This is a genomic window from Actomonas spartinae (assembly GCF_051209155.1).
GTDB lineage: Bacteria > Verrucomicrobiota > Verrucomicrobiia > Opitutales > Opitutaceae > Actomonas.
Genome location: NZ_JBPJGB010000004.1, coordinates 57,672 through 115,342, shown reverse-complemented (window position 1 = coordinate 115,342; position 57,671 = coordinate 57,672). Strand labels below are relative to the sequence as shown.

Annotated in this window: 42 protein-coding genes (2 of these 42 cut by a window edge); 24 read left to right on the top strand and 18 right to left on the bottom strand. The window is 64.8% G+C overall.

Annotated elements, in window-relative coordinates; genetic code table 11:
- The 3 genes in view from AC0MRV_RS17365 to AC0MRV_RS17355 are tightly spaced (at most 24 nt apart) and all read left to right on the top strand, a layout consistent with a single transcriptional unit that may run on beyond the window.
- On the top strand, positions 1 to 249 hold the end of the coding sequence (locus AC0MRV_RS17365; protein ID WP_472765773.1) for a uroporphyrinogen decarboxylase family protein. Its footprint begins 813 nt before the window's first position; only the last 249 of its 1,062 coding nucleotides appear in the window; its start codon lies beyond the left edge, outside the window; it ends in the stop codon at positions 247 to 249.
- A 24-nt stretch (positions 250 to 273) separates the two neighbouring features.
- On the top strand, positions 274 to 1,329 hold the full coding sequence (locus tag AC0MRV_RS17360; RefSeq protein ID WP_472765772.1) for a Rieske 2Fe-2S domain-containing protein: 1,056 nt from the start codon (positions 274 to 276) through the stop codon (positions 1,327 to 1,329).
- Positions 1,330 to 1,341: 12 nt separating this feature from the next.
- The gene (locus AC0MRV_RS17355; RefSeq protein ID WP_472765771.1) at positions 1,342 to 3,666 is read left to right on the top strand and encodes a hypothetical protein; all 2,325 of its coding nucleotides are present in this window, start codon (positions 1,342 to 1,344) and stop codon (positions 3,664 to 3,666) included.
- A gap of 41 nt (positions 3,667 to 3,707) precedes the next feature.
- Here the strand turns inward: AC0MRV_RS17355 and AC0MRV_RS17350 are convergent, their stop codons facing one another.
- Entirely contained in the window at positions 3,708 to 4,379 is a 672-nt protein-coding gene (locus tag AC0MRV_RS17350; RefSeq protein WP_472765770.1) for an alpha/beta fold hydrolase, read from the bottom strand.
- 41 nt (positions 4,380 to 4,420) lie between these two features.
- Positions 4,421 to 5,269: a helix-turn-helix domain-containing protein gene (locus tag AC0MRV_RS17345; protein WP_472765769.1), complete on the bottom strand. Its 849-nt coding sequence runs from the start codon at positions 5,267 to 5,269 to the stop codon at positions 4,421 to 4,423.
- 119 nt (positions 5,270 to 5,388) lie between these two features.
- On the opposite strand from AC0MRV_RS17345, the gene AC0MRV_RS17340 reads away from it, so the two are divergent.
- From AC0MRV_RS17340 to AC0MRV_RS17320, 5 genes are all read left to right on the top strand, one after another.
- Entirely contained in the window at positions 5,389 to 6,315 is a 927-nt protein-coding gene (locus tag AC0MRV_RS17340; protein WP_472765768.1) for a phytanoyl-CoA dioxygenase family protein, read from the top strand.
- Between the two features lie 17 nt (positions 6,316 to 6,332).
- Positions 6,333 to 7,646, top strand: coding sequence for a DUF455 family protein (locus AC0MRV_RS17335; RefSeq protein WP_472765767.1), 1,314 nt, complete (start codon positions 6,333 to 6,335; stop codon positions 7,644 to 7,646).
- 263 nt (positions 7,647 to 7,909) lie between these two features.
- Positions 7,910 to 9,853: a sodium:solute symporter family protein gene (locus AC0MRV_RS17330; protein WP_472765766.1), complete on the top strand. Its 1,944-nt coding sequence runs from the start codon at positions 7,910 to 7,912 to the stop codon at positions 9,851 to 9,853.
- Positions 9,854 to 9,859: 6 nt separating this feature from the next.
- Entirely contained in the window at positions 9,860 to 10,957 is a 1,098-nt protein-coding gene (locus AC0MRV_RS17325; RefSeq protein ID WP_472765765.1) for a Gfo/Idh/MocA family protein, read from the top strand.
- 27 nt (positions 10,958 to 10,984) lie between these two features.
- A complete protein-coding gene (locus tag AC0MRV_RS17320; RefSeq protein WP_472765764.1) occupies positions 10,985 to 11,860 on the top strand; it encodes an aldose epimerase family protein in 876 nt (291 codons plus the stop codon).
- Here the strand turns inward: AC0MRV_RS17320 and AC0MRV_RS17315 are convergent.
- From AC0MRV_RS17315 to AC0MRV_RS17295, 5 genes are read right to left on the bottom strand one after another with little or no spacing between them, the layout of a single operon-like run.
- On the bottom strand, positions 11,824 to 12,606 hold the full coding sequence (locus AC0MRV_RS17315; RefSeq protein ID WP_472765763.1) for a Type 1 glutamine amidotransferase-like domain-containing protein: 783 nt from the start codon (positions 12,604 to 12,606) through the stop codon (positions 11,824 to 11,826). The genes AC0MRV_RS17320 and AC0MRV_RS17315 overlap by 37 nt on opposite strands.
- A gap of 22 nt (positions 12,607 to 12,628) precedes the next feature.
- On the bottom strand, positions 12,629 to 14,023 hold the full coding sequence (locus tag AC0MRV_RS17310) for a M28 family peptidase (RefSeq protein WP_472765762.1): 1,395 nt from the start codon (positions 14,021 to 14,023) through the stop codon (positions 12,629 to 12,631).
- On the bottom strand, positions 14,020 to 15,939 hold the full coding sequence (locus AC0MRV_RS17305; RefSeq protein ID WP_472765761.1) for a glycoside hydrolase family 127 protein: 1,920 nt from the start codon (positions 15,937 to 15,939) through the stop codon (positions 14,020 to 14,022). The genes AC0MRV_RS17310 and AC0MRV_RS17305 overlap by 4 nt, the downstream gene beginning before the upstream one ends.
- A gap of 6 nt (positions 15,940 to 15,945) precedes the next feature.
- The gene (locus AC0MRV_RS17300) at positions 15,946 to 17,853 is read right to left on the bottom strand and encodes a hypothetical protein (RefSeq protein ID WP_472765760.1); all 1,908 of its coding nucleotides are present in this window, start codon (positions 17,851 to 17,853) and stop codon (positions 15,946 to 15,948) included.
- Positions 17,854 to 17,861: 8 nt separating this feature from the next.
- Positions 17,862 to 18,941: a WD40/YVTN/BNR-like repeat-containing protein gene (locus AC0MRV_RS17295; protein WP_472765759.1), complete on the bottom strand. Its 1,080-nt coding sequence runs from the start codon at positions 18,939 to 18,941 to the stop codon at positions 17,862 to 17,864.
- Here AC0MRV_RS17295 and AC0MRV_RS17290 point away from each other — a divergent pair.
- Complete coding sequence (locus tag AC0MRV_RS17290; RefSeq protein WP_472765758.1) at positions 18,940 to 19,470, top strand: RidA family protein; 531 nt, start codon at positions 18,940 to 18,942, stop codon at positions 19,468 to 19,470. The genes AC0MRV_RS17295 and AC0MRV_RS17290 overlap by 2 nt on opposite strands.
- A gap of 19 nt (positions 19,471 to 19,489) precedes the next feature.
- Here AC0MRV_RS17290 and AC0MRV_RS17285 read toward each other — a convergent pair whose 3' ends face one another.
- From AC0MRV_RS17285 to AC0MRV_RS17275, 3 genes are read right to left on the bottom strand one after another with little or no spacing between them, the layout of a single operon-like run.
- Positions 19,490 to 20,773, bottom strand: a complete 1,284-nt coding sequence (locus AC0MRV_RS17285; RefSeq protein ID WP_472765757.1) for an aminotransferase class V-fold PLP-dependent enzyme — start codon at positions 20,771 to 20,773, stop codon at positions 19,490 to 19,492.
- The gene (locus tag AC0MRV_RS17280; RefSeq protein ID WP_472765756.1) at positions 20,770 to 21,627 is read right to left on the bottom strand and encodes a DUF6807 family protein; all 858 of its coding nucleotides are present in this window, start codon (positions 21,625 to 21,627) and stop codon (positions 20,770 to 20,772) included. Before AC0MRV_RS17280 ends, AC0MRV_RS17285 begins: the two co-directional genes overlap by 4 nt.
- Positions 21,624 to 24,092, bottom strand: a complete 2,469-nt coding sequence (locus AC0MRV_RS17275; protein ID WP_472765755.1) for an alpha-L-rhamnosidase-related protein — start codon at positions 24,090 to 24,092, stop codon at positions 21,624 to 21,626. Before AC0MRV_RS17275 ends, AC0MRV_RS17280 begins: the two co-directional genes overlap by 4 nt.
- Positions 24,093 to 24,262: 170 nt before the next feature.
- Here AC0MRV_RS17275 and AC0MRV_RS17270 point away from each other — a divergent pair, with 170 nt between their 5' ends.
- From AC0MRV_RS17270 to AC0MRV_RS17235, 8 genes are all read left to right on the top strand, one after another.
- On the top strand, positions 24,263 to 25,144 hold the full coding sequence (locus AC0MRV_RS17270) for a sugar phosphate isomerase/epimerase family protein (protein ID WP_472765754.1): 882 nt from the start codon (positions 24,263 to 24,265) through the stop codon (positions 25,142 to 25,144).
- Between the two features lie 55 nt (positions 25,145 to 25,199).
- A complete protein-coding gene (locus AC0MRV_RS17265; RefSeq protein WP_472765753.1) occupies positions 25,200 to 26,228 on the top strand; it encodes a LacI family DNA-binding transcriptional regulator in 1,029 nt (342 codons plus the stop codon).
- Positions 26,229 to 26,431: 203 nt separating this feature from the next.
- A complete protein-coding gene (locus AC0MRV_RS17260) occupies positions 26,432 to 29,788 on the top strand; it encodes a TonB-dependent receptor plug domain-containing protein (protein WP_472765752.1) in 3,357 nt (1,118 codons plus the stop codon).
- Positions 29,789 to 29,887: 99 nt separating this feature from the next.
- A complete protein-coding gene (locus tag AC0MRV_RS17255; protein ID WP_472765751.1) occupies positions 29,888 to 30,430 on the top strand; it encodes a hypothetical protein in 543 nt (180 codons plus the stop codon).
- A gap of 20 nt (positions 30,431 to 30,450) precedes the next feature.
- On the top strand, positions 30,451 to 32,112 hold the full coding sequence (locus tag AC0MRV_RS17250) for a GxGYxYP domain-containing protein (RefSeq protein ID WP_472765750.1): 1,662 nt from the start codon (positions 30,451 to 30,453) through the stop codon (positions 32,110 to 32,112).
- 14 nt (positions 32,113 to 32,126) lie between these two features.
- Positions 32,127 to 34,241: a heparinase II/III domain-containing protein gene (locus tag AC0MRV_RS17245; RefSeq protein ID WP_472765749.1), complete on the top strand. Its 2,115-nt coding sequence runs from the start codon at positions 32,127 to 32,129 to the stop codon at positions 34,239 to 34,241.
- Between the two features lie 77 nt (positions 34,242 to 34,318).
- Positions 34,319 to 36,091 (top strand): sodium:solute symporter family transporter, encoded by a 1,773-nt coding sequence (locus AC0MRV_RS17240; protein WP_472765748.1) that lies wholly within the window; start codon positions 34,319 to 34,321, stop codon positions 36,089 to 36,091.
- A gap of 14 nt (positions 36,092 to 36,105) precedes the next feature.
- The gene (locus tag AC0MRV_RS17235) at positions 36,106 to 37,335 is read left to right on the top strand and encodes a DegT/DnrJ/EryC1/StrS family aminotransferase (RefSeq protein ID WP_472765747.1); all 1,230 of its coding nucleotides are present in this window, start codon (positions 36,106 to 36,108) and stop codon (positions 37,333 to 37,335) included.
- A 16-nt stretch (positions 37,336 to 37,351) separates the two neighbouring features.
- Here AC0MRV_RS17235 and AC0MRV_RS17230 read toward each other — a convergent pair whose 3' ends face one another.
- From AC0MRV_RS17230 to AC0MRV_RS17215, 4 genes are read right to left on the bottom strand one after another with little or no spacing between them, the layout of a single operon-like run.
- Positions 37,352 to 38,356 carry a hydroxyacid dehydrogenase gene (locus AC0MRV_RS17230; protein WP_472765746.1) on the bottom strand — a complete coding sequence of 335 codons (1,005 nt, stop codon included), beginning with the start codon at positions 38,354 to 38,356 and terminating at the stop codon, positions 37,352 to 37,354.
- A gap of 16 nt (positions 38,357 to 38,372) precedes the next feature.
- Positions 38,373 to 39,608 (bottom strand): DegT/DnrJ/EryC1/StrS family aminotransferase, encoded by a 1,236-nt coding sequence (locus tag AC0MRV_RS17225; RefSeq protein ID WP_472765745.1) that lies wholly within the window; start codon positions 39,606 to 39,608, stop codon positions 38,373 to 38,375.
- Positions 39,605 to 40,363 carry a hypothetical protein gene (locus AC0MRV_RS17220; RefSeq protein WP_472765744.1) on the bottom strand — a complete coding sequence of 253 codons (759 nt, stop codon included), beginning with the start codon at positions 40,361 to 40,363 and terminating at the stop codon, positions 39,605 to 39,607. Before AC0MRV_RS17220 ends, AC0MRV_RS17225 begins: the two co-directional genes overlap by 4 nt.
- Positions 40,360 to 41,136, bottom strand: a complete 777-nt coding sequence (locus tag AC0MRV_RS17215) for an amidohydrolase family protein (protein WP_472765743.1) — start codon at positions 41,134 to 41,136, stop codon at positions 40,360 to 40,362. The genes AC0MRV_RS17220 and AC0MRV_RS17215 overlap by 4 nt, the downstream gene beginning before the upstream one ends.
- A gap of 99 nt (positions 41,137 to 41,235) precedes the next feature.
- Here AC0MRV_RS17215 and AC0MRV_RS17210 point away from each other — a divergent pair, with 99 nt between their 5' ends.
- The 5 genes from AC0MRV_RS17210 to AC0MRV_RS17190 are packed head-to-tail and all read left to right on the top strand — an operon-like array spanning position 41,236 to position 48,173.
- Positions 41,236 to 42,267, top strand: coding sequence for an NAD-dependent epimerase/dehydratase family protein (locus AC0MRV_RS17210; RefSeq protein WP_472765742.1), 1,032 nt, complete (start codon positions 41,236 to 41,238; stop codon positions 42,265 to 42,267).
- A complete protein-coding gene (locus tag AC0MRV_RS17205) occupies positions 42,254 to 43,321 on the top strand; it encodes a dihydrodipicolinate synthase family protein (RefSeq protein ID WP_472765741.1) in 1,068 nt (355 codons plus the stop codon). Before AC0MRV_RS17210 ends, AC0MRV_RS17205 begins: the two co-directional genes overlap by 14 nt.
- Positions 43,309 to 45,282 carry a CRTAC1 family protein gene (locus AC0MRV_RS17200; RefSeq protein WP_472765740.1) on the top strand — a complete coding sequence of 658 codons (1,974 nt, stop codon included), beginning with the start codon at positions 43,309 to 43,311 and terminating at the stop codon, positions 45,280 to 45,282. Before AC0MRV_RS17205 ends, AC0MRV_RS17200 begins: the two co-directional genes overlap by 13 nt.
- Positions 45,279 to 47,684 (top strand): sialidase family protein, encoded by a 2,406-nt coding sequence (locus AC0MRV_RS17195; protein WP_472765739.1) that lies wholly within the window; start codon positions 45,279 to 45,281, stop codon positions 47,682 to 47,684. Before AC0MRV_RS17200 ends, AC0MRV_RS17195 begins: the two co-directional genes overlap by 4 nt.
- Before the next feature lie 48 nt (positions 47,685 to 47,732).
- Positions 47,733 to 48,173, top strand: a complete 441-nt coding sequence (locus tag AC0MRV_RS17190; protein ID WP_472765738.1) for a hypothetical protein — start codon at positions 47,733 to 47,735, stop codon at positions 48,171 to 48,173.
- 43 nt (positions 48,174 to 48,216) lie between these two features.
- Here AC0MRV_RS17190 and AC0MRV_RS17185 read toward each other — a convergent pair whose 3' ends face one another.
- The 3 genes from AC0MRV_RS17185 to AC0MRV_RS17175 all read right to left on the bottom strand — a co-directional run bounded on the left by AC0MRV_RS17185 (position 48,217) and on the right by AC0MRV_RS17175 (position 53,331).
- Positions 48,217 to 49,635, bottom strand: coding sequence for an enolase-like domain-containing protein (locus tag AC0MRV_RS17185; protein ID WP_472765737.1), 1,419 nt, complete (start codon positions 49,633 to 49,635; stop codon positions 48,217 to 48,219).
- Entirely contained in the window at positions 49,632 to 52,013 is a 2,382-nt protein-coding gene (locus AC0MRV_RS17180; RefSeq protein WP_472765736.1) for a glucosidase family protein, read from the bottom strand. The genes AC0MRV_RS17185 and AC0MRV_RS17180 overlap by 4 nt, the downstream gene beginning before the upstream one ends.
- 208 nt (positions 52,014 to 52,221) lie before the next feature.
- Complete coding sequence (locus tag AC0MRV_RS17175) at positions 52,222 to 53,331, bottom strand: hypothetical protein (protein WP_472765735.1); 1,110 nt, start codon at positions 53,329 to 53,331, stop codon at positions 52,222 to 52,224.
- 287 nt (positions 53,332 to 53,618) lie between these two features.
- On the opposite strand from AC0MRV_RS17175, the gene AC0MRV_RS17170 reads away from it, so the two are divergent.
- Positions 53,619 to 54,458 (top strand): DUF4097 family beta strand repeat-containing protein, encoded by an 840-nt coding sequence (locus AC0MRV_RS17170; RefSeq protein ID WP_472765734.1) that lies wholly within the window; start codon positions 53,619 to 53,621, stop codon positions 54,456 to 54,458.
- Between the two features lie 32 nt (positions 54,459 to 54,490).
- Here AC0MRV_RS17170 and AC0MRV_RS17165 read toward each other — a convergent pair whose 3' ends face one another.
- Positions 54,491 to 56,083, bottom strand: a complete 1,593-nt coding sequence (locus AC0MRV_RS17165) for an exosortase/archaeosortase family protein (RefSeq protein WP_472765733.1) — start codon at positions 56,081 to 56,083, stop codon at positions 54,491 to 54,493.
- A 111-nt stretch (positions 56,084 to 56,194) separates the two neighbouring features.
- On the opposite strand from AC0MRV_RS17165, the gene AC0MRV_RS17160 reads away from it, so the two are divergent.
- Positions 56,195 to 57,671: the 5' portion of a tetratricopeptide repeat protein gene (locus AC0MRV_RS17160; protein WP_472765732.1), read on the top strand. Its footprint extends 287 nt past the window's final position; the window shows 1,477 of its 1,764 coding nt (coding positions 1-1,477); it begins with the start codon at positions 56,195 to 56,197; its stop codon lies off the right edge, out of view.

Sequence of the window (57,671 nt, the reverse complement as noted above, 5' to 3'; positions counted from 1 at the left end):
TTCACCGGCGACTTCGACGAGTGGGCCGAGCTTTGCCAAGACCACGACCGCGCCATGCGCCGCAACATTTCGCCCCACCTGCTGCAGAAAGGCACGCCGCAGGAAATCTACGATGTCGCGCGCACCGAACTGGCCCGCGGCAAAGACATGCCCGGCTTCATCCTTGGCACCGCCGTCGTTCCCTTCGGCACGCCCACCGAGAACATCGTCGCGGTCAAACACGCCATCATCGACGGCTCGGCCGAATAAGGCCACGGGCCACCGCCTGCTTTGATGACTCTCGACGAAGACAGTCCCTTTCAAGCCCTGCGCCGCACGTGGCAACCCGTGGCGCTGAGCGCGGACCTCCGGGCCGGTGACGTCACCGGCCGCACCTTGCTGGAACAGGATTTGGTGCTCGCCCGTTTTGCCGACGGCCGGCTGCTCGCCGCCGATGTGGCCTGTCCGCACAAAGGCGCCCGCCTGTCCGGCGGATGCATCGACCAGGACCAACTCATGTGCCCCTACCACGGGTGGCGCTTCGACGCCGAGGGCGCCTGCCAAAGCATTCCTTCCCTGGTCGAGCCCAACCCGCAGAAGTGCGCGCTCTCACACCTCAAAAGCTACGCGGTGCAGGAGCGCTACGGCATGGTTTGGGTCAAACTCGATCCCGCCGGCGCCCACGAGTTGCCGGACATTCCGGAGTTCGAGGATTCGCGCTGGAGCTACCGCCTGGGTCCGCCGATGACCTTCCAGGCTGGCTTCCGGCGCGAGATCGAGAACTACCTCGACATGACCCATTTCGCCTTCGCGCATGGCACCACCCTCGGCAAGTGTGCCGATCCGCGCATCCCGGACATGGACATCACGCTCCATCCCGACGGCTTCCAAATGGATGCGCCCTTCCCGGCCCTCGAAACGCCGCACGAACAGCCCGGCAAACTCCAGAGCGCACACCACCGCCGCCAGCGCTGTTTCCTGCCGAACTTCACCACCATTCGACAAACTTTTGGCGACGGCGACGAACGCGTGCTCGTGCACATTCCGTCGCCCGTCACCCGGGAAAGTTGCGTCGTGTTTTGGGCGCTGGCCATTTCCCCCGGTTTCGATGGCCCCCCGCCCAAAAGCCAAATCGATTTCGCCGTCCAGGTTCTCGATGAGGACCGGCAAATGTGTGAGTCGCAGCTTCCCGCCGAGGTGCCCGTCAACCCGGCGCGCGGCGGCTGGGGCGTGCTCGTCACCCCCGGCGACACCCTCGCCAACACCTTCCAAAAGTCGTTCCGGCAATGGCTCCAACGCGAGCTATCGGGTGCGCCGGCCGGAACGCCCGAACCCGCCGTCCACACCTGAACCCCTTTCCCCATGTCCCTGCCTCCCCACATCACCTACCCCGATCCCGCCGACCTCACTGAAGTCCAGGCCGCCACCCTGCTCGCCCGGCGGGCCAAGGCGCAATTGCACCCCGCCGCCGAACCCGGCACCACCCCGACCTTCAAAGTCGCCCTTGCCTCCCGCAACTGGGTCGACGTGCCCACCGCGGGCGCCGCGGGCTGGATCTGGTTGCGCCTCGCCGCCGACGGCTCCGGTGAACTCGTCGCCTCGCAGGGCTCCTATCTCTTTACCGGCGTGCGCCTGCTCGAACAGGGACTCGGCCCCGACCAGCAGGCCCGCCTCGCCGAGGGCCTCCTGCTGCCGGCCTCCTTCAGCTTTCACCGTCCGCACTACGACGCCTGCCTCACCCAATACTGGCGCTCGGCGCGTGGTTTTAACGACGAAGCCTATGTGCGTGCCTTGGCCGAAGCCGGCTTCACCCACTGCGAGGTCAATGCCCTGCAGGCTCACCTGCCCTACGAAGAGACCGTCGAGGGCGAGTTCTACCCGCAGTTCTACACCTACTGCGCCGGCTTCAATCACTTCGTCGACAGCCCGCTGACCCGGGGGCTCTGGCCGGCCCATTACCTTGAGGCCAACCTCAACCGCCTCAAACGCATCGCCGGTCTGGCCAAGCGCTACGGCCTCAAGCCCGGCCTGCTCATGTTCGAGCCGCGCAACCTGCCCGAGAAGTTCTTCGTCAAATACCCGACCCTGCGCGGCGCCCGCGTCGACCATCCCTTCCGTTCCCGCCTGCCGCGCTACTGCCTCGCGCAGGATCACCCCGTCTCCCAGCGCCACTACCGCGAGGTCATGGAAGCACTGATGACCGCGGTGCCGGAACTCGACTACCTTTCCATCTGGTCCAACGACAGCGGCGCCGGATTTGAACATACCGGCTCGCTCTACGTCGGCCGCAACGGCGGCCCTTACATGATTCGCGAATGGCGCAGTCCGGAGCGCATCGCCGAGACCGCCGGCAAGAGCATCGTCGCCTTCATGGAAAACCTGCGGGGCGCCGCCGCGAAGACCAACCCGGACTTCGACGTCATTCTCCGCCTCGAACCGTTCAAGGTCGAACACGAGCACATCGTCAACGGCCTCGGCGGCCACCTCTCCTGGGAGGGGCCCTCCATGCTGGTCAAGGGCTACTCGCTGCCGTATCCGCATCCCAAATACCCGGAGAACTTCGGCGTCGCCGGCACGATCTTCCACTCCTGGATGGATGAAACCGAAGCCCCCGCCCTGGCCAAGGCCAAGGCCGCCGGCACGCATCCGGTGCTCAACTACGCCGGCAACGGCATCATGAACCACGAGCCACTCATCGGCCTGCCCTTTCCGCGGATGCTGCACGCCAAGATCAGCGCCCTGCGCGAGATCGGCGCCAACCGCGCCAGCTGCTTCGGCGGTTTGGCTCACTGCGAGGCCACTCCTTACTGGCCGCACCCCGCGATTATCCGCGCCGCCCAGTTCACCCCCGAGCGTTCCGTCGACGAGGTGTTGCAGGAATTCGCCACCGCGCTGGTCGGTGAAGCCCACGCGGCCGAGCTCGACCGCGCCTGGCAGGACTTTGAGGACGCGCTCGTCTGGCAGCCCTTGGTCGGCCTCTACTGCGCCTTTGGCTTCTGCTGGCAACGCACCTGGGATCGCCCCTTCGTGCCCGACATCCTCGCCGTGCCGGAAGCCGATCGCCGCTACTACGAGAAGCACGGCTGCTTCCAGCACAACAACCCCGGCATCAACGATCTCGGCCGCGACGTGCTCTTCGACCTCATCACCCGCGAGCAGGGCGCCAAGATGAGCGCTGACATGGACCGTGAACTCCTGCCGCGCCTGCGCCAATTACTCGCCACCCTCGACGCCAAGCTCGATGCGCTCCACGCCGCGGCCGCCGAGGTCGAGTGCAACGGCGCCTGCAAGGTCTTCCGCGACCTGCGCGACCGGGTGAAAGGTTACCTGCACTGGGCCGTCGCCCTGCGCAACGTCTGTTCCTGGTGCGCCGAAGTCTACGGTTACCTCGAAGCCCAAACCGACGCCGACCGCGAGGCCTGCGTGGAGCGGCTCCAAGCTTCAATCGACCTCGACCTGGAGAACACCCAGGGCCTGCTCGAGCTCATCGAGGGCAGCTCGACCGAGTTCATGGTCGTATCGGCCGTCGGCAACCACACCTACTTCTACGGGGAAGACCTCCCCGACCTATTACGGCGCCGACTGGAACTCACCCAGCGCTATCGGCACCACGCCCCGCGCATCGACCGCAATATCCTTTGGCGTCCCGTCCCCGGCACCACGTGGCCGGAGGGTTGGACGTCGTGACCAACGATAGGTTGTGCATGTAGTTCAGCGGGTGGCTTCCGTTAGGGGTTTCGGAAGCCACCCGTCTGATTCGGCTTGGGAGGCGGCGCCCCGCGTACTTGGGCCAGCAATTCCTCAATTGCGGCCACCACCACTTCCGGTTGCTCGCGAGCGATCAGATGACCGCTGCCTGCCACGACGCGCATCTGCCCGCAACGGGATTGCGCGGCGTGATCGCGCTGGAGCGCATGCCACCCTTCGCGTAACTGGTCTTGCACCGTGGGCGGCAAGATAGCCGGTATCGGCGGACTATCTGCCACCAACACCAACAGGGGCACGTCACCGATCCCGGGAAACGATCGGAACAAAGTTTGGATCTCTGCCTGCAACCTCGCCTCACCACAGACGCGGCGATGAAAAGCCATGATCTCCGGCTCATGCCGCAAAGCCTTCGGCAAATGGGCCCACACCTCATCTCCCTGACGCGGATGTGTCGCATCCAACAACAAGACCCCCGTCACGCATTCCGGATACCGTTGGGCAAACTGCAGGGCGGTGAGCCCGCCAAAAGAACTCGCGGCGAGCAGAAAGGGCGGCTCGCCATCTCCCTGAGCGAGATCATGCCGTAGTTGCTGCGCTGCGACATCGGGCCGCACCAACCAGTCGCCTTTTCGCAGCACCACCCGATGCGAAGCCAACAAGGGCGCCAGCTCCGTCAACGACTGGTCGAGCACCAGCGTGGGTTGCCTGTCCAAGGGGTTCGGCTGGGACATGTTCAATGCCCGCGCGTGCGGCGGCGGAACTCCGACGGGGTTTCGCCCGCAACCTGCTTGAAGGCCTTGGAGAAGTGAAACACGTCACAGAATCCCAGGTCCGCGGCGAGCGCCTTGAAACTGTGACGCCCCTGATAGATCGCCGCGCAGGCCCATTCGATGCGGCGCCGCTTTTGAAACTGTCCCGGCGAACGCCCCACCCGCGCGGCGAATTGCTTGCGGAAGTTTTCATAACTCAGTCCGACCCGGCGTGCGACGTCCTGTGGGGTGAGGGGCAGCGCCCCTGGGCGCACGTCTCCCAACAACCGCTGGCTTTCTTCCAACCACGCATCTTCCGGTGGGCGTTGGGACTCAAAATACGTGGCCAACAAGTCCAACATCAGCTGCTGCAGCGCGCCCACCGTCCGCATCGCGGTGCTTCGCTCGCTCGCCCCTCGCGACTCAAACACGCGCTCAAAGCGGCGCCGCCATAACTCCACCGGCGCCGCATGGGTCACCGGGCGCTGCGGATCCAGCACCCCATCCGTCGCCAACTGCGTCCACCAGGGGCCGTCCATCACCACGTAGATCTGCGTCCAATCCCGTCCCTGCCAAGGTCCGTAGGCATGCGGCAGTCCCGGATGAATCCACACCAGATCACCATCCTTCAACAATTCCTCCGCACCGTTGCCGTCGCAGTAGAACCCGTCCACCCGCAGCATGTAAATCAGACCGAAGGTTCCCAGAACCCGCATCGCCGCCGGATCCAAGGCCGGCACGTTATGCACCAGCCCGGCCGCGCGAATCACCGTGCTGCCCAGCCGCAGTGGGCGGGTGAGCCACGGGTCGTTTTGAAAGGGACGTTCATCCAACACAGTTCCCATTTCTTACATATTTAATCCCATTTCAACTATGTTTAACGCCGACCTTCCGGTGTAATCTTCCACTTTCCATCCCCGCCACCCCGTTTTCCCAAAAAACACTTATACCCATGAGCACCCTCGCCCCTGCCCTGCCCCAGCTTTATTCCTATGGCCACGAGCTCGACATGGCCGATGACAAGGTCGGCTTGCTGCGCGATTCATCCGACGCCGCCAACGATTTTGAAGAGCTTCGCCGCCGCGTCGCCGAGGATGGTTACCTCTACATGAAGGGCTACCTCGACAAGGACGCCGTGCTGGCCGCTCGCCGCAGCATCACCGACCGCCTCGCCGCTGCCGGCATGCTGGATGCCCAGTTTCCGACCCTCGACGCCTGCTGTCCGCCGGACTCTGGCTACGGCTTCCGGCCCGACGTCACGGAGCACAATCCCGAGGTCCACGCGCTGCTCTACGAGGGCCGGCTGGTGGAGTTCTACCGCCAACTCTTCGCCGAAGATATTCGCCACTATGACTTCACGTGGTTGCGCGCCATCGGCCCCGGCAAGGGCACCAACCCGCACTGTGACCTGCCCTACATGGGCCGCGGCACCCACCGTCACATGACCTGCTGGATGCCCTACGGCGACATCTCCTTCGAACTCGGCGGCCTCATGGTCCTCGAGGGCTCCCACAAGCGCATGGATCTGCTCGAGAACTACGTCTATCGCGACGTCGACGCCTATTGTGAAAACAAGCCCGAGCAGGTAAACCGGGCCAAGGACGGCGGCTGGACCTTCACCGGCACCCTTTCCCACAACCCACCGGTGGTGCGCAACAAGTTCGGCGGGCGCTGGCTCACCACCGAATTTGAACCCGGCGATTTCATCACCTTCGGCATGTTTCTGGTGCACGCCTCGCTGGACAACCGCACGCAAAACCGCCTGCGCATCTCCTCCGACAGCCGCTACCAGCGCGCCAGCGAACCGATCGACGAACGCTGGGTCGGCCCGAATCCTCCCGGCCATGCCTTCGCCGGCAAGCGCGGCCGAATCTGCTAACCCTCTTCCCGCCACCCATGGTCGCCCCCAAATCCTCTTCTTCCGCCGCCACCACAGCGGCGCGCAGTGCCACCGGCCGCATGGCCGCCGTGCAGGAAATGGCTCGCCTGCAACGCCAGCTCTTCGAACTCGAACGCGGTTTCATCGCCACCGCCACGACGCTCGTGCCGCGCGTCGGTGAACCCGAACTGAAGTATCTGGTTTGCCAACACGTCTGGGAAAGCGCGGGGCACGCCCGGTTCCTGCGCGAACGCGGTCGCGAACTGAGCGGCTTCGGCTCCGACGAATCGATCAGTCCCGCCGTCTGGCAGTTTTTCCAGGAAGCCGCCGTCGCCCCATCGCCCGCCGCCGCCCTGGCGGGATTCTATCGCGTCATCAAACCGCACCTGCTGGCGGCCTACCGCCATTATTTGGAGGCGACCCACCACCTCGCCGATTGGCCCTCACGCAATCTCGTCGAGGAGTTCATTGGCGACGAGGAACGTCATGCCGACGAAATGCGCCCGTGGCTGGAGGGTTCCGACGAAATCTCCGCGTGGTGCGAACACCTCGCCGCCGCGCTTGCTTCCCTCGCCCAACCGTCCGCCTTTCCGACCGATTTCGTGTGGCGTCACGTGAGCGAACCCTATCGCCACCCCGAGACCTGCAACCGCGGTCCCTATCCACTCTGCTCCAGCGTTTTTGAGCAAAGCGCCGACAACGTGGCGCCCATCGTGCGCGACTGGCTCGAGGATCCCAAGACCGACGCCCGCATCATTCGCATCATGATCTACATTTGGCTCATGATGGAACTCGATGCCGTCGACTATCTCGCGACCGTTTTCATCGAGACGCCCACGGCGCCCTTCGACCTTCACCACGATCTCGCCCGCCATCTCTGGGACGAATCGCGGCACAGCCAGTTCGGTTTCCGCCAACTGCCGAAACACGGCATCGACCTGATGACGGTCGAACACTCGCTCGATCTCTACCACATCCTGCTGCAGATGCCGCCCGCCGAGCGCTACGCCATGATGACGATGGAGTTCGAGGCCGGCAGCTTCCCGACCAAGGCCCACATCATGGATCGGGTCCGCGAGTTGAACGACTTCGAAGCCGACACGCTCCTCGCCTTTGACCGCAACGACGAACAGAACCACGTGCGCTACGGCCACCGCTGGCTACCGGTCATCATGGAAGTCTGCGGGCACGATCAACCGGTCGAGGAATTCGTCGCCTCCACCCGCCGCCACTTCGCGGAATTGGTCGAGACCCACGGCGGTCGCACGCCGCACACTCTGCCGCCGGAGCAGCGCCTCACCGGTGCCAAGATTCGCGCGATGTATTCATAGTTTCAGCACCTCCGGAGACCGGCGACCGCGCGCCTGCCGTTCGCTCTGCCGTCGACTGAGAAATTTCACCGCCGCCCCTGACCGGGCGGCGTTTTTTTTGGGTCAATGGGTTCCATAATTCCCGTATTTTCAGTAGCTAACATTGTTATGAAATTTCATGATAATAAATGACTTGTGATATTCGGCAAAGCCGGGAATTTCACCCCCATCCCCCCCTGCCGCGAGTCACCAACTCGCGGATACATTCCCCCGGTTTCCCCACCATGCCTTCCGCGATTCGCCGCGTTTCCCTGTTTCTGCTTCTTCTCCTCAGCGCGCTCGGCGCCCATGCCACCGGCACGGCCGAAATGGTCTCCCTGCAGTTGACTCCGGTTGACGATCCCGCCGCGCTGCAGGCCGAGTTGTTGCCCAGTGAGCCGCTACCCGACGGACACCAGGCCGCGCCCGCTCCGGCGTTCCAAGATGCGGTCGCCCCATCGGGGCAAGCCTTCCGGCTGATCGCGACTCCCGAACCCAACGGCGAACTCACGCTGTATTATTACCACATCATCACCGACACGTGGGCTCGCGTCGGCAGCGTCCCCCTATCCGGTTCGCTCAGCCAACTGCAACCCATGGCCCGTGGTTTTCTGCTGACCATCGATTCCCCCACCGGGCCGGCGGTCTTTCGCCTCGAAGTGGTGCAGACCAAAAAATCCCTGCCCGTCTTCGACTGGATCGTGATCGCGCTTTACCTCCTCGCGATGCTGGGGGTCGGTTGGTATTGCTACAACAAGGAGAAGCGCGGCAAAAACTCGACCGAGGATTACTTTCTCGCCGGCCGTGACGTGCCGTGGTGGGCCGCCGGCCTGAGCCTCTACGCGACCGGCACCTCGGCGATCAGTTTCATCGCCATCCCGGCGCTCTCGTTCTCGACCAACTGGCTCTACCTCGCCCAGCAATGCATCGGCGTGTTCGGCCTGCTCTACGTCGCCTACAAGATCATCCCGGTCGTGCGCCGTCTGAACCTGACGTCGATCTACCACTTTCTCGAAATTCGCTTTCATCCCTCGATCCGGCTGATGAGCAGCGCGCTCACCATTCTGTTCCAGCTGGTGGGCCGCCTGAGTGTCGTGCTCTACCTGCCGGCGCTGGCGATTGCCAGTGTCACCGGGGCCAACGTCGTGCTGTGCATCGTTCTCATGGGCATCGTGACGACGCTCTACACTCTCGTGGGTGGCATGAAGGCTGTCATTTGGACCGATGTGATCCAAGTCGTCGTGATGATCGGCGGCGCGCTCTTTGCCATCGGCTACATGATCAACGGCATGGACGGCGGCGTCAGCGAACTCATCTCGATCGCCGCCGCCGACCGCAAGGCGCAGATCTTCGATTTCTCCTGGAGCTTCACCACGCCCACCGTGTGGGCAATCATTCTGGTGGTCCTCACCGATGTTCCGACCTGGCCGAAGGAACAGATCATGATGCAGCGCGTGCTGGCCACGCGCGACGACAAGAGTGCCCGCCGCTCCGTGCTCACCCTCGCCGCCATCGTCATTCCCGGCAGCTTCCTCTTCTACGCCATCGGCACCGCGCTCTACGGCTTCTACAAGACCCACCCCGGCCAACTGAATCCGCTCATCGACACCGACGCGACCTTCCCTGTCTTCATCGCCGCCGAACTGCCCATCGGCATCACCGGCCTCATCATCGCCGGCTTGTTCGCCGCCTCCATGTCCACGCTCTCCAGCGGACTCAACAGCGTGGCCACCCTCACCTCCGTCGACTTCTACGAGCGCTTGGTGAAGAACGCCTCCCCGCGCCTGAGCCTGCGCCTGGCCTACCTTGTGACCATTCTCTCCGGCATCATCGCGACCGCCTGCGCCGTGCTGTTCACCTTCTTCGACATCAAGTCCATGTTCGATGCGATGCTGCAACTCACCGCCATTCTCGGCGGCGGGTTCGCTGGCACCTATGCGCTCGGGCTCTTCAGCCGCCGCACCAACTGGCAGGGCGCGCTCATCGGCACCGCCGCCAGTATCGCCACCGCCGTGCTGCTACGGCCCGTCCTCAGTCCGATTCTGCTCAACCCCGCCGCGATCGCGGCCTGCATGATCGTCGGTTACATCGCGTCCTACTTCTTTCCAGCGCCAACGCAGAATCTGACTGGCCTCACCGTCTTCACTCCCCAGCGTTCCTCCGTTCCCGTTTCCAGCAGCTCTAACTGATCTCCCATGTCCAAGACCTACCGCGCGGTGCTCGTCGGCACCGGCTCCATTTGCGAAGCCCATCTCCGGGCGGTTGAAACCACCGAAGGTCGCGTCGAACTCGTTGCCGCGGTCGACCTCGAGGCCGAACGCGTTCAGTCCTTCTGTGAGCGCGCCAACGTTCCCTCCGCCTACACCGACTACTCGGCCATGCTGAAGGAGGTCGGTCCTGACATCGTCCTCATCGCCACCCCGCCCGGCACCCACGCCGCCATGAGCATCGAGGCCATGGAATCCGGCGCCTGGGTGCTGTGTGAGAAACCCTTGTGCGGCTCGCTCGCCGAGTTCGAGCGCATTCGCGACGCCGAGCGCCGCACCGGTTGCTACACCGCCTGTGTGTTTCAGATGCGGTTCGCATCCTCGAACCTCCACCTCAAGCGCCTCGCCGCCGCCGGCCAGCTCGGCCGCCCGCTTGTCGGCGTGTGCAACACCCTCTGGTATCGCGACGCCGCCTACTACGCCGTGCCTTGGCGCGGTCGTTGGGAAACCGAACTCGGCGGCCCCACCATGGGGCTCGGCATCCATGCGATGGACCATTTTCTCGATCTCTTCGGCGAATGGGAGGAGGTGCGCGCCATGGCCGGCACCCTCGATCGCGACATCGAGGTCGAAGACGTTTCGATGGCCCTCGTGCGCTTCGCCAACGGCGCCTATGGCTCCATCGTCAACAGCGCGCTCAGCCCGCGGCAGGAAACCTACATCCGCCTCGATTACCAAAAGGCCACCGTCGAGCTCACGCACCTCTACGGCTACAATCGCGACAACTGGAAACTCACCCTCGCCCCGCCCGCGCAGGACGATTCGTTGTTACAGGCGTGGCAGAGTTTCCCGCCCGATGTCGGTTCCACCCACGGCGCGCAGTTGAATGACTTCATCCGCGACATGGATCGCGGGATGTGCCCGCGTTCGTCCGGCAACGAAGCCCAGCGCACGCTCGAGTTGCTGACCGCGATCTACAAATCGGCCTTCACCGATCAACCCGTCGCCCGCGGATCGATCGGCCCCGACGATCCGTTCTACGCCAAACTGCATGGCGGAGTGGCGCCGCCTAAGCGGCCCCGCTGATCGCCCTGCCCAGCTCCGTCGCCGGTGATGCTTCATCTCACCAACGCCGAGTTGCGGATCGAGCTGCTTGATCCGACCACCGAGGCCGATCGACTCGGTCCGCGCTTCTGCACCGGCGCTTACATCTGGCAGGTGCACGATGCCCAAGCCGGACCGCTCCTGAGTGGCCCCGAAGGTCCCGAACCTAAACCCGACCCCTTCAACGGCCACGGCCTGCCCGAGTCGTTTCGTGAGCGCACGCGCGACGGCCGCCCGCTGCTGTGGAATGCCGATGGCAGTGAAGGTCTGGCGCCAGGCGCCGGCACCCTCGGACGGCAAGACGGCCAGGTCGTCATCACTCAGCCGTGCATCTGGCATCTCGCGCTCAAACCCACGAGCGCTGAGTTCCGGACCGAGCAGGCGGCGGCCGGTTTTGCCTGCTCCGTGCTGCGCCGGATCAGCCTGCAGGGGCGCGCCCTGCGCAGTTTCAGTCGCCTCACCAACACCGGCCCGGTGCCGCTCAACCTGCAGTGGTTCGCCCATCCCTTCTTCACGCTCGACGCCGATCGATTGATCCAGGTGCAGTTGCCAGCGGGCACCGCATTGGCGGACGGCGCTGCGGGTTTCTCCGTCGATGCCGCGGCGACGTTGCGCCCCGACCGCGCCCATGAGGGCAAGGACGACGGGGCCTTTGCGCTGCTCAATCTGCCGACCGGCGCCCCACTGGACGCAACCATCGCCCATCCGCGCCTGGCCGGCGGTATCCGCTTTTCGACGACGTTTGCGCCCAGCGAGTGTCCCGTGTGGATCAATGGACACACCTTCTCCATCGAGCCCTACCAAACCCTCGCCCTGCAGCCGGGCGAGAGCCGGGAGTGGGAACTGCGCTACGACTTCGGGGCGGGTAACAACGGCAGGGTCTGACCGGTTTCCGTCGCGGTCGTTTCGCCCGGGACGTAGTCCCACAACGGACCCAGCGCGGTCGTCAGCTGGCCCGCGTGCAGCCGCACCATGGCGCGGTCACCCAGCGCAATCACGCGTTCGCTCGGATTGAAGCGCAGGTAATTGCGGATTTTCCAGGCACGGCTGTCGTGCGCCGGCTGATCATCCGCGCGCGGGTGATGCGGATTGATGACGAACGGCAGAATCGCCAGCGAACGACGGCTCGGCACGTCGGTGACCGGAAAATCGTTGGTCGCGCCGATCACCACGCCGGCGATATTGGCGCCCGCACTGCTGCCGGCATACGGCGCGCCTTCCAGCACGCGCTGGCGAATGATGCCCAGTTGTCCGGTGGCATAGAGCTCGCGCAGCAGCCAAAAAGTGTCGCCTCCACCCACGAAGATCGCATCGGCCGCGGCGAGTCGACGGTTGGCTTCCGCGGTGTCGAACCGATGCAGTGAAAACGCCTCCTGACCACCGAGGTGCATGAAGGCCTCCTGCAACCGCCGCTCCATGCGATCACGGTCCTCGGGGTGCGAGGCGTGCAAAATCAACGCGACCGTCTTGGTGCCCGCGTAATGCTCCCGCATCATGGGCAGGGTGTCGTCAGCGAAGTGATTGCCATTCATCATCGAGCCACCGACCGCCAACACCGACGCCTCCGGCGACGTGAGCCAATCGGGCTCGGCTTGCAGGGCGACGGTGCTGGTGAGAAGGCCTAGGGTCATGCGTAGAGAGCGGATCATAAGTTCAAGGATTGGGTTCACTAAAGGGCCATAACCCGACCGCGCGCAGGCGCCCGTCGAGTTTGGCCTCGAGAAACAATTGCTGAGTAACCTCGGGTGCGCGCAGCCCCAGCGGCAGGTCGGGGTCGTTGGCCAAAGCCACCACCAATGACGCCACCATGGCGGCGGATTCCCGAATCAGCTCCGGCGTGAGTTTGTCATAGGTGTCACCAAAATCGTGGTAGTAGCGCACAGAGTCGGCGGGAATCGGCGCATTGAAGGTGACCGCCCGCACCCCGGCCAGTTGGTAGGGCGTATGGTCGCTGGCGATCCATGGCTTGTTCTCCACGCCCTTTTCCAGCGCGCGATCCACCCCGCGCCCCTCGTGCCAACGTTGCAACGCCGGCACCAGGTCATCGTCGCCCAACGCATTCACGCCAATCGGCACCCCCACCATGTCGAGGTTGAGCATGAGGATCGGAGCGGCGTTCGGTTCATCGCGAATTTGCGCCACGGCGTGGCGCGAGCCCCACAGGCCCTGCTCCTCGCCGTTGAACCAAATCAGTTCCACCGATCGCTCCAGGGACTGTCCCTGCAACACGCGGGCGAGCGCCAGCAGTTGCGCGATGCCCAGTCCGTTGTCCATCGCCCCCTGCCCCAAATCCCAGCTGTCGAAGTGCGCGCCGACCACGATCGTGTCGGCCGACTTCCCCGGAAAACGCAGGTGCAGGTTGGCGAGGCGCTGCGGCGGCAGGCGACGCGAGCGCACTTCGATCGAAACCTCGACCGGCTCGTCGCGCTCCAGGCGGCGCCGCATCCAGAAACCTTCCTCCTGGGTGATGGAAAACACCGGCAAGGGAAGCGGCTCACCATGAAACCCGCCCGTGCGAGCCAACACCTGGCCCCCGCCCACGCGATTGATCATCAACAGTCCGGCCAAGCCATGCGCCAGCGCGCGCGCGGTGACTTCGTTCGGACGCCCGGAAGACGACGGGCCAAATAGTCCGATCGCGCCCGGCGGAATTTCCCGGTCGAAATCCTCCGCCGCGCCAGAACCGAAATCGATCACCGGTCCGGTGTGTTGCTCACTCGGTCCAACGTAACCGAGGGCGATGGCCCGCATTTCGCGCTGCGCCGGCTCGACCATGTGAACGCGGTCCGGTCCGCGTTCCCACCCGGGCATCTCGAACCAATCGCGCGTGGGATTGAATCCCATCTCGCGCAGGGTCTGCTCCAAGTCGTCCAGCGCGGCCGCATTTGCGGCCGAGCCGGAAAGGCGCCCCCCATGGTCGTCGCACAAGTCACGCAGGAAGGCCACCGGCACATCGTCGGCTTGCACCTGCGCTTCCGCCGCGTCGGGCGTGAGCTCCGCCCGCAAACCGCCGCATCCCAGCAGGACCGCCACCGCAAGGCGGCTCAAGTATTGTAATCGCGTATCCATATTCTCATTTCGCCTTCACCACGATGCCCCCACCACGCGTAAGGCACCGCGCGCAGGGTTTCGGTCTTCGTCGCCGGCTCTGCCAAGTTGGAGTAAAGCACATCTGATGGCTCCACCCGGCGGGCTTCGCCGGTGATGACGGTCACTCCGCCGAGCAAGTCCGTGTCAAACTCAGCCGCCAAGTCCGCGGTGCGCGCGACCCCGAGCGTCGCCAGGGCCGGACCATGATCAGCCTGCTCCACCGCGTAGACCAACGGGCCACGTTGCAGGGCGATTCTACCCGCCGCGGCGGTGACCGCCGGGTGCGCGCGGAGGCGCTCGATCGGCAGGGGCAACTCCGCCTGCAGCGTATCGCCCGCCTGCCAGCGACGCACGAGCCGAAGGTAGCCGCGCTCCGGCGTTGTCGTGAGGGGTTCGCCGTTGATCGACCAGTCTGCACCGGCGGCCAGCCAGGCCAGCTCGGCCGGCTGCTCCGGTGCCGCTTTAACTTCGATTGCGACGGTTCCACTCCACGGGTAGTCGGTGCGCATGCTGAGTTGCCACGCGTCCCAGTTGACCACGAACGCCGCAAAAAGGTGCAACGCCAACCCGGAGTCGGTGCGACTCACCGCATACTGCCCGAGCGAGCTCAGCACCCGCGCCACGTTGGGCGGGCAGCAGGCGCAGCCGAACCAGGGCACCCGCTGCGTTTTCACCATCCGACAGTCGTAGCGCCGGTGCGTTTCCGGCGGGGTGACCGCCAGGGGGTTGACGTAAAAGTAATGGCAACCGTCCCGCGAGAGCCCGGCCAAGACGTTGTTGTAGAGCGCCCGGTGCATCACGTCCGTGTAGCGCGCGTCGAGTTCCAGATCGAGCAGCCGACGCGCCCACATCACGAGACCAATGGCCGCGCAGGTTTCCGCGTATGCACGGTCGTCCGGCAGGTCGTAGGGCGCGGAAAACTTCTCCCCGCCCGGACCGTCACTGCCTACGCCACCGATGACATACAGGTGACGCGCCACCATCTCCTCCCACAAGTGCCGACACCGCGCGGCCAAGGCCGCATCACCGCGCTCACGGGCGAGGTCCGTCATCGCCGCATACAAATACATCGCCCGCACCGCATGCCCGCGCGGCTCATCTTGGTCCGGTGGAGCCTGGTGCGCCTGCCAATACGCCTGCCCGTCGCCATGCACATAGATCGGCGGCACGGCCTCGGCCCGCAGACGCGCTTCCTGTTCAAAATACGACGGCGATTCCCGCCCTCGCTCACGGATGAAGAACTCCGCCAGATCGAGGTAGCTGTCCTCTCCGGTCACGTGGGCCAGCCGCACCAATGCAAGTTCCACCTCCGGATGTCCCGGGTAACCATGGTTCTGGTGCGGCGCCGGACCAAAGGTGCGCACCAACAGGTCCGCAAAACGAATCCCCACGGCCAGCAGCTCCCGCCGCCCCGTGGCCACGTGGTGCGCGACCGCCGCTTCAATCAGATGACCGGCACAATATAACTCGTGCAAATCGCGCAGATTACTCCAGCGGGAATCGGGCGCCTTGAGCTGATGGTAGGTGTGCAGGTAGCCGTCGTCGTCCTGCGCGGCTTGATACAGCGCGACGACTTCATCCACCGCTCGCTGCAGCTCACCGTCAGGCTCGATGGCCAAGCGGTAGCTCGCGGCTTCGGTCCACTTGGCCAGATCGGAATCCTGGAAACACAAACCTTGGTGTTCGCCCTCCTCCCATCCGGCCGCGATGCGCAGATTGCGCACCGCGCCGCTGGGCGGTGCCCCCGGGATCTGGTCATTCAAGGCCTGCCACTGGCGCGGCAAGGTCACCCGGCCGACACACTCGATCCGCTCCGCCCATAATCCGCCGGTGAATCGGACGGCTGGCAGCGGCAACGCGGTTGGGGTCGGCATGATCGTTCAGTCCCGCACGCGATCGATGATCGAAAGGGTGTTAAAATCCAACACTCGCTCGAGGGCACCGTGGCTGATCGTCAGAACGCGGCTACCCAGGTCGCTGTTGAGGTGGGTGCCTTCGAACAATTTCCAGCCGTCGTAGTCCACCGGCTCGCCGTCGATACGCGGAGTCTCACCGTAGGTGGCCTGCAGGCGATGTCCGCGCAGCGAGGTGAAGTCCACGGTGGGATGCGGACTCAGCGAGAAACGCAGCGGCAGCTCACGGATCGCCTGTTGGAAGTCGGCGAAGCTGGCGAACTCGTCGACGCTCGCCGCCTGCACGATGGTGCCGTTCTGAGCGTGAGGACTGGTCAGCACGCGGCTGCCGGATGGTGTGCGACTCGTCGGGTCACGGGTGACTGGATACAGCACGTGATCCACCCACGTGTAGTCCGCCAGCGGCCGGTAAGCCAGGTAGGCTTCGCCGCCGCGGGCAAAGATCCAGCCCGAGGCATCTTCGGTGACGTCGACCAGATCCTTGGAGAAAAAGCCGTTCACCTGCGGGTAGTCCTCCCCGGGCGGGATATCATAGAGCGCGATCACGGTATCGAGGCTCTGCACCACCTGTTCGTAGGGCGAAATACCGAGCACCTTGTCGGTGGAGATGTAGGACGGTTTCGCCTCAAAGGTCACCCCTTCCGGCATCGGTTCCGGGTAGGTGCAGAAAAACATCTGCATGATGCGCCCCGACGAATGTGGGTGCATGGAAAACATGGTGGGGTGCTTGCCGCGCGGATCCTCCTCGCGCCACGTCACATCCCAGGCGTGTCCCTGAATCGGATCACTGACCCCGCCCTGATTGGAACCGACGGCGTAGTCCCGCCGCAGATACTGAGTCTTGTAGATCGGGCGCATGTGCACGTCGCTGTAGCGCCAGATCCGACGCGAGCGCGCGCGATCGTGCTGCAGGATGTCCTGCTCCCGGTCGACCGCGATGCGGTAAACCACCTCGGGCACGTCGTAGTTGGGCGCCAACAACGCGAAGTAGTTGCCCCAGCCGCCATAACCGGGCGGCGGCGGCGTGTTGCCGAACAACTGCCAGGAAAAATAGGTCGCCAAGGCATACCAGCGTTCCGTCACCGAACGGTCATCGGTGCGCGAATTCGGTCCGCGCAACACGCCCTCAAGGGTCACATTGGCCAGCTCGGCGAAGATCCAATCGAGCATCATCCGTCCTCGTTGCTGCATGGCCGGATCCTCCGCCCACGCGACCAGCATGATCATGGGAATCGCGTATTCTCCGATGTAGTGCGTGGGGTTGTATTCCCCCTGCCCGATCGTCGTGGTGAGTTCCATCCAATCGAGCAACCACCCGCGCGCCTCCTCGAGGTTTTCGGTTGAACTCAGGCCATTGGCCCAGGTCTCCGGCCCATCGCCGGCATAAAGCTGCGCCGTCAAATAAAGCGCCGTGTGATACATCACCCAATGGTTTTCGGTATCCCCCCGCAGTTGGCGGGTGTTGCGCCACGCGTTGCGGATCGCCGCCTTGGCCTCCGGCGAAAGGTGCTCCCGGCCGGCAAAGGAAACGATGGCCGTCGGAAACATCCAAAACGGTCCGGTGCCCGGTTCCTGCATCATTTCGATCACCCGCTGATTACAGGCCTCGAGGTGCTCCCCGCGCTGCAGGAGCATGGCGATGGCGGACATGTCCAATTTCGACAGATCGTCGGGATCATAGCGATTGCCGATGCGCCAATCGACGACCTCCTGAGCCCGCGCCAGGTAAGCCGCGCGACGCGCCGCCGGCAGTTCCTGCACCTCACGGGAGGGCGGAGGCGCTTCATGGGAGGGCTGAGCCGCGAGCGGCGCGAACGTGCCGGTTCCTGCCAGGAGCGCGACCCAAAGGGATTTGAAAAAGGGGATGCGGAACATGGGGTAAATCAGGGTTGGTTCCGAGGAACGGAGACAAAGTAATGCACGAGTGAGCCGGCCAGCTCGTCGGCCTCCCAGGTGCGACCAAAGTCGTCGGAGTGATACAACGCCTCCTTGAACACGCTGGCGTAGAGGCGCCCCGTGTTGGGGTTCACGCCGACCCGATAAACCCGTGGATTCGCCGGCAGCCCGGCATTGCGATCCACCCACGTGTTTCCGCCGTCTTCACTGGTCCAAATGCCATCGGACCAGGTCGCGATCGCGAGGCGTTGCGGGTGGGTGTGATCGAAGGTGACGTTGTAGATCGCGCTCCTGATCGGAAGTCCGGTCAGGGGCTGCCAAGAGAGGCCCCCGTCCCGCGAGGACCAAGCGCCGTGGGTGTCGGTGCCGGCCAACCAATGCAGCGGGTCGTGCGGTGACTGTTCGAGGTCGTTGACCGTGGTCGCCGTCGGCAGCACCCGGCGCCACACGCCGCCGGCATCCTCGGTCAAAAAGATGCCCTTTTCGCAACCCGCGAGCACCCTGCCCGCCGTGGTGCGATCGACACTGATGGCCTGAGTGTATTTGCCGCGGTCCGGCAGACCGTTCTCGCGACGTTCCCAGCTCAGTCCCCGATCCGTGGATACCGCGACACCGTCCGGCAACGCGAGGTAGACGTGATCCGGCGCGTGCGGATCGACCGCCACGTCGCGCCCTTCGGTCATGTCCCAGCTGTTGGTCATCCGCCAGGACTCGCCGCCGTCGACACTCCGCCAGATGCCGTTGAGTGAAGTCGTGTAGATCACAGCCCGATCCCGCGGATCGAAGGCCAACGCATTGATCGTGGTGTCGTTCACGCCGAAATGGCGCCACGTCCCATCATCATCCAGCCGGAACAATCCGTTGGTGGTTTCGATGCGCGATCCGATCACGTAGTTGCGATTTACATTCGCACAGATGTAGAAATCGAAGGCGGGTTGCGCCGCCGTGAGCATGACCGCGCTCGCCAGCAGCAGCGCCAGCCAGCGCAGCCCACAGCGCGAACGAAAGCCACTGAAAGGGGTTATGAGGTTGCCGTGGTTCGGCGGAAAGACTGCGCTGAATAACATGAAGCTACGCACTTGGTTGGGGTTGTTTTCAGGGGGAATGGTTTGGACGGCGGTCGCGCTGGCGGGAGCGACGCCGGAGGAAAAATTGGCCGACTTGAAAATGGAGTTGCCCGCGGTCGCCGCGCCGGTGGCCAACTACGTCTCCGTCGTTCGCACCGGCAACCTGGTCTATCTCGCGGGTCACATTCCCCGCGACACCGAGGGCCAGCCGATTACCGGCCGCGTGCCGTCGAGCATGAGCGTGGAGGATGCTCGCGCCGCCGCCGAGCGCACCGCCCTGGCCTTGCTGGCCAGCTTGAAAAGCGAAGTGGGTGAGCTCGCCAAAGTGAAACGGATCGTCCGCGTCGAGGGCTTCGTGACCAGTGACGATGATTTCACTGCGCAGCCTACCGTGATCAACGGCTGTTCCGACCTGCTGGTCGCCGTCCTGGGCGACGCCGGTCGTCACACCCGCACCGCCATCGGCGTCAACACCCTGCCCCTCGGGGTCGTGGTGGAAATCGCGATGATCGCGGAAGTGGCAGACTGAGCGTGAATCCCACATCAGCTTAAGCGGCGCTCAATTCGGTCCGAATCGCATCAGCCAGTTGATCGATCTCGGCCGCATGGTTGAAGAGGTGGCAGGACACGCGCACCGCATCGAGCCCCTGCTCCGACACCGGACGGCACCGCATCTGATGCTGGTTTAACAAACGTCCGAATAACTCGCGATAGTTGAGGCGCGGGCTGCGAAACGTCAGCATCGACGCAGCCAAGGGCCCCTCGGCCGGAGTGAGGATCTCGAGATCTGACACCGTTTGCAGGGCGGCGCGCAACCTTTCCACCAGCGCCCGGCCGTGGAGTCCGATCCGCTCACGCCCCACCCGCTCCTGCCAGTGGATCGCGCCCGTGAGTCCCACCACCTTGCTCACGTCCCGTGTGCCGTATTCAAACCGCGCAGCGCCGGGATAAAAGTTCAGTGCGCCGGGGAGCGATTCAACTTCGCCCGAGTAGGCGCCCACCATCGAGGGCGTCACTTCATCCAAGCGCGTTCGCTTCACCATCAGGATGCCGGTCTCATGCGGCGCGCCCAGCCACTTGTGGCCGCTCGTCGCGTAGGAATCACAACCGATTTCGTGAAGACTGAACGGAAACATGCCGGCGGACTGGGCACCATCGACGTGGAACCATATCCCGCGCTCCTGACACAGGCGGGCGATGTCCGCGACGGGCATCAGGATTCCGGTCGGTGCCGTGACGTGCGAAACCTGCACCACGCGAGTGCGGCTTGTCATCAGTTCTCGGATACGCTCGAGGTTCCCCTCCACCGATTCGGGATCCGGCTCAAACAAACGGACCGCCACGCCCCGACGCTGCGCTTGCAGCAGCCAGGGAAAGGAACCGCCGGGGTGCGCGTGCGATTCAAAAATCACCTCGTCGCCCGGCTCCAATTGCAGTCCGCCCGCAATGATACCATTCGCTTCGGTTGCGTTGCGCACAAAAGCGATTTCCTCCGCAGCACAACCGAGGAACGGCGCGGCGACGTCCCGCGCGGACGCAAAGTGGTCGTGGCCGCTTTCTACCCGCCGCGCCAGTTGAGCCTTCATTGCGCTGACCGCGGAGCGGACACTTTCCACACTTGGGCCGAGCCCGCCGGAATTGAGATAATGAAACCCCGGCTCGATCCGATAGGCACCGCGCACCGCTGCCCAAAAGTCAGCGTCCAGGGCCCCGCCAAACGCGGGCAATTCCGGCCACATCTCCGCGGGCGCCGCCGCCCACACCCGGCCGAGACCGAGGCCGGCCGCGCCGCCACCGAGCAAGCGCAGGAATGATTTTCGGCTCAGGCTCATGCGGTAAGGAAATGCAGGAGATGATCGAGTTCCCGGGTTTCGCCCGCCGGCAACACCCAGGGTTCGTTGTCGTGGGGCGAAAAGGCGACCAGCGGATCGTTTGGACGAACGAACCAAGGCATCGGGCCGGAAAGTGATTCGAAACGAATCCGCGTGCGCCGCAATGAACCATCATGTTGCGCATGCCACTCCAGCCAACGCGCCGGCTTCCCGTGTAATTCCGCAAGCTCACGGTGGTCCTGCTCGCCCCTGAGTCCGATCGCCGCATCACCGTGTTGGTCCAGTAGCCCGCGGGCGCCGCGAAACTGCAGACCGGAATAATGGGATCCTTTCAAGCCCCCCAAACTGTGGTAATTGTGACAGACGAGATCCCGCCGCGTCGGGTTGTGCAGCTGGCTGCGCCAACGCAGGGTCCATCCGTCCTCCCGCAGATCGGTGACGAAGGTGCGCTGTTCCTCGACGATCACCGTCTCGTCCGACCGGGGCGTGCACCAATGCAGGTTTTCCACCAACCGGTCCGGCGAACGCTCCAGCCAAGACACGTGCAACTGGCGGCCGTGGTCGTCCCGCCATTGGTATCCATCTTCCGTCCGATGCGACGGACCACCCCAGAAATTAACGCCATCCACGACCGTGAGGGTAAAGCTCAAGCCATGGTGCCAGGGATGATCGTTGGGGCGCCAGTTGGTCAGGATGTCTCCGTGAATTGAATACAGCGGATGCACGAAGGGCCGGGGCGATTCATTCGCCGGCGTGCCCGGCTCAAAGCCGTAGGTCCACAGGTCGCCGGCCCCTTCCCGTCCAATGGTAAGGGCGCCGGGTTTCGCCTCGCGCAAAGTCAATGATCCGCTCACGCCAAGTCCTCCACGACGCGGGCCCAACGACCTCCCGGACTGTGATGCGTCGAGCCGTCCGGCAGCAGGATTTCGGTCGGCACGTTCTCGGGGGTATTCACCTCGATTCGGAACCCGCCGTTCTCCATCCGCCAATCGACCGCCACAAAACCATGTGGCGTGCAGACCCGACCCCGCGCCCACTCCAGACCGCAGCGCTGCGGCTCAATCCGCACCCGGGCAAAACCCGGCGCCGTCGCCTGCACCCCCAGCACGTGCCGCAAGAATTCGAGGACCGGATGCGCACTCCAGGCATGGCACAGCGAACGCCAGTAGCTGTTCTCCTCCACAAAGGTGTCCAGTCCGAGCTCGATGGATTCATGCCACGGTCCCAGATAATCCGTCATGCGATCATAGGTTCCCATCGCCCGCATGGCCCGGAACGTCGTGTGCCAGGAAAAGAAGGACCCGGGCGCAAGCTTGGGATCATCGGGGAACCGGGCGCGCATTCGCGCGGTGATCTCCGGCTTGGCCGCTCCGCAAGCCACCGCCCACGCGTTGCCATATTGGCTGACCTCGGGGCCGCCCGGTCGGTCAAAATAAAGGCCTTCCTCTTCGGACCAGAAGGTATCGTGCAGCACGCCACGCAGACGCGCGGCTTCACTCCGCCACGCCGCAGCTTCCTCGTTGCGCCCCAGCCATTCGCTCATTTCGCCCATTTCGGCCAGCGCCTGAATGTATTGGGCCGAAATGATACAGGTCGGTCCCGAGTCCGCCCCCGGCACCACGCCGCGTGGCCACCAGGGACACCAATCCGTGATATTCCAATAAGGCAGTCGCGCCGGCAGGCCCCGCTCATCCGCGTGACGGCGAAACCAATCCACCACCGCCCGCATGCCCGGCAGCACTTCCGCCACGAGCTCAAGATCCCCGCTGCACAAACCGTAGTCGCGCACCGCCGTGATCCAATGCAAGGACCACGAGGGGATCACCTGTAGCAAGCGCGAGGGATATCGACTTTGGGTCAGTCCCTCGGGAATCCGCGACCAGTCAAACTGCAACATGGCCTGCCGGCTCAACCGCGCGTCGCCCGTGGTGAGCAACCCGAGGTGCGAGGTGATCATGGTGTCGCCCGCATACTGCATCTGCTCGTAGTGCGGACAGTCCTCAAAAGTCTCGTGCGAGCATAGCCGCATGGTGCGAAGGCCCTTGTCCCACACCTGATCCAACCGCGGGTCAGAACAGGCAAACTCCGCCCGCACGTCGTAAGGGTAGGCTGAATACCGAAAGGCCACCTGGTTCAAGCGCAGGGGGGCGGCACCGGTTTCAATGCGCAGACCCACGTAACGGAAGGCTCGCCAGTGCAGGGGTTCAAACTCCGCCGTGCCTCCGGCGGGACGCCAAAAATCGGACCAACCGTGAATCGCCCCGCGGCGGTCAAAGGTCCAACCCGTCTTCTCGTCCGCAAAATGCGAGGCGAGGTTCTCCAAAGGCTGTTCCTCGCCCAACAGGGTCGCCCCCGGGGTGTCCCACGGCAGCCGCAGGGCTTCGGCGTAGGTGAGTTGCACGCAGGCTCCCGCCCCCCCCTCTCCGGCCAGATGCGGAAAACCTGACGTCAGCTCTCCCGTATCCAAAATCAACTCGCACCGGGTATGCGGCGGAATTTCGAGCCCGCCCGAAGTGAGGGACAACACCGTCCGCCATTCCGCCGAAAGCTCGGCGCCGCCGGGCCGGAAACCGTCCGCGAACGCGGTCAACGGTCCCTCTTCCAATTGCGGAATGATCCGTGGCAGGAGCCCGTAGGGACTGGCCGGATCCCGCCGATCTTCGCGGCGCTCGGCCCGATACAACACCGTGGCGGCCTCCCATTCCCCATCGTCGAAACCGGCGTCGAGCCAGCCGACCGGAATCTCCGCGTCGATCCGCTCCTCAAAGTAACCGTGGTAACCTTCGAACCGCGTGCCCGCATTCTGAAAACGATGCGCCCGATCAACTGCCACCCGCCAACCCTCGTGCCCAGTGTCCAGCACGACCTCGCCACTTGACCACGTGACGGCACCCTCGAGCAGAAAGCCCCCGGCATCGGTCATCACCGAACAGGGCGCGCCGAGCTGATGCGGCCGATGTGCCACGCTGGACATGTCCCACACCAACGCCGCGAGGACATTGACCCCGGTGACGAGCCACGGCCCCAGGTCGAAGGTGTCGTAAAACTGATGATGCACATCTCCCTTGGCCGGGCCGCGCCCCACCAAGCGCCCGTTGCAATAGAGGATGAAGCGACTGTCGGCGCTCACGTGCACCAAAGCCCGGGTCGCCTCCGCGGTCGGCAGTTCCCACGTGCGACGAAAACGGCGCACCTCATAATGGGACGGCGAACCCTCGCCCGCCGGCAGTTGCGCATAGGTGCCTTCGCGCGACCAGATCCACGCCGCGTCGCGCCGAAACGGCAGCTCGTTTCCCTCGGGAGCATTCGACGTTTTCATGCCGAAACGCGGCCTCCGCCAACCTGCAGGTCAGAAGCGACTCGATGGAGCCGACGGGGAATGCAGACAGGGAACCATGCAGGGGTAAAAGACTTCACTGGGGGCACGATCCCGACTTGGCATGTTCAACTTCACCAAGCAATACTTTCATGTTATTTCAGACAATTCCCATGAAAATTTCTCCCGCCTCCCCTCCGCCACGCTTTTGCTCCACCCTCTGGACGCTCCACGGCCACCCCACCGCCAAGCGCGAGTGGACCGCCTCCCGCAAACTTGAAGCCATGGCTGCCGCCGGATTCGACGGCGTGCATGATGTGCTCGACGAAACCACGGCTCGCGCCGCACACGCCTTGGGTCTTCGCGTGATTGGACGCCTCGACGGTCGAACATTCGGCGGCTGGAAACCCAGCCTGAGACGCCAGGCCGACCTGGGAGTGGACCTCATCAATGTGCATCTCGGTGTGCACGACAGTGCGCCGCAGCGGGCCGCCGAAGCCACCGCCGCCATGGTCGCCTACGGTGAAAGCTTGGGCGTCACCATCCAAGTGGAAACCCACCGCGACACGGCCACGGAAACTCCCGAAAAATACGACGAGATCAGACGCCACTACCGGAAGCTCACCCGCCGACGACTGCCCACCACCTGGGACTTCTCTCACTTCGCCGTCATGAAACACCTGCTGCCCGAAAACTTCAGTCAACGCCTGTTGGCCTGGCCGCATGAAATCCAGGAATCCAAACTGATGCACTGCCGCCCATTCAACGGACAGCATGCTCAAATTCCAGTCACCAACCACCGCGGTCAGCTCACCCCCGAGTTCCGCCACTACGAGCAATTTCTCGGACAGCTCTTCACCCTCTGGCTGCAGGGCCCGCAGCCCCGCCCCGCCCTCTGGATCTGCCCTGAACTCGGGGCCACCGAAGGTTACCATCTCAGCACCAATCCATCGATTTGGTCCGACACCGTGCGCTGCCTGAAAGAGCTCAGGCGAATATGGAAAACCACCACCCGTGCGCTGAACGACCACAAATCATCGGTGAAATCAGCTTGACCAATCAGGGGTTCTTTCATCAATATTTTAATGAAATTTCATTACTGCTTTCATAATGTTGCTCGCTGAAATCGCCAAACAGGCCTGCGTATCCCCCTCGACCGTATCGCGCGCCATCAACCAGCCCGACATCGTCGCGCCCGAAAGCCTCGCGCGCATTCGAGCGGTGATGAAGAAACACGACTACACCCCGGCGCCGCTCAATCGTCGCCGCGGCCCGAAGACGCGGAAACCCACCGCCCTCACGCTCGGCGTTTGGTTCGTGGGCGCCAAGGCCGACAACCCTTCCCTGAACTGGTTTCAGGAGCGCATGGCCGACATTCGCGACGGTGGCACCATGAGCCGGGTCGATCTCAAGATGATCTTCTCCAACTCCCCCGCCGAGCTGCCCCGCGCCCTCATCGAGGAGAAACTGGATGGCGTGATCATTCAGGGCATGGAGCCCGCTCCCGCCGTGATGACCAAGCTGCGGCATATTCCCTGCGTGTGGTTCATGACCCGCCGCTCGGACGACTTCCCCGGCGACTACGTGGAGCCGAACAACGAAGAGAACGGCCGCATGGCGGCAGACTACCTCGCAGCCAAAGGCCACACCTCTGTCGCGGTGCTCACCACCGACCCGAGCTACAGTGCCAACGTCCGACGCGTGCGCGCCTTCATGGACCGCGCCAAGGAACTGGGACTCAAGGCGCACAGTATCCTCGGAGAGAATACACCCGGTGTCAGCTATCTCGAAATCGCCCCGCTCAACAGTGAGACCGAACAACTGGTCAAGCGGCTCACCACCCAAAAGCCCCGCCCCACCGGACTCTACATTCCCGTCGATCACTTCGCCGGCGCGTTCTTCCGTGCCCTGCGCACGGCCGGACTGCAGCCCCGCAAGGACTTCGATGTCATCCTCGGGAACTTCAATCCGATGATCTACAACAACCTTGAGCACCATCCCGCCGCCATCGACATCAACCTGTCGACCTTGGTGCGGAAGGTCATCGATCAGTTGGTGTGGCGCATCGAAAACAACGAAACCCCCGGCCGCATCGGCATCGCCATTTCCCCCACCCTGCGCCCCGCCTACGACGAGTAGAGCTGCGGTCGCACTTTCTCCCCCTCCATCCCCATCACCTGCCCCTCTTTCCCCTTTCATCTGGCCTTTCGTCTGAAGCACCGCCGCGGCTTGTCCTGCCGTAGCGGCTTCGGCTTTGGGCCCGATTTCCACACCCCAAAAAACAAGACACCAAGACAATGAGACGTTACACCCTCAAACAGTGGCTGATCCCCGCCTGCGCGATGATCGGATCCACTGGTTTGTTAGCTCAGGCTACAAACGAACCAACTGATGACGAAGAGATCATCGTGTTGTCGCCCTTCGAAGTCACTGGCACTGACGACGTTGGTTACCAAGCCACCTCCACTCTGGCTGGCACCCGCCTGCGCACGGAACTGCGCGACATCGGCTCGTCCATCTCCATCGTCAATGAGGAGTTCCTGCGCGACACCGGTTCCCAGAACCTCGAAGATGTGCTTATCTTCACGCCCAACACCGAAATCGGTGGTATCGGCGGCAATCACTCCGGCTCGCAGGGCGCCAACCCGATTCCGGAACAGCAACGTGATGACCCCAGTGGCGGTCTGACCCGCGTGCGCGGCCTCGCCAGCGCCGACCTCACCCGCGATTACTTCATCACCAACATCCCGTTCGACACCTTCAACACCGACCGTGTTGATGTGCAACGTGGCGCCAACTCGGCCCTCTACGGCCTGGGTAGCCCCGGTGGTATCGTCAACGCCGCGACCATCCGCGCCGACTTCCTCGGCAATCGCGGCCGCGTCCGGTTCGAGACCGACAACTACGGCACCCTGCGCTACTCGATGCGCTACAACCAAATGATCGGAGACAAGGCGGCGATCCGCATCGCCGGCCTCTCCGAGGACAAGGGTTACGAACAGAAGCAGGCCTTCCTCGAGGACAACCGTCTGTTCGCCGCCGCCACGGTTGAGTTGCCGTTCAATCTCACCGCTCGGGCCAACGCGGAAATCGCTTCCCGCCACTCCGCCAATCCCGACTACATCCCACCGAATGACGGTATCACGCCGTGGATCAACCTGGGCAAGCCGATCGCCAATGATCCGGCGATGGGCGCGGCCATGTTCCGTGGCTCCGGCACCTTCGTCCCGGGGGTGGCCAACTCGAACTTCCTCCACCTCTCCTCCGGTGGCGGTGCCTCCGTCGGCCTCTACCGTTTCTACCAGGATCCTTCGAATCCCGAGCCGACCTTCGGTGGCCACAATTACCTTGTGCAGACCCCGGCCGACGCGGCGCTCCCGCCCTCGGATCAGCGGTTCACCTACCCCGGCGCTCCCGCCGGTCAGTGGATGCGCATCAAGGCGTGGGACGAGATTCAGATCATCCGCCGCTCCGGATATTATTCCGACGGCACGCCGGTGGCCCCCGGCACGGCTCCGTTCTTCAGCAACGGTTTCGTGTCCAAGCAAATCACCGATCGTAGCATCTTCGACTACCGTAAGAACCTCTTCAACGGTGGCACGGCGCAGCAGCGCGTTGACTGGGAAAACTACACCGCGAGCCTCGAGGGCACCTACCTCGACAACCGTCTCGGCTTCGAGTTCACCTACAACGAGCAGACCTTCGAGAGCATGGGCAACAACTCGCTCCAAGGTGTCCAACAGCGCACGATCTACATCGATCCCAACGCCTACATGCTGGCCACGACGGATGGATCGGCCAACGGCCCCCTCATCCCCAACCCGACCTTTGGTCGCCCGATCATGGGTGGTGGTTCCGGCGGCAATCGCATCTACAACGATCGTGATTCCGTCCGCCTCCAGGGCTTCGCCGAAATCCGCTTCGACGACTTCATGAAGGAGGACAGCTGGGTGACCAAGGCCCTCGGCAAGTTCACCCTCACCGGCCTGCTCGACTCGAGCACCCACTACAACCAGACGCTCTATTCCGCCCGGGCCGACCCCGTCGATTCGTTCGACATCGACACCAACCTCCCCGGCCACCACGCGGTCACGCAGCGCAGCGGTCAGGAGTTTGCCCTGCCGGTGCGGAACGACATGAACTTCCTGAACATCAACTCCATCAGCGACCTCGCGGGAGCCGGCATTCAGGGTGTTTCATGGGGTCGCCAACGCACCAACATGAGCCATGTGCCGATCGCGGCGAACTTCACCGGCTGGAACCCCACCGCGGGCCGCTTCGTGAACTTCGACTCCGTCGTGAACACGCTCTACCAGCCCAACAGCTGGCCGGCTGCGTCCCACGCCAACAAGACCCTCACCGAAGTGGATTCCGAGGTCTTCATCGGTCAGCACTCCATCTGGGACAACACCCTCGTGCTCACCGGCACTTGGCGTAGTGACAAGGCCGCCTCCAAGGGCATCGGCGTGGCCAACGCCCGTCAGGATATCCGCGACACCCTCGATCCGGATTACCTCGCCGGTCCGCAGCGTCCGCTCGACGTGACTGCCGATGACGAGACGACCTCCTACTCGATCATGCTGCACACGCCGCCCTTCCTGCGCGACCGTCTGCCGTTCAACCTCTCGGTCTACAAGAGTGAAGCCGACAACTTCACCCCGACCGGTGGCAACGTCACGATCTTCAACGATCCTGTCGGCGCCACCTCCGGTGTGACCGAAGAAAAGGGTTTCATCATCGAGGCGCTCGACGGCAAACTGTCCGCGCGTTTCAACTGGTATGAGTCCGCCGTGGTCAACCGTCGCTACGAAGACGGCGCCGTCAACGCGACGGAAGGCATCCTGCTCGGCCTCGCCCGCGAGGTGAACAACCCGGCCAACGTCGCCCAGGGCTTCACCGCCTCGACCGTGCAGCAATACCTGCCCCCGGCCGGCGTCATCGCCGTCAACGGCTTCCAGGTGGACTGGAACAATCCCGCGGCTGCGACCACCTCCCGCAACTCCTCCGACACCGGCACTCAGGACTTCGCCGCCAAGGGTATGGAAATCGAGATCGCCTACAACCCGACCGCGAAGTGGACCCTCCTCTTCACCGCCGGTCAGCAGGAGACGATCGCCGACAACACCTACCCGGAGATGCAGCGCTACGTCGAAGAGTTCGTGCTCCCGCAATGGGTGAACAGCAGCTTCGCGCAGAACTACTACATCGACGCCGGCGCCACCACCACGCTCGCCGACCGGGCCCGCACCGCCATCGTGGAGGCCGTGCAACGCGGCGCCCTCCAGGACGGCAGCCCGGCCAAGGAGCAGGCGGAATGGCGCTTCGCCTTCAACACCAGCTACCATGTCGGCCGCGCCGAATCCGGCGTCCTGAAGTGGTTCGGTGATCTCACCGTCGGTGGTGGTCTCCGCTGGCAGGACAAAGTCGGCATCGGCTTCGAAGTCGGCATCAATGAACTGGGCGACTACGCTCTGGACATCGACAAGCCGTTCTACGCGCCGTCGCAGACTCAGGTCGACGTCTTCGCCCGCATGTCCTACCCGCTGAAGCAGGAGCGCTCCCTCGACCTCCAGCTCAACATCAAGGACCTGACGAATCACGACGGGCTCATCCCCTTCGTCGCCAACCCGGATGGTAGCCTCCTCTACCGCATTCAGGAAGGCCGTCTGATCTCAGCGTCCGCCACGCTGAACTTCTAAGCCGCCCCTTCACCTTCGAAGGCCGCGTAAAGCTGTAATCAAAGCCGGCTCTCTCATCGGGAGCCGGCTTTTTTTCCTCCCCGATTTCACGCTCCTGTCATGCGCTCATTCTCTCGTTCCGTCGGACTCATCCTCGCGTTCCTCCTTTCCCTTTCCTCGCTGTCGTCCCTGCGCGCCGCCGACCTGCCCTCCGGCATGACCGGCACTTGGGAATTTATCCCCAGTCGCAGCACCGACCTCAGCCCGTGGCGCAACGCCACCCTGCAGCTCTCTCTCGAGGGCCATACCCTCACCATTGAACGCACCCTTAAATGGGGCCGCCGCAACCACGTGGAGTCGCTCACGGTCGATCTCGCCGCGCCCTCCACCGTCAATCCGCTGGCGTGGTGGGTGGACAACCGCCACCTCGGCGCCTACGCGCCGCACGGAGGCACCCAGACCGTCTCGCCCACCGTGCTCGACGACGGCCGGGTCCTGCGCCTCAGCCTCGACTACACCCTTGAAACCCAACAGGGCGACCGTGCCGTCAACACCCTGCGCCAGTTTCAACTCTCGCCCGATGGCCGCATCCTCACCGTCACCGACCTGCGCAGCACCCGCCCCCGGCCGGTGATCCACGTCTTCGAACGCTCCGGCGAATAACCCTGCCCCCTTCTGTATCCATGATGTTACGACGTCTTTTTTTCGCGCTTTGCCTGCTGGTCCCGGCCTCGCTGGGCTGGGCCAAAGCCCCGCTCATTCAAGTCGCGGAACGCGCTCCGGACTCCGCCGCTCTCATTCCGCTCTCCAATAATTGGGAACTGGCGGGCGACGTGCCGGCCACCGCCACCTTGCTGTCCCTGCAGGGCCTCGCCAATCGGCACGGTCCGCAAATCTACCTGCAATACCCCGCCGACTGGCAGTGGGAAATCGCCGGTCCCCTCATCGACTACCTGCACACCCGACACGGCATCGACTGGCAGCGCTACGAGCTGGGCGACCTCGAAAAGCCGCTGACCGACTTCGCCCACGTCGCCCAAGGGGTAGTGGTGTGGGACCAGGAGGTGCGTTCCTCGCTCATCGTCGCCTTCACCATCGCCGGCGTGGAGGAGCTCTTGGTCGTCAACGAGGACCAGCTCGACCTCGCCGCCCGTCACGGCCTCGAGATCAAGGTCGACCTTCGCGGCAAATTCACCGGGCAGGACGACGCCGACATCTACCAGTGGGCCTTCGACCACTACTACGAGCGTTGCTCGCGCGACTTCTACGTCGTCCTCGGCGGTGAATACGGCAAGATCATGAAACCCGGCATCGCCGACTTCGGCGTGCAGCAAAAGGCCTTTTTCTCCGATCTGTCCGCCAACCCCAAGCACCCGCGCCAGCTCGCCCTGCTCAATCGCGTGCTCGCCGGCCAGAACCCCGCCTCGATCGTGCTCGGGTGGCACTCCTACGGCAAGGACACCGAAGGCCAGCACACCACCCTCACCGGCAACTACGGCCTCAAGATGGAGGGCCTGCACAACCTGCCCAACGTCTCCTTCACCTCGCAGATTCCGCTCACCCCCGACTTCACCTTCACCAACAACCACACCGTCGAACCCGACGCCGAACTGGTGCCGGAAAAGAAGGTCTACGTCGCCGCGCTCGCGACCGATTCGATGGGCATCGGCGCTTGGACCAAACCTGGCCGCGGCCGCATCCCCTACGGTTGGCAGGTGCTCATGAACTGGTCGTGGATGAACCCGCCCGCGCTCCAATATTTCTACGAAGACAAGACGCCCAACGACTACTTCGTGGCCGGCCTTTCCGGTCCCGGTTACATGTATCCGAAGTCGATCCCGGCGGACAAGTTCCCCGCCCTCATGGCCGACGCGCGCGAGCTCATGCAGACCCTCGACCTGCGCATCATGGAGATCATGGACTACTCCGAGGGCAACCGCCACGTCGGCAACACCGACCTCACCAAGGAAGTGGTGGACCGCTATTACGAACAATTCCCCGACGTGCTCGGATTCATCAACGGCTACGGCTCCGCCCGCACCTTTGATCTGCGCGACGACCGCCCTTTCCTCAGCTACGACTACTATCTCGGTGTATACCGGCCTACCGAGGAGGCCGCCGCAGACCTTGAGGAACTCATTCGGCTGAACCAGAACCGGCCCTACTTCCTGCTCATCCACGTGCGTGAACGCACCACCATCGAGCAGGTCGCCAACATCCTGGAAAGCCTCTCCGATCAGGTGGAGGTTGTGCCGCTCGACCGCTTCATGCGCCTCGCAGCGAAGGCCAAGACCTACCGCACGCGCTACCAGCAACCCGAGGATCCGATCGACCACAATCCCTGATTCCTCCGCGCCCCATGCCCACCACCCGCCGCTCGTTTCTGCGCAAGACCTCTCTGGCCGCCGCCGCGCCGTTGTTGGTGGGGTCGCGCCTCGCTGGTCATCCTCATCCCCCCGAGCCGGATTCGGCCACGCCGACGCCGGCGCCGCAGGCCGGCCTGCTCTTCGCGGCGAGTGAGTTGCCCCGCATTCGCGCCAATCTCGCCCTCCCGCGTTTCGCCGCCCTGCGCGAGCACCTGCAGGGCGTCGACCACGCTGCCGAACTGAAGTTTCTGCGCGATGAGTTGCGCCTGACCAACCGCGTCACCGACATGCGGCGCGCCCGCGTTCTGCTCGAGGAAAGCGCCTTCGCCTACGCCCTGTGGGAGAAACCCGCCGACCTTGAGCTCGCCCGCACCGCCCTCGCCCGTCTCAACGACTATCCCACCTGGGACTATTTCACCGAGGGCGGCGACCAGATCATCGGCATCCAACGCGCCTCAGAAGCCACCATTGCCGTGTGCTACGCGCTGGACTGGATCGGTGAGCACCTCACTGCGGACGAAATCGCTGCCGCCGAGGACAACGTCGCCAAGAAGGGTGCGCCCGCCTGCTACCGCACGCTTTACGGCATGAAGTATCCCGACCGCGTGCAGGGTTGGGGTTTCAGCGAGCTCGATGACTACCCCTACCGTTTCGACCTGAGCCGTTGGCCGCTCATTCTCAACGCCACCAACCTCAAAGTCATCCCCACCGCCGCCCTCGGCATCGCCGGAGTCTGGTTTCACGGCCGGCATCCGGAGGCCGGCAAGTGGCTCGAGCTGTCCCGCCAAAGCGCCAAGGCCTTCTCCGTCATGTATGGCCTGGATGGTTCCTACGACGAAGGCATCGGCTATTGGGGCTACACGACCCTCCACCTGGCCATGCAGGCCGAGGCCCTCTACCGCCGCCTCGGCATCGATGATCGTGACCTGATCAACTACCCCGGCACCATCCGCTACGCCCTGCACATGAGCATGCCGACCCGCGGCGAGGTGTTGACCAATCCCAACGAAAGCCAGGTCTACAACGCCACCCCCAAAGGCGCGCTCAATCCCGACCTCGACACCGTCAACTTCGGCGATTCCGGCACCGGCGGCGTCGACGTCTCCGTCGCCCCCTGGGTCGGCCGTGTCACCGGCGACCCGCTGTGCAACCATATCGCCAATACGATCGGCGGCATGAAGCATCTGCCCGCCGCCGTCTGGTATGATCCCGCCGCCCCCACCGCCGCGCCCGGCCCGGAGCTGCTCGACATCCGCATGTCCAACGACTGGGTCATTTCCCGCACCGGTTGGGACGCCGACGCCTCCGTGGTCGCCTTCCGCTCCGGCGGCCCGGCCAACCACGAGCACGCCGACCGCAACAGCATCATCTTCAAGGCCCACGGCGAACGCCTCTTCCACGATCCCTTCAAGGCCTCCTACGTCCCCGACCACCCGCAGTGGTTGCTGCGCCTCACCGAAGCCCACAGCGCCGTGCTGATCGACGGTCAGGGCCACCAATATCACGACGGCAGCGAAGGCACCAACTCCTCCTGGGCTGCCGCCAGGGTGGTCGACTACGCCACCGGCGACGATTGGATGCGCGTGGTGAGCGACGCCGCGCCGGCGTATCAACTGGTCAATGACAGCGTGCGCCGCGTCGAACGCTCCCTCCTCTTCCTCAAGCCGGGTATCCTCATCGTGCTGGACCGCGTGAGCGTCGATCCCGCCCAACCCGTGCCGGTGCAGGCGCGTTTTCAGATCTTCAACGAGGACGGCAAGGCGCAGGCCGCCGCCTCTTCCGCCGGTTTCACCATTGATCGTCCGCACGCCGCCCTCGCCGCCACGGTGCGCGCCCACGGCGCCACGCACCTGACCGTGCAACGCCACGACCTGCCGGAAACGTCGGGCATATTCCCTTTCGTGGAAATCGAGTCCGCCCGTGCCGCCGAACACGTGTTGCTCACCGTCGCCGGCGCGCGCTCCGCCCACGGCGGGGTCGAGGGCGTGCCGCTGATCAACGTTTCGATCGACGGTCGGGGCTGGTTGGTCACCACCACCCAGCAAGGCGTCTCCCGCTCAGTCACCGTCGATCCGACCGGTGACCTCCCCACCTTCACGTTAGCCTGACGAAGTCGGCTCTTTCTCTTTCCTCTTTATCTTTCTCTTTATCCCCGTTCGCCGGAACCCATCCGCCACACCACCCCGTGGACCGCCCCGCCTTCAACACTGTCAACGGTTTCGACTACGCGCTCATCGCGCTCTACTTCGGCATCATCATCTTCGTCGGGTTCTACGCAGCCCGTCGCAACAAGGATACCGACGATTATTTTGAGGGTGGCGGCCGCATCCCGTGGTTCCTGGCCGGCCTGTCCAATTGGGTTTCCGGTTTCTCCGCCTTCATGTTCGTGGCGGCCGCCGGATTCACCTACCAGTGGGGCATCGGCGCAGCGCTGATCTTCACCTCGGCAACCTGGGCCTACCTCGTGGGTTTTCTCTACTTTGCCCGCATGTGGCGGCGTTGCCGCCTGTCCTCGCCCCTGCAGTTCCTCACCCGGCGTTTCTCCCCGTCGACGACCTACTTCTACTCCCTTACCGCCGTGATTCCGGCCATCGTGGGCATCGGTCAGGGGCTCTACATTCTCTGTATCTTCGTTTCGACCGCCCTCGGGCTCAACGACACCCAGCTCACCCTCGGGCCGATCACCCTTTCCGGCTTTCAGGCTCTCACCATCGTGACCGGCTTTGTCATGGTGCTCTACACGGCGGTCGGCGGACTTTGGGCGGCCGTGCTCTCCGATGCGGTGCAAGGCATCATCATCGGCGTGATGACCCTTATCATTCTGCCGGTTTCCTACCTCCATCTCGGCGAGGGCGCCGGTTTGATCGCAGGGGTGAAACGCCTGCTGGCCGAGGTGCCCGAGGGCTACTTCAGCCTCCAGGGACCGGCCGCCAATGTGTGGTTCCTCATCGGCTACGGCATCAACATGATGCTCGGCTACAATGTCGCCTGGCACCTGGTGCAGCGCTACAACAGCGTGCCCGATGAACGCGGCGCCCGCAAAATGGCCCTGCTCTGCGCGAGCCTCAGTCTGGTGGGCCCGCTCATGTGGATTCTGCCGGTGATGGCGGCCCGCGTGCTCTTTCCTGACATGGCGGCGATCTGGCCGCAGTTCGCCAACCCCAACGAGGCCTCCTTCGTGAGCCTGGCGTTGTTGCTGCTGCCCCACGGCATGATCGGCTTCGTGGTTTCCGCTATCCTCTCCGCCACCCTTGGCCAGGCCAACGATGCCTTCAACTGGCTGGCCGCCACCATCACCCGCGACATCGTCGTGCCGCTGCGTCGCCGTCTCACCGGCCAAACGCTGAGCGAGCGCGGTCAATTGCGCGTCGCATGGACGACCATGACCATCGTCGGCGTGCTAGGCGTCGCGGTGGCGTTTGTCATTCCGCGTTTCGGCGGCGCCTTTCAGTTCGCGCTGATCTACTTTTCGCTGACCGCCTCCTTCCAGATGCCGGTGGCGCTGGGTATGATCTTTCGCCGCACCCCGTGGTGGTCGGGCATCGCCGCCTCTTCCGCGGCCCTCGTCGCCGCGATCGCCCTTATGGTCGCCGGGGTCTGGCCGGAGCACGATTTCGCCCGCAACATGATCGTCGAAGCGGTCGTGGCCTCGCTCGTTTTCGGCCTCTCCTCATTTTGGTTCAAAGCCGATGATCCCCGCCATGCCGGACTGCAGGCGCTCGAACGCGACCTCGCCACGCCGGTCGACCCGTCACCAGAGTCCGAATACGGCGGTGCCGCCATGCAGGTGTATGGTCTGATCGGTGTCGTCTGCCTCATCCTCGGCAGCGTGCTGGTGCTTTGCACCTTCCTGCCCTCCACCCCGGTCGCCCCGGGCCGCATCAACCTCATTGCTGGCGGATTGCTCCTGCTGCTGGGCTTCGGCCTGCGCCGCCTAGCCGCCCGCGCGGTCGCTTGAACCCCTTGTCCACCATGACCGCCTCTCGTGCATGGACCGCCCCTGCCGCCGGCCTCGGGTCGGCATCCATCGGCGCCGAAGAAGAAGCGGCGGTGCTCGAGGTGCTGCGCCGCGGCGAGTTGTTTCGCTATTACGGCGACCACCCTGATCGCAGCCCGCCCATGGTGGCCGCCCTGGAGGAGGAGTTTTGCCGCTGGACCGGCATGCCCTTCGCCCTCGCCACCTCCAGTGGCACCGCCGCGCTCGAAACGGCCTTCGCCGCGATTGCGGTGGGCCCCGGCGACGAGGTGATCGTGCCGGCATGGAGCTGGCTGTCCTGCGTCACCGCCATCGTGCGCAGTGGCGCTCGGCCGGTGCTTGCCGAGGTGGACGCCAGCCTTTGCCTTGATCCCCGCGAGATCGAACGGCTGCGCACCCCGCAAACCCGGGCGGTGCTGGTGGTTCATTACCAGGGAGCCGCCGCCGACATGGATGCCATCGAGCGCTACGCGCATCGTCGCGGCCTCTTCGTGATCGAAGACTGCGCCGAAGCTCCCGGCGCAACCTACCATGGTCGTCCCGTCGGCAGTTCGGGCGACGTCGCCATTTTCAGTTTCCAACACAACAAGCCCATGACCGCGGGTGAAGGCGGCCTGCTCGTGACCAACGATCCGCGCACCTACGAACGAGCCGTGCGCGCCCACGACCTTGGCCAATTTCGGCCGCATCATCATCAGTTCACCGCCCCCATCGAACCGGCCTTCTCCGGCGCCCAGTTTCGCATGTCGGAACTCACCGCCGCCGTTGCCCTCGCGCAGGCCCGCAAGGTGCCCGCGATCGTCAAACATTGCCGGCAACTCAAACAACACATCCTCGACTTGGTGGGCGAACCCGCCGGGTGGACCTGGCGCCCCTTGGCCGATCCCGCCGGCGATTTCGGCTTTGAGCTCTACGGTTACCTGCCGTCCGCCGAACGCGCGGCCGAGGTGCGCGACCGTCTGACCGCCGCCGGCGTGCCCTGTCAGCAACGCACGGGCACCTATCCGCAATACCACCGTCCCCATTTGCTGACCGGACGCACGCATCACCCGGCCATGTCGCCTTTCCGCGATCTGCGCCCGTGGCCCGCACCAGGCTATCGGCCGGAAGATTTTCCCCGCACCGAGGACCTGACCCGCCGCTTCGTTGCGATCCCGCTGGGCTGGCGTTACACCTTGGCGGACGCCGATGAGATTGCCCGGGCACTACTCGCCGCTCTCAGCTAGCGAGTTGCGCACGACCTTACGTTGAAAGGTCGAAAATTTCCGTAGTCACGAGCGCCTTCAGCGGTTCACCGGTGCAATAGGCCCGTAGGTTTCGCAGCGCGAAGGCCCCGGCATCACGGCGGCGATCCGGCGTCGGACCCGCGATGTGCGGAGTCAGCATCACATTGCGCAAACCGCGCAGCGGTGACTCGGGCGGCAAAGGTTCATCCCGATACACGTCGAGGCCCACGTGGATGCGTCCTTTGCCCGCGACGGTCGCCAAAGCGGCTTCGTCGACGGTGTGCCCACGACCCACATTGACAAAAACTCCGCCATCGCGGAGGCGCCGCAGCTGGGCTTCCCCCACCGAGTCGCGGGACTGGTCGTTGAGTGGAGACACATTCACCACGATTTCGCAGTCCTCAAACAGGGCGTCGAGCGACTCGCTCCGAGACACGCCATGTTCGGCCAACAAGGCGGCCGGCATCCACGGCGCAAAGGCCGTCACCCGGCAACCAAAGGGCTGCAGCAGCCGCACAAAATCGCGCGCGATGCAGCCAAAGCCATATACACCGACCGTCCGTCCGAAGAGCGACCCCGGTCGCTGCGTTTCCGCCCCCCAGCCCTTTTCGTGATGCAACACTTCACCCCAGTGCGCCGCCTGACGCAGGGCGGCGAGCACCAGAAACAAGGCGTGCTCCGCCACCGTCCGGCTGACGGAGTCGCCCCAATTGGTCACCGGCAGTCCCGCCTCGAGATGCGCCCGCGCCACCACATTTTTGACCGAGCCGCCCATGTAGCAGACGTAGCGCAGATACTCCGGTGTCGGCAACGGCACCAAGGGCGTCCCCCAACCGGCCAGCAAGACCTCCGGACGCAGCGCCTCCAACCGCTGCGCAAGTTCGGCGGCGGTCGGCTCCGCCGCGGTCCAAATCTCCACCTCGCCCGCCAGGGCTTGGAGTTCCGTCTCCAGTTCAGGAGGCAGAAAGTCGGCGCGTTCCGCTGGGCGCAGATGAACCAAAATGGTGGGTTGCTTGCTCATGTCCGAAACGGCTCGTTCAACGCGCATAATACCGCAGCAGTTTGGCGAAGGCCGCCGCCACTTGGTCGAGGTAATCCTCCGTCATTTCCTCATGCAGGGTGAGCGTGAGGTTGCCTGCCAGCAGGGCTCGCGCCTGCGGAAAGGCCACTTTGCGGTAGTCCATCGTGGTCAAACCGGCCTCGCGCAGCGGCCAACGACCGGCGAAGAAATCGTGCCGTTGAAACACGTCGTATTCAGGGACCGGTGACGGCAGGTAGGCGCCCTGGCCCAGCACGCCTTCCGCCCGTAGGGCGGCCGCGAACTCATCGCGACTCACCCGCACCGCCGCCGGATCCAACTGCGGCAGCAAGAACCAAAAGCTCGAAGTCGCGGGGACCAGCACTCCGGGCATGACGATCCCGCGCAAGGCCGCCAGCGCCGCCTCCAGTCGACGGCCCAGTTCCTGCCGTCGCTGCACGATCGCGTCGTGCCGTTCGAGTTGCCCGGCCGCCACCGCCGCCTGCGGCTCGCTGATGCGATAGTTCGGCGACAGGGTCGGTGGATTTCGTCCACCGGCCACACGGTCGTAGTGCTTGTCGCCCCACTTGCTCAAGCCCGTGCCGAGATCCCCCCGGTTGGTGCCCACCACGCCGCCATCGCCACAACTCAGGTGTTTGAACTCGTTGAAGGAATAGCAGGCGAGATCGCCGTGGAGCCCCACCATCTGCCCCCGCCACGTCGCCCCCCAGGCTTGCGCGCAATCTTCAATCACGGCCAAACCGTGTTCCGCCGCCAAGGCCTTCACCGCATCCATGTCGCAGGGGTTGCCCGCCAGGTGCACCGGCATGATCGCCTTGGTGCGCGGCGTGATGCGCGTCGCGGCGTCCACCGGATCAAGATTGCCCGTCAACGGATCCACATCCGCGAACACCGGGACCAGTTGCTGGTAAAGCATGCCGATGACCGACCCCATGTCGGTGATGGCCGGCACGATGATCTCGCTACCGGGTTCCAACTGGAGCGCCGCCACCGCGATGTGCAGGGCCGCCGAACCCGACGAACACGGCATGCAATGCGCCAAGGGATACCGTTCCCGAAAGAGCGCCAACATCGCCTCGGTCTGGGGTCCCTGCCAATAGAACAACGACTCCTGCTCGACCATCGCGGTCAGCCGCGTCAACTCCGGCGCCCCCCAGCGGTGGCGCCGCGCGGGCGGCGTGGTGATTGCACGTTGCCCCCCGGCAATTGCAGGGAGATCGGAGGAAGCACTCATACCGTAAAAAAGCGTTGGGCATTGTCCGTCGCCACGGCCCGCCGCACGCGCGCGGACTGCGAGGACGCGGCCACCTTGTCGACTTGCGCGCCCGTGACGTGCAAAGGCGTCAGAGAGCCGAACACGATCCGCTTCGCCTGCACCGTCTTCGTCAGCACTGCCAGCGTATCCTCCCACTCGGCGTAACTCAGATCGGTCAAAAAGCGGTCGCTTTCCTTCGCCACAGCTTCCACGTCCCAGCGCGTCAGGCCCTGGATCAACGGTGTGCACTCCGGCACCGCCGCCAGCCAAGCGATCACGTCCGCCGTTTTGACCGGTTTGACCCGCAGCGCGGGATGTTCGTGGCGCTCATCCCACAACCGGGCCGTCAACACGACGCGCTTGCCCGCGGCCGTGATCGCGGCGGCGGCTTCACGCGCGACCCGACCACGCAGACTCCAACCGCCGTAACCCGGCGCCAGCCGCACCGCCACCAGTTCCGGCCACGCCAGCAGTTCCTCGAGGTCCCGTTCCCAACCCGGACCAAAGAGGTTGAGCACCGGCAGCGGCGTCATCTCGGGACGGCGCGCCAGACTGGTCCGCAGCGCCCGGTTGGCCGGCATGGGATCCACCGGCCACAATGCGCTGAACGCCGACACGAGTCCCCCCGCGATGTCGTGTTGCCGCCAATGGCGCCGCAGCGCCGCCGCGTCCCGCACCGGCAGATTCAGGAAGGGCCACTCGCCCAACCAGGCATTGGTATCAAAAAAGGTCATACAGATGGGGGCAGGAGCTGAACGGCGTTGTCGTGCAGGATGCGGCGCTTGGCCGCGGCCGGGATGGCGGAGCCGGTGATGCGCCCGATGGCGGTGGGCAGGTCCCGAATCGGGATATCCGACCCGTAAAGCACCCGATGCGCGCCCAGTTCCCCAACCGCCACCTCGACCAGGCCGGCCTCCGGTGCCGCCCCGGAGGTGTCGATGAAGAGGTTGTCCAATCCGCGCGCGGCGCGAATCCCGCGCACCCCGCAACCGGTGAGATGCGCCATCACGATCTTCACGTCCGGCCAGCGCCGGGCGAGTTCGCAGGTGTCCTCCGGATCGGAATGAAAGGCGCGCTCGCGGATGTTGGTCTGACTCCACGAATGCTGCAGCACCGGCACCCCGTAACGACGCGCGGCTTCCATCACCGGCTTCATCGCCGCGTCGCGGGCATTGCAGGAAATCTCCAGCTTGAAGCCATGGAAGCCTCCGATCTGCTCAAAGCAGCGCTCCACCTCGCGCCAGACTTCGCGTTCGCCCAGCACGGGATTGAGTCCACAGAACCCGACGTAAAACCCGCGACCGCGCTGCACCACCGTCGCCACGTCATCGTTCAGGGTGCGGGTTTGCTCTTCGTCGGGCAGTCGCCCGTAGCGCAGCACATCGCCCAGCACCACCATCCGCGTGATGCCAAAGCGCCGGGCGCGCTTGATCTGAGCCCGGGTTTCTGCCGGAGCGAGCCCGGCCTCAAAGAAGACGGGATGCGTGTGGAAATCGATGATCTTCAAGGAGAGACGGAACCGAATTTAGGCTGATGAAATTTCATTCTTAACTGACTGATTCTTAAACACTTGCCGCCGCCATCGCGGCCTGTCGTTTTTGGAGCAATGACGCGTGCTTTCCCAGTGGAAAATGAGGAAATCGACCGGTGGCTGGCCCTGCCGCCTGCTGAGGTCATCGAAGCGGTGAAATTTCAAACCGGCGACTACCTGATTTTGGGCGTGGGCGGCAAGATGGGCACCACCCTCGCCCTCATGCTGCGCCAGGCCCTGACCCTCGCCGGTCGGTCTGCCCGCGTCATTGGCGTATCCCGTTTCAGCCGGTCTGAGGTGCGCTCCAACCTGGAGGCCGCCGGCATCGAAACCATCGCTTGTGATCTGGCCGACCCCACCGACGTCGCCCGCCTGCCCGAGGTCGCCAACCTCTTCTATCTCGCCGGGCAAAAATTCGGCACGACCGACGCGCCGGAAGCCACCTGGATTCAGAACACCATCGTCCCCGCGATCGTCGCCCCTCACTTCCGTGACTCCCGACTGGTCGTATTTTCGACCGGCTGCGTCTACCCGTTCGCACCAGTGGACGGCGCCGGTTGCGATGAGACGACGCCGCTGTCATGCCAGGGCGAATACGCCAGTTCCTGCGTCGGTCGCGAACGCGTCTTCACCCATTTTTCCCGCACTCACGGCACCCCGGTTCTGCTTTACCGACTGAACTATGCCTGCGAACTGCGCTACGGCGTCCTGGTCGACATCGCGCAACGCGTGCTGGCCAACGAGCCGATCGACCTCTCCACCGGCTGGGTGAACTTGATCTGGCAAACCGATGCGGTGGCCGTCGCCATTCGTTCCCTCGATCTCGCCGCCTCGCCGCCGTGCCCGCTCAATGTCACGGGACCCGACAAACACGCCGTGCGGGACATCGCCGCAGCATTCGGGCAGCGCTTCGGCCGTGAACCGCAGTTCCACGGCGAACCGGCGTCGACGGCCTGGCTGTCCGACGCCCGCACTGCGATCCAACGGTTCGGCGCCCCGCACCACTCCCTCGAGCAAATGATCTCCACCGTGGCGGATTATTTGGAGCAAGGCGGCGCGCTGCTCGGCAAACCCACCCACTTCGAGACTCGCGATGGCAAATTCTGACGATCTTTCCGCCCTACGCGCGCACTTGCTGAGCGGCCAGGTGATCCCGGCGCATCCGTTGGCACTTGATGCCGACCGCCGACTCTCGGAACGCCATCAGCGCGCCCTCAGTCGCTACTACGTTGCCGCCGGCTGCGGGGGCATCGCCGTCGCAGTGCATTCCACCCAGTTTGAAATCAGGGAGCCGCAGCACGGACTCTTTCAGCCCGTGCTCGAGCTCGCCGCCGAAACCATCAGCGCGTCCCTCGCCGCTGCCCCGCGACCGTTTATTAAAATCGCCGGCGTTTGTGGACTCACGGAACAAGCCGTCGCCGAAACCTCCCTCGCCCGCGAGCTCGGTTACGATGCCGCCCTGCTCAGTCTTGCCGCCTGGGGCGACGCACCGGAGGACAAAATCCTCGCCCACTGCCGCACGGTTGCCTCGCAACTGCCCTTGATCGGGTTCTACTTGCAGCCGGCCGTCGGTGGCCGGGTCTTCAGCCGCCAATTCTGGAACCGCTTCGCCGAGATCGAGGCTGTGCTCGCGATCAAGATCGCTCCCTTCAATCGCTACCAAACCCTCGATGTGGTGCGGGCCGTGATCGAAACCGGCCGCAACGACATCGCGCTCTACACCGGCAACGATGACACCATCGTCACCGACCTGCTCAGTCCCTTCACCTTCGCGCACCACGGCCAGCCCGTGACCCGCCACATCGCCGGTGGCCTGCTCGGGCACTGGGGCGTTTGGAGTCACGCCGCGGTGCAGCTACTTGACCGCATCAAGGCTGCCCGCGAGGGGAACACGCTTGATAAAGCGTGGCTGAACCAAGCCGTCGCGGTCACCGACATGAACGCCGCCGTCTTCGACGCCGCCAACGGTTTTGCGGGTTGCATTCCGGGTATCCTGGAGGTGCTCCGCCGCCAAGGTCTCGTGCCCTCGACCGCCTGCCTCAATCCCGCTGAAACGCTCTCCCCGGGCCAAGCCGAAGAACTCACGCGGGTCGCCGCCGCCTACCCCGATCTCACCGACGACGCGTTCGTCGCCACCCACTTGGACCAATGGTTGCGCTGATCCACCGTCTGGCACTTGCCGGTTGCCTCCTTCACTCCCTCGCCAGCTCGGCCCTCGCCGCGGACGCCACCACTACGGTCGGTCTGCCCGCGATTGACGCTTCCCGCGTGCAGGCGGTCGACCTCAACCGCGACCAACACGCCGATCTCGTCATTCGCCTGAATCTCCGCGAGCCCAGCGCGCCGCAGGTTTTCCTATGGCACCCGGATGCTTCGGCGCCGCTCGGCGGTCAATTTGTCGCGCTTCCGTCCGACACCTTGCCGATGCTGTCGCCGCGCGACGTCATCACCTTTGCCGACCTCGACAACGACGGTCACGCCGACGCAGTCATCGCGCGCTACCTCGACTACCTGCAGGACGACTTCATCGCGCCCACCAACGCGCCGACTCGCACCGCCTGGTTGCCGGGCCGGGGTGACGGCACCTTCGACGCACCTCGTTTGATCGACGCCGCGCCTGCCGCCACCACCGCGGCCATCGCCGTGGGGGACGCGAATGCCGACGGTCTGCCCGACCTCTGGTTGGGCAATTGGTATCAACGTTACTTTTCCGGCTACGAAGCCTTCAGCAACGACCTGCTGCTGCAGGTCCCGAGCGAGGGTGATACCAGCCACGCCGACTTCACCCGCTGGTCGATTCCCGGCGAGTCTTCACCGCTCGAACCGGCCACCGATCCCGGTGGCCGCCCCACCTACGGCGCGATGCTCGCCCGGCTCGATGGATCTCCGCTGCCCTACCTGCTGGAGCTCAACTACGGCCGCCGTTGGAACCGCCTTTGGCAACTTTCACCGTGGGCACCCATGGTGGAACCGAAGACCACCGATGAACGCCCGCCCCCTCGTCCGGCCGGCCCCCAGATCTATCGCCGCGACGAGATTACCCGCGTGCTGCGCGGCATCGACATCGCCCCCGCCGCCGGCTTCGACGGCGACCACATTCGTCACGGCCGCCACCCCAAATGGTTGCAGGAACGCGCCGCCGATGACCCGCGCTTCAAACGCGACGACGAGCCGCCTTTCCGGGCGAACGGCAACACCTTCGACGCCGCAGTCGGCGACATCGACAACGACGGCGACTTCGACGTCTTCGTTTCCACCATCATCCACAACTGGGCCGGCGACTCGTCCGATCGCTCGCGCTTCCTCGTCAGCCGCCTGCACGAAACCGGTCAACTCACCTTCGACTCGCCCCCCGAGTTGTCGGTCGACCGGGTCCCCGCCGTCGAGACCGTGGAGAACCGCAACTTCAATCAAGGCGACATCTTCTGCGAGCTCGCCGATTTGAACAACGACGGCCGTTTGGACCTCATCCTTTGTTCTTCCGACTACAGCGATCCGCCCCCACACGACGAGCGTCTGCGCGTTTATCTGCAGCAGGCCGACGGCACCTTCGCTGATCGCTCCGCCGAAATGGGCATCGACCACATCGGCGCCGGTCAACCCGCGCTGCTCGACCTCGATCGGGACGGCGCGCTCGATCTGGTGGTGGGCCAAACCTTCAACCGCCTCAACGCCGAGCGGCGCCGCGCCGCCGCCGTCACCAACGGTTCGCTCGCTCCGGAAGCCCCGGAGGACGCCCGCGGGCAACCGGTCCTGCGCGTCTACCACAACACGTGGCATGGAGACCGCAGCGGGCTCGTGCTGCGCCTCACCGGCGACCCCGCCCGTGCTGTGGCCCGCGAGGCCTTCGGCGCCATCGTCACCGCGTTGGTGGACCTCGACGGCGATCCCGCGACGCCGCCGGTGACGCTCAAACGCCAATGGGTCGGCCCCGGCGGCCACGCCGGCAAGCGCAGCGACGCACTCATCCATTTCGGCCTCGGCGCCGCCACGCAGGTGGAGTCCCTCACCATCACCTGGCCCGATGCCGCGCGCACGACCACCACCCTCGGCGCCCTCCCCGCCGGCACGTGGACTTTCGATCTGTCTCACGACCTTACCCCGCAACGTCTCGCCCCATGAACCGTCTTCTCCTAAGCCTGTGGCTCGTCTCCCTTTGCTCCAGTCCCCTGCTGGCCCAAGACACCCTGCCCCGCCATTTTTCCGCCGGCCTCGTGCAACGCGCAGTCGAGCTCGACGCCCCGCGCTGGAAATTCATCGAACCGCGTCGCTACCGCGAGATGCCGCAGACCTTCGGCCTGCAGATCACCGCCCTGGCCGCGCATGCGGCCCCCGATTACGTGGTGAATGGCGCCCCCCTCGCCGACCACCTGGCGGCCAAGCTTCGCTATATTCTCGTCACCCCCGAACCCTACGAGGACGGCAGCACGCGCGAGCCGGAGGCCCTCGGCGGCATCGGCGGCTGGACCCACCACGTGCCGGCCAATGCCCTGCTGCTCGCCAAACGCACCCCGGCGGTCTGGAACCAACTCAGCGCTGACGAACGCGCTCGCGCCGACTTGCTCATGCAGGCCCTCGCCCTCGCGGGTCACTGGTGTCTCGACGACGACAACAACTACTACGTCCTCATGGACGGAGAGACGCTGTTCCACCGCAGTTGGAATCCCAACCACGTCGAGGGCTACGTCGGCGTCATGGTCGCGGCGTCGCTCTACTTCGGTCACGAAGAACTGAATACATTCTTCCGCACCTTCGACTTCGACACCTTCGCCGCCCGCCTTGAAGCGGCCAACTTCCGCAACATCCTGCGCTGCTGGACCTGGACCCCGGCCGTGCGCGACCGGATGATGTTTGGCGGCGACCTCGCCGTGCCCGACCATCAGGTGCTGGTGCCCGGCCTCGTCACCACCGGCCGCGGCGTGCGCAACACCTTCAGCTACGACGGCATGGGACTCGACGAACCTTGGGCCCTCTACCGCAGCCAGGGCATGCGTGTCTTCAACAAAGCCGTGCGCAACAATGTCATCGTGCACGGCGACCTGACCGGCCAGATCCTCGGGCAGGCCACCGGCGCGGACACCTCGCCGTGGAACGGCCAGACCGGCTTCATCTTTGAATTCGAAACCATGGATTGGTCGGGCCTGCGCACCAACATCGCCTACGCGTTTGAAGCCGCCATGATTGATCTGATGAGCGCCACCACGCTCAAAGAGCTCGGCGAATGGCAGACCGAAGCCGGTGGTCGCACGCTCGAGCGCCGCATGGCCGTCGGCATGGGCGACCTGCTCTTCCGCTTCCGCGAGGGCTACAGCGGCTGGGCCAACGGCAAGCCGGGCACCTACGACTGGGAAGACTACTTCAAGCCCCAGGGCGCGGACCTCGTGGTCGACTTGTGGCGCAGCTATTTCGAAACGCCGCCACCGCCCACGCCCGAGCAGCCTCTCGATGTCGCGGTCGCCGCCGACGTGATCGAACACGACACCGTCTTCGCCGATCCTACCGTTTATGCGGCTTGGCCCGACCTCGTGCGCCTGCCCGACGGCACGCTCGTGCTGACCTTCTGCGCGACCGAGGAACATCTCGGCCCCGACGGACGCGTGCTGCTCATGCGCTCGACCGACAACGGCCTCACCTGGAGCGAGCCCATCGTCGCCGTCGACACGCCGCTGGACGATCGCGAAAATGGCCTCACGGTCGGCCCCGACGGCACGCTCGCGCTCCACGTGCGCAGCGTCGCTTGGTCCGCCGCGACCTACGCCACCTACCCACTCGACGCCTATCCCGCCGCGACCATGCGGCGCTGGTCTCAGCATGTCGAAACGGACGCCTACCGGGCTGCCGCCGATCAGGCCGGCACCTGGGTCTACACCTCGACCGACGGTGGCCTCACGTGGAACGCGCCGGTGCCAGGTCCCGACGCCATTCACGGCGGCATCGTGCTCGACAACGGCACCTGGATGTCCGGCGCCTACCGCGATGAATCGGGCGGGGTCGCCGTCTACACCGCGCCCGCCGCGGCCGGTCCGTGGTCTCGCATCACCAAACTGGATACACCGACCGCGCTCGAACGTCGCTTCGGCGAGCCGCACCTGGCACAATTGCCGTCCGGTCGGGTGGTCATGACAATTCGCTCCACCGCCAGTCCCTACGACGACCAGAACACCAACAATCATTTCTACACCGCCGTCTCCGACGATCGCGGTGCGACTTGGTCGCCCGCGCAGAGTTCGCAGCGCTGGGGTTACCCGCCGCACGTCACCACCCTGGCCGACGGCCGCCTGCTGGCCAGCACCGGCTACCGGCGGCCGCCCTTCGGAATCCGGGCCAGTCTGAGTTCCGACGGAGTCACTTGGACCGACACCCCGGAACAGGTGCTGCGTTCCGACGCACCGAGTCACGATCTTGGTTACCCGGCCTCCGTTGAGATCGCGCCCGGCGAGATCCTGACCGTGTATTACCAAAAGCCCGACGCCCACACGCGTCCGACCATTCAGAGCACCCGCTGGCGCCTGCCGGAACAATAATCCGTTAGAGCTGACGCAGCTGCCTGCGCTGCGACGTTTTTCCTTCCCATGTCCCTTTCCCGTCCACCCCTCATTGGCATCCTGGCCGTGCTGGCGCTGTTGAGCCTCGTCGGCTGCGAAACCGTTTCCCAACGTCCTGAACTGACCGAACCCTTTGCGGTGTCCCGCGGCATGGCGGCCGAGGAAATCGTGGCGCACCTTGGCGAGCCGGACCTCAAGCATCCCTTGCACGAATATTCCGTGCACGCCGAAGTGTGGGTCTACAATCGCACGCTCAAGTCCAACTCCCGGATGGTGATCACCGGCACGCAGGCAACGCGTCTCTGGGATCCCATCAACAAAGTCACCATCACGGTCGATATGCCGGTCTATCAGCCTGAAACCTCGGCCGTGGTCGAAGTCTCCGAAATCCTGATGGTGGCCGACCGGGTTTATTCCTGGAAGCGCAAGACCATCAACAATCGCGCGGTTGAGGGGCTGGCGCGCTGAGGCCAGTCATCACTCCAAAACGACAGTCCAAATTGTAGCCGCGTTAGCCGATCTCGGCCCAGCATTCGCCGGCGCCGTCGAGCCCCAGTTTCCACGCACCGCCGAAGGCGTTTCCTACCGCGGCACGCGTGTCGATCGCTCCACCGTCGACCCGCACTTGCGCGGCCGCACCCACCGACGGCCGTGCGTAGAGTCCCGGGTAATGTTCGACCACCGCGGCTTGCACGCTTTCCGGCCAGCCGGCCAGTCCGGCGAAGTAATGATGGCCATTGCGCTCGACACTGGCGTTACCCAACACCGCCTGCGCCGCGAGGTCCTGCGGCAGCGCCACCGGTCCCACGTTGGACAGATCCTCCCCACTCATAAGAAAGGCCGCTCCGCGCTTCGCCAACAGGCAGCGATTGGCGACGCCGTGGATGACCCCTTTGCAATTCTTATGGCTCACCCCCAGGTAGCCTATCGCCAGCGCCCGCCGCACATCCTCCGGCGTGCCGCCCGACTCATCAATCAGGAGCGCCGGCCGCTCCCACCACCCCGGCAAGCTTTGCGCCACGGCCTCGCTCAACGCCACGTCACGGTGCAGCGGTTGCTCAAAGAACCGCACGCGCGCCCACAACCCGCGCAACCGCGGGCGCGCCCGCGCGGCCGACCAGAACGCCCGCAAGTCCTCCACCGTCGTAAAAGACTCATTGCCATCGAGCGTCGCGGCATAGTCGCCGCCACACTCGGCTTCGATCACCGTCACGACGCGCTCAAGTCGCGCCAACGCCGCCGCAGTTTCACCCGCCACCTTGATCTTAAACTCACGCAGCCCGTAAGCCCGTATCACCGCGCGCAAATCGACCGGCAGACCATCCTGGGGGCCGTTTGCGGTCGCAGGGTCGTCAGCTTCGAGCGGATCCGCCAAACCCACCGTATGGCGGCAGACGATTTTGGCCAAGGGCATCGACGGTAGTCCAGCCGCCGGCTCCGCTCCCGCCAGCTCAGGATGCAGATCAGCCAGGCGGATACCCAGCCCATTGCCTTTCAGCGCCTCGGCCAAGGTGCAGGCATGCCGCCGGCAAAAGGCATCGATCAGCGCCCGCTCGACCAAAGACACGCCGAAGTGCGCCAACAGCGGCGGCCACCCGCGGCGCTTCGCTTCCGCCGCCTGGGCTTCGTCGACCCGTCGCACCAAGGCGTGCACCGAGGCCGCCTTAGCCCCTTGCGCCGCCCCACTGGCTTGCTGCAGCACCGCATACATTTCCGCCAACTCCTCGCCGATCGGCCGGTGCGGGTTTTTCGTGAACCACTTCGGAGGCAGGTGGTCGGCCGCCCGCCCCCACACCCGCGCCCCGTCCACCGTCGCCTCCAGTTCAAGCCACGTGTGCGGCACCGCCTCCATCACCGCGATGCCGTAGTGAAACGGCAAGCGGGTGCGCAGTTCGCGCCGATACCAGCGCTGGGCGTGAAGCTCGATCATGGCGCGCCTCCCGTTTGCCCCCAGCGCCAGAGGATCGGTTCCAACACACTGAACTGGTCGGTCAAAAGGCCTTCGTAACCGCAGCGTTCATCCTGCCACGTGCGCCAATCCACCCCGGATTGATTCCCGCCAAACACCCGCGCCTCCGCGAAACCTTCGCACAACTGCAAGAGCAGTTCATCGGCCTCCCGGCGCAACCCCGCCGCATACAGGCCCATCACGAAGCGCCGGGCCTGCGAATGAGTGCGTCCGCCGTTTTGGTAATACCCCTGTGGATACCCTTGCAGGATGTCGGCGAGGTCCTCGTCCGGGATCGGCCACAACGCGAGCGGAAGCCCGTAGGTCGCCGACGGCAAACCGACGCGCTGTGCTTCGCACCATAACCGCTGCATCGCGCCGCACGCATCTTCCGCGTCCAGCAAACCTTCCTGCACCGCCGCCCCATTGACCGCCAGAAAGGCGTAGTCGTGCAGGCGGTTTTCACGACAACGCCAGCCGGCCAGCCAACCGTTCCGTTCGTGCCAGAAAGCCGGTCGATAACTGCGGCGCAACTGCTCCGCCCACGCCTCCAGTTCCTGCGCCAGTCCGGTTTCCCGCCAGCGCCTTAGTCCCATCACGAGGCTGCGCAGGGCGCCATACAGCACCGCGTTGCTCCAGGCGCATTTCCACCCGAAGGACACCACGTCCGCCCAGCACGTGCTCCACTGGCCCGTGCCACTCACCCCCGTGCGATGCGGACTCTCGATCAGCCCGTCACCGTCGAGATCACGCGCCCGCGCCGCCGCGATCTTCCGCAGGACAGGCCCACGGTTTCGGCGGAACCAGGCGGCGTCCGCGCCCCTTTGCAGAAAGTCGCCGACCGCACGCAGCCCTGCCGCGCCGGTCATGAGGTATTCGTCCTCGGCGTCGTGGCAGGTGCCGTCGATCGCCAGCACCCCACCCGCGTAAACCGGACCGCCGGCCAACCACTTCTCCAACGATACGCGCAACAGATCGATGCCATCGCATCCGCCACCCGCCGCCGCCCGCAGCGGCAAGCGCGGCAAGACTGCCGTCCAGGTTTCGAAACTGATCGCACAGGGCATCGACGCGCCACTGTTGCTGAGGGTCGCCACGTCGGCCCGAAAGGTTGGCGCCACAAAAAACGTGCGCGCCAGTGCCCGTTTGGCGACCGCCGGCGCTTGGCGTCGCAGAAGACCGGACGGTGGCGACAGCGGTTGCACCCACACCGTGGCTTCATGCCGGCCGGCCTGCAGCACATGCAATCCGCGGGCATCGGCCTTCTCGCCGAGTTTGAGCTCCAGCAGGTTCAGGTCGTCCGCCCGGCGACATTCCGACCGCGCGGTCAGTGCCTCGTCGGATGAACGGATCGACCACGTGCCCCAACCGGGCGCATTCACCCACAGCGGCGCCCGTAGAGCCCCGGTCTGACCGTCCTCCACCAGCTCGCCCACCGCGTGCGTGGGTGACACCGAGTTGCGCCAGCCCAGCGCCCAAGCCGCGCTGTGCCACGCGGTCTCCACCCGCGAGGCCTCCCGACTCGCCCGCAGCTCCAAACCCTCGCGGGTCACCTTCCAGCCCAAGCGGTAATGCTGCGCGCCACTGCGCACGTCATACACCACCTCGGAACCACGCACCGTCACCTCGCCCTGCAGATCACACCGCACCGTCGGCGCCACCCGCGGCGCCTCGCCCACCACATGCAACTGCAGGCCTTGGACACACTGCACCGGCGAGTCGAACAACAGGTTCTGCGCGACGCCTTCGGGCCGCTCGATACCCAGCCCCAAGTGCGACCACGCCGGGCGATCGAGCCGAAACCCAACCGCATACGTCGCCGTGCGATAGTGCACCATGCCATCGCGAAGCTCCGCGCTCACGCCGCGGGGCAAACGGTCGAGCCGGATCTCCGCTTGCCGCAAGCGCTGTTCCAAGCGCGGGCCCAACGCAGTCTGCCGCTCGCCCTCCAACTCGAATGCGCCCATGACCAGATTCCACGGGGTCCAACCGCCGTCGATGCCGCAACGACGCACTTCGAGGATGACCGCATCCGCCACCACCTGGCCCAAATCGAACCAGCGCGTCGTCGCGGTCCGCGGTCGCTTCAGCCCACGCTGCGTCAAAAGAGTTCGCCACCGGCCGCCCACCCGCGCCAGCACGCGCAGATCCACCACCCAATCGAGATCCAAACGGCTGCCACATTTATGGTAACCCGGCGCCGGTCGCAGGCCCAAGCGATCCAGTCGGGCGGGACCATGCAGCCGCACGACTCGCTGATGCACGATGCGCTTAATGGGAAGATCCCGCTCATGGGCCCCACGACGGGTCCAACGCGACCAGCCGGCATCAAGACGGTGGCCAACGCTGAGGTCGCCCATGGGGGGCTCCAGGTCATCTACTCTTAAAAGATCCTCTTTCATATATACTTGCGTCGTAGAATCGACACCCCATGTCGCCGGCAATTTTCATCTCACCGCCGCCACACCGCGTCGCAACGGGGCACAGCATAACCTGAAACGAGTTCCAAAGCCATGCACGCTTTGGTAGGCTTTGGGTAAATTCTGGCCACCCTCCCCGGCGGACCTTTTACTCAAAAAACGAGGCCAGATTGACCGTCACGGTCGAGGCCACCGGAACCCCGTCCCGCAGCGCGGGCACAAAGACCAGTTGCGGCAACACCTCCCGCACCTGCGGCGGCACTATCATCGGCGAGTCTTTGACCTCGGTCACCCGCCCACCTGCGTCGACTTCCACCTGTAACGGAAAATCAAGACTGCGTCCGTCCTCCAACTGCAGCAGTGCCGGCGGCGCGAGCGACCACGCCAGCTCCGCCGGCACGGTTTCCCCCCGGTGACGATCCAAGTGCACCAAGCGAAGGTATTCCCGCGCCTCCTCTTGGGTCACGGCATAACGTTTTTCCGACAGGTTGGTGGGCAACTCCTCCGTCTGCGCAAAGAGGTGCACCCGTGCATCCTTGATTTCGTAATCGGGGGGAATCCCCTGCCGCAGGATATCGATCTGGCGTTCCTGCGGGCCGACGTCGCCAATGCCCTGGGTGAAGCTCAAATCGGCAAACTCCCCTGCTTTGCTCAGGCGTAACACCACCAAGGCTTGCAAGTCGCGAACCACCATCGGCGCCGAGACCTTGAAGACCACGCGCACCGCATCGTAATCCGGTTTGCCGGCACGAGTGCGCGACGAGTCGTTCCGCTGACTCGCCTCCGTCCAAAGCTTTCCCTGTTGCTGCTGGTTCGCCGAGAAAGCAGCCATCGCTTCTCGATTCATCAGATCCATTCCCTCCGCCGAGAGCTCATCACCACCCTGCCGACCGCCCGCGGTGCCGAGCATGGCGGTGCTGCGCAGCCCCGCCTCGGCGGCGCTCGCTTGCGCGGCGGCGTATTCCTGCAGCTCCACCTGATCCTGCAAGCGCGTGCGGCTCGGATCCGCCGCCGGCGAAAAACAACGCTCCGCCTGAAAGCCCTGCAGCTCCAGATCCGTTGCACTCACCTTGGTCGCCGGTCGCAGGCGCAGGCCGGCGTTGCCACGCGGTTTCAGCACTTCACGATTCGCGGTGTCGAGTTCGACCGAGCGCCCTTTGATTCGCCGCACCGGCACCAGTTCGCCCTCCTGGGCCATCGAAACCTCCGCACCGACAAACAGAACGTGACTACGCTCGGGCGCATTGCGGGATTCCACGACAACGGGTTCGCGAGCATGGAGCCAAAGTGGAAGGAACGCGCAGCATCCAAGGAGAACTCGGGCCGGCGTCGCGAGGGGGCAGCGGAGAAAAGCGGGGGTCATGGCGCGGGGGTGACCCTCGGACCCTAAGGCCCTCCACCCACTTTAGAAGCGTAGAGGACGCCCGCCGAAATATTCATTAATTTTCATCAACCCTGGCCTTGAAACCACGCGTTGCGGGCGACCGGAAGTTTTCCGAATATTTTCTGCAACCTGAGCCCACCCTCTTGGGTTCTCCTCTTATCATGACCCGCAAATTCCTGCTTCCCGCCCTCGCTCTGCTGCTCCTCGCGCCGATCGCCGCCCAGGCCAAGATCAAACGCGACGTCGAACGCACCTTCGCAGTCTCCCCGGGCTCCGAGATCAAAGTCGACATCTCCGGCGGCTCCATCGGCGTCGAAATCGTGCCCGGTGATGAGGCCGAACTCACCTTGCACCAGACCTTCAAGACCAACGACGAATCCGAGGTCGCCGACATTCTGGAAAACTACGACATCACCTTCGAACAGCGCGGAAACAACATCATCCTCGCCGTCAAACGGGACCGTCAGGGCGGCGGCTGGTTCAGCGGGTGGAAAAACAACAAGGCCAACTTCTCCGTCACCCTCACCTGCCCGACCTTCGTCGACCTCAACCTCGACACTTCCGGCGGCTCCATCCGCGTCGACGGTTTCGTCGACGCCAGCCTCGTGGCCGACACCTCGGGCGGCTCCATCAAGGTCACCGGTGGTTCGGGTGACATCAACCTCGACACCTCCGGTGGTTCGATCTCGATCGACGAAGCGCTCGGCAAACTCCGCGCCGACACCTCGGGCGGCAGCATCACCATCGGCTACGTCGGCCCGAACGCGTCCGATGTGAACGCCGACACCTCCGGCGGCTCGATTCGCATCGGCGTCGACCCCGAGGGCGATTTCGATCTCTACGCCGACACTTCCGGTGGCCGCGTCTCGGTCGAGGACCTGGCGATCACTCCGCGCAAAATGAACCGCACCCACATCGAGGGGAAGATCAACGACGGCGGGGCCCGCCTCCGTGCCGACACCTCCGGCGGCAGCATCACGATCCACCGCGCCACTCGCTGAAGCCGGGACCTGTCTGCGATCCGTTTCGATTCTCAGCCCCGCGCCTGATTTCCGACCGTCGGTTGGAGCAGTCGCGGGGCTTCTCTTTGCAGCCACGCGATGGCCGCCGGCACCGTGAAGTCGCCTTCCAGCACAAGCACCACCCGATCGCGATCCGCGTATCGTTGGCCGTCGCGCACCCGCGCCATGCGCTCGTCGCCCATCGTCACGCCGCGGGTCGACCGCGGCATCGATTCGCCCCGCATCGCGTCCCACACCGCGTTGAACACGGTCTGCACGCGCCCGCCGGTTTCAAAGCGGTAGATGTCGAACACCAGTTCACGCGCCCCGAATTTCAGGGCGACTTCACCGGGCGGCCCAAGCAAGCGACCACCGATCGCCGGCATGCAGACCGACGGATCATGCGCATTGGTGAGCGTGCTCGCGGCCTTTTGGTCGTTTTCCCAACGAAACACCGCCGCCAAGGCCGAGGCGCCGTCCTGACTGCGCGACTGCAACTGCTCCGCACTCGTGCACAACAGCGTGTCCAGCGTCACCGGGTTCACCTCCTCGGCCACCCAAACACCCGGCTGTTCCCGCAGGGACCATCGTTTGGTGACGACCACGTCCTGACCGCGCTCATACCAGTGACGCACCGAAACTTCGACCAACACGGTTTCCAAAACCAACGCGATCAACAACGGCGCCCACACGCGCGGCCACGCCGCGACCGCCGGCCTGATCAAAGACTCCTCCTCGGACCGCACCGACGTCGAGGCGCTGCGCCCAGCCTCCCATTGCGCGTAAACGAGGCACAGCGCGATCGTGCCGATCAACACGGCCATCCCCGCCTCGTCGTGCCAAATCTCATTGGCTCCCGATCCCTCGACACCGATCCGCCAGGTCAGGAAAACCGTCCGGGCGACATTGCCCAACAATGCACCGCCCAGCGCCACCGCGATGATGCGCCAGCGCGCGCCCCAACCGAGCAGATGCAGTTCGCCAAAAAACAACGCAAACATCCAGACCGACTGCAACGAGCGCAGCCCCGCGCATGCGTCCTCGACGCCGATCAACCCGTTGCTCACTTCGATCACGTTCCCCCGCACCACCGCCGCGTAACCCAACAGCGAGACGATCTCCGCCGCCAGATCCGCATGTGAATGCGTGAGGCCCTGCACCACCATCGTGCGAAAACTCGATGGCCACGACAGCGCAGTGGTGAGGAACAGAACCGGAAACGCGAACGCGCGCACCCGCGGCCAACCGCCGGCCCAATACAGGATGCCCCCGCTGCCCACGATCGCCGCCGCCGCCGCCGCCCACTGCGCCCGCGGCCACAGCGCATTGATCTCCAACACCAGCGCCATCACCCACACGCCCAACAGACCGGCAACGAAAACCAGCACGCCCGCCCGACGCCGGTCCGGGCCCGGCTCCGCCCAAGCCCCGACGCGCCAACGCTGCCACGCCAGATAGAGCGCCATGAACGGCACCGCCATCCCGTGCATCAACTCTGGATCCGAGCCCCAAGCCTCCCGCAAGCGCCACAGGATCGGCCCCCACAAGCACGCCAACAACAACGCCATCGACGCGACGCCGGAGACGTCCGCCGATCGATCAGCGCGCGAAGGAGAGAGATTCACTGGCTTGGGCATTCAAGAACCGCGGCGAACCGCCGATACTCAGAAGGGAAACGTTTCTATGTATCGCCACATTCACCGGCCCATTGAGGCCAAATCCGGGCCCGCTCCCTGATGATCGCGCGCTGGCAACGCCATTGGCACGACACTTGGGGAAGCTACACCCACCGGCAACAAGTCGCCGCCACCGCCGCCGCGATCGCGGTGGTGCTGGGCCTGTTGGCGTGGCCGGTGGTGCAGTTCTGGGGCCTGCCGCGGCTCAAGGACTGGCGGGTCGAACGCACCATGGCGCAAGCCGCCGAGTTCGCCACGGAACAGGATTATCGCAGCCTGCTTCTGTCGATCCGTCGCGTTTCGCAAATGGGCTCCCGCGACGTCGCCGTCTGGCGCCGCATTGCCGGCTACCTCACCCAACTCGGCTCGCCCGAGGCCCTGCGCGCGCGTGAAACCGTCGCGAAACTGGCTCCGCCCGAAGATCTCGTGGCCCAGGTCGAGCTCGCCCAGACCGCCCTGCTCTTCGGCGAGTATCAGACCTCTCAGGCCGCGCTCGACGCCGCCAAACAGATCGCCGCCAGCAGCGCCGACTACCAAAAGGCCGCCGCCACCCTCGCGCTCTACCTCGGCGATGTCGCCACCCTCAAAACCAACCTCGCCGCGCTGGTCGCCGCGGACCCGGCCAACACCACCGCCGCCTACGATCTCGCACTCGCCCGCCTTTGGAGCCGTGACGCCGTAGAACGCCAGCAAGGGCTCGATGCCCTCGTCGCGCTGCTCGACGTGCCCGACTACCGCGTGCGCGCCACCGTCGAACTGCTCAAGGATGCCGCGCGCACCCAGGCCCCCGAGCAACTCGACCGCGTCATGCCCGACATCCTGCGCGCCCTCGATTTCCCCGCCCGCACCACCACCGCCGCGGCCGACCTGCCCCGCTTGTTGCTGGGCCTGAAGACAACGGCCAAGGACAACGCCGCAGACGTGGCGATGGTGGCCCACTGGATGGCCGACATCCGCCTCGGTCGTGAGTCCTTGCAGTGGATCCACACCCTGCCCGCCGCCATCGCCGATCAACCCGTCGTGCAAGAAGCCGCCGCCGAGATTGCGATCAAAGAAAACATCCCCACCGCAACCTCCTACTACCTGCTTGAAAACGCGCTCGGTGAGCTCCCGCCCGAAGCTTCCGTGCTCGCCGCCGGAGCGCAGCAACTCCATGCCAGCAACCGCCTCGCCGCCGCCGAAGCCGCCTGGGATGAAGCGGTCGATATCGCTTCCACCGCCCGTAACCCCGGCGCCCTGAAAGTCCTTGCGCGCGTCGCCACCTTGTGGGGCCGGCCCAAATGGGCCGAAGAAGCCCTGCGCGCCGCCATTCGCCGTTCGCCCGACGCCTTCTGGGCCTACGCCGCCCTCCGCGACCAGCTCCTGGAGCGCGATGCCCCGCACGAGCTCTGGGCGCTCTACGGCGACTGGATCATCCGCCAACCCGAGGACATCACCGTGGTCAATCAATGGCTGCGTCTCGGTTGCGCCCTGCCCCAAGCCCGGGACGAGTTGATCCGTCGCGCCCCCACCTTGCTCGCCGACCTCCCGCACGGCC

What these genes read in the sequence shown, in the direction of transcription:
- AC0MRV_RS17230 (WP_472765746.1), bottom strand. Translation starts at nt 38,356, where the DNA reads ATGAGCAAGCAACCCACCATTTTGGTTCATCTGCGCCCAGCGGAACGC.
- AC0MRV_RS17285 (WP_472765757.1), bottom strand. Translation starts at nt 20,773, where the DNA reads ATGAGCCTGAGCCGAAAATCATTCCTGCGCTTGCTCGGTGGCGGCGCG.
- AC0MRV_RS17305 (WP_472765761.1), bottom strand. Translation starts at nt 15,939, where the DNA reads ATGCCGACCCCAACCGCGTTGCCGCTGCCAGCCGTCCGATTCACCGGC.
- AC0MRV_RS17235 (WP_472765747.1), top strand. Translation starts at nt 36,106, where the DNA reads ATGACCGCCTCTCGTGCATGGACCGCCCCTGCCGCCGGCCTCGGGTCG.
- AC0MRV_RS17195 (WP_472765739.1), top strand. Translation starts at nt 45,279, where the DNA reads ATGAACCGTCTTCTCCTAAGCCTGTGGCTCGTCTCCCTTTGCTCCAGT.
- AC0MRV_RS17190 (WP_472765738.1), top strand. Translation starts at nt 47,733, where the DNA reads ATGTCCCTTTCCCGTCCACCCCTCATTGGCATCCTGGCCGTGCTGGCG.
- AC0MRV_RS17260 (WP_472765752.1), top strand. Translation starts at nt 26,432, where the DNA reads ATGATCGGATCCACTGGTTTGTTAGCTCAGGCTACAAACGAACCAACT.
- AC0MRV_RS17360 (WP_472765772.1), top strand. Translation starts at nt 274, where the DNA reads ATGACTCTCGACGAAGACAGTCCCTTTCAAGCCCTGCGCCGCACGTGG.
- AC0MRV_RS17255 (WP_472765751.1), top strand. Translation starts at nt 29,888, where the DNA reads ATGCGCTCATTCTCTCGTTCCGTCGGACTCATCCTCGCGTTCCTCCTT.
- AC0MRV_RS17315 (WP_472765763.1), bottom strand. Translation starts at nt 12,606, where the DNA reads ATGACCCTAGGCCTTCTCACCAGCACCGTCGCCCTGCAAGCCGAGCCC.
- AC0MRV_RS17275 (WP_472765755.1), bottom strand. Translation starts at nt 24,092, where the DNA reads ATGAAAACGTCGAATGCTCCCGAGGGAAACGAGCTGCCGTTTCGGCGC.
- AC0MRV_RS17335 (WP_472765767.1), top strand. Translation starts at nt 6,333, where the DNA reads ATGGTCGCCCCCAAATCCTCTTCTTCCGCCGCCACCACAGCGGCGCGC.
- AC0MRV_RS17265 (WP_472765753.1), top strand. Translation starts at nt 25,200, where the DNA reads ATGTTGCTCGCTGAAATCGCCAAACAGGCCTGCGTATCCCCCTCGACC.
- AC0MRV_RS17205 (WP_472765741.1), top strand. Translation starts at nt 42,254, where the DNA reads ATGGCAAATTCTGACGATCTTTCCGCCCTACGCGCGCACTTGCTGAGC.
- AC0MRV_RS17245 (WP_472765749.1), top strand. Translation starts at nt 32,127, where the DNA reads ATGCCCACCACCCGCCGCTCGTTTCTGCGCAAGACCTCTCTGGCCGCC.
- AC0MRV_RS17210 (WP_472765742.1), top strand. Translation starts at nt 41,236, where the DNA reads ATGACGCGTGCTTTCCCAGTGGAAAATGAGGAAATCGACCGGTGGCTG.
- AC0MRV_RS17200 (WP_472765740.1), top strand. Translation starts at nt 43,309, where the DNA reads ATGGTTGCGCTGATCCACCGTCTGGCACTTGCCGGTTGCCTCCTTCAC.
- AC0MRV_RS17330 (WP_472765766.1), top strand. Translation starts at nt 7,910, where the DNA reads ATGCCTTCCGCGATTCGCCGCGTTTCCCTGTTTCTGCTTCTTCTCCTC.
- AC0MRV_RS17250 (WP_472765750.1), top strand. Translation starts at nt 30,451, where the DNA reads ATGATGTTACGACGTCTTTTTTTCGCGCTTTGCCTGCTGGTCCCGGCC.
- AC0MRV_RS17220 (WP_472765744.1), bottom strand. Translation starts at nt 40,363, where the DNA reads ATGACCTTTTTTGATACCAATGCCTGGTTGGGCGAGTGGCCCTTCCTG.
- AC0MRV_RS17340 (WP_472765768.1), top strand. Translation starts at nt 5,389, where the DNA reads ATGAGCACCCTCGCCCCTGCCCTGCCCCAGCTTTATTCCTATGGCCAC.
- AC0MRV_RS17225 (WP_472765745.1), bottom strand. Translation starts at nt 39,608, where the DNA reads ATGAGTGCTTCCTCCGATCTCCCTGCAATTGCCGGGGGGCAACGTGCA.
- AC0MRV_RS17270 (WP_472765754.1), top strand. Translation starts at nt 24,263, where the DNA reads ATGAAAATTTCTCCCGCCTCCCCTCCGCCACGCTTTTGCTCCACCCTC.
- AC0MRV_RS17170 (WP_472765734.1), top strand. Translation starts at nt 53,619, where the DNA reads ATGACCCGCAAATTCCTGCTTCCCGCCCTCGCTCTGCTGCTCCTCGCG.
- AC0MRV_RS17320 (WP_472765764.1), top strand. Translation starts at nt 10,985, where the DNA reads ATGCTTCATCTCACCAACGCCGAGTTGCGGATCGAGCTGCTTGATCCG.
- AC0MRV_RS17355 (WP_472765771.1), top strand. Translation starts at nt 1,342, where the DNA reads ATGTCCCTGCCTCCCCACATCACCTACCCCGATCCCGCCGACCTCACT.
- AC0MRV_RS17185 (WP_472765737.1), bottom strand. Translation starts at nt 49,635, where the DNA reads ATGATCGAGCTTCACGCCCAGCGCTGGTATCGGCGCGAACTGCGCACC.
- AC0MRV_RS17300 (WP_472765760.1), bottom strand. Translation starts at nt 17,853, where the DNA reads ATGTTCCGCATCCCCTTTTTCAAATCCCTTTGGGTCGCGCTCCTGGCA.
- AC0MRV_RS17180 (WP_472765736.1), bottom strand. Translation starts at nt 52,013, where the DNA reads ATGGGCGACCTCAGCGTTGGCCACCGTCTTGATGCCGGCTGGTCGCGT.
- AC0MRV_RS17290 (WP_472765758.1), top strand. Translation starts at nt 18,940, where the DNA reads ATGAAGCTACGCACTTGGTTGGGGTTGTTTTCAGGGGGAATGGTTTGG.
- AC0MRV_RS17295 (WP_472765759.1), bottom strand. Translation starts at nt 18,941, where the DNA reads ATGTTATTCAGCGCAGTCTTTCCGCCGAACCACGGCAACCTCATAACC.
- AC0MRV_RS17325 (WP_472765765.1), top strand. Translation starts at nt 9,860, where the DNA reads ATGTCCAAGACCTACCGCGCGGTGCTCGTCGGCACCGGCTCCATTTGC.